The organism is Pseudomonadota bacterium (assembly GCA_039815145.1).
Classification (GTDB): Bacteria; Pseudomonadota; Gammaproteobacteria; order Steroidobacterales; family JBCBZW01; genus JBCBZW01.
The window spans coordinates 1-44,507 of sequence record JBCBZW010000035.1; the positions used below are offsets into that span (position 1 = coordinate 1).

The 44,507-nt window shown below is 65.7% G+C and carries 43 protein-coding genes and 1 riboswitch; of the genes, 10 read left to right on the forward strand and 33 right to left on the reverse strand.

Annotated features, from left to right (window positions below; translation table 11 throughout):
* Positions 1-139: 139 nt before the first annotated feature.
* The 12 genes from AAF184_11040 to flgB form a co-directional block, all read right to left on the reverse strand.
* A complete protein-coding gene (locus tag AAF184_11040) occupies positions 140-1,570 on the reverse strand; it encodes a flagellin (GenBank protein MEO0422864.1) in 1,431 nt (476 codons plus the stop codon).
* Between the two features lie 334 nt (positions 1,571-1,904).
* Positions 1,905-3,101: a flagellar hook-associated protein FlgL gene (flgL, locus tag AAF184_11045; GenBank protein ID MEO0422865.1), complete on the reverse strand. Its 1,197-nt coding sequence runs from the start codon at positions 3,099-3,101 to the stop codon at positions 1,905-1,907.
* A gap of 32 nt (positions 3,102-3,133) precedes the next feature.
* Positions 3,134-5,032 carry a flagellar hook-associated protein FlgK gene (flgK, locus tag AAF184_11050; protein MEO0422866.1) on the reverse strand — a complete coding sequence of 633 codons (1,899 nt, stop codon included), beginning with the start codon at positions 5,030-5,032 and terminating at the stop codon, positions 3,134-3,136.
* On the reverse strand, positions 5,029-6,075 hold the full coding sequence (flgJ, locus tag AAF184_11055) for a flagellar assembly peptidoglycan hydrolase FlgJ (GenBank protein MEO0422867.1): 1,047 nt from the start codon (positions 6,073-6,075) through the stop codon (positions 5,029-5,031). Before flgJ ends, flgK begins: the two co-directional genes overlap by 4 nt.
* The gene (locus AAF184_11060) at positions 6,075-7,223 is read right to left on the reverse strand and encodes a flagellar basal body P-ring protein FlgI (GenBank protein MEO0422868.1); all 1,149 of its coding nucleotides are present in this window, start codon (positions 7,221-7,223) and stop codon (positions 6,075-6,077) included. The genes flgJ and AAF184_11060 overlap by 1 nt, the downstream gene beginning before the upstream one ends.
* Before the next feature lie 23 nt (positions 7,224-7,246).
* Positions 7,247-7,951: a flagellar basal body L-ring protein FlgH gene (gene flgH, locus AAF184_11065; protein MEO0422869.1), complete on the reverse strand. Its 705-nt coding sequence runs from the start codon at positions 7,949-7,951 to the stop codon at positions 7,247-7,249.
* Between the two features lie 41 nt (positions 7,952-7,992).
* Positions 7,993-8,778, reverse strand: a complete 786-nt coding sequence (gene flgG, locus AAF184_11070) for a flagellar basal-body rod protein FlgG (protein MEO0422870.1) — start codon at positions 8,776-8,778, stop codon at positions 7,993-7,995.
* A 19-nt stretch (positions 8,779-8,797) separates the two neighbouring features.
* Positions 8,798-9,526: a flagellar basal body rod protein FlgF gene (flgF, locus tag AAF184_11075; protein ID MEO0422871.1), complete on the reverse strand. Its 729-nt coding sequence runs from the start codon at positions 9,524-9,526 to the stop codon at positions 8,798-8,800.
* Positions 9,527-9,538: 12 nt separating this feature from the next.
* Positions 9,539-10,717 carry a flagellar hook protein FlgE gene (gene flgE / locus AAF184_11080; GenBank protein MEO0422872.1) on the reverse strand — a complete coding sequence of 393 codons (1,179 nt, stop codon included), beginning with the start codon at positions 10,715-10,717 and terminating at the stop codon, positions 9,539-9,541.
* Positions 10,718-10,791: 74 nt separating this feature from the next.
* Entirely contained in the window at positions 10,792-11,454 is a 663-nt protein-coding gene (locus AAF184_11085; GenBank protein MEO0422873.1) for a flagellar hook assembly protein FlgD, read from the reverse strand.
* Positions 11,455-11,486: 32 nt separating this feature from the next.
* Complete coding sequence (gene flgC, locus AAF184_11090) at positions 11,487-11,894, reverse strand: flagellar basal body rod protein FlgC (protein ID MEO0422874.1); 408 nt, start codon at positions 11,892-11,894, stop codon at positions 11,487-11,489.
* A complete protein-coding gene (gene flgB / locus AAF184_11095; protein MEO0422875.1) occupies positions 11,894-12,301 on the reverse strand; it encodes a flagellar basal body rod protein FlgB in 408 nt (135 codons plus the stop codon). Before flgB ends, flgC begins: the two co-directional genes overlap by 1 nt.
* A gap of 389 nt (positions 12,302-12,690) precedes the next feature.
* On the opposite strand from flgB, the gene flgA reads away from it, so the two are divergent.
* The 5 genes from flgA to AAF184_11120 all read left to right on the forward strand — a co-directional run bounded on the left by flgA (position 12,691) and on the right by AAF184_11120 (position 16,414).
* A complete protein-coding gene (flgA, locus tag AAF184_11100) occupies positions 12,691-13,416 on the forward strand; it encodes a flagellar basal body P-ring formation chaperone FlgA (protein ID MEO0422876.1) in 726 nt (241 codons plus the stop codon).
* A 189-nt stretch (positions 13,417-13,605) separates the two neighbouring features.
* Entirely contained in the window at positions 13,606-13,947 is a 342-nt protein-coding gene (gene flgM / locus AAF184_11105) for a flagellar biosynthesis anti-sigma factor FlgM (GenBank protein ID MEO0422877.1), read from the forward strand.
* 14 nt (positions 13,948-13,961) lie between these two features.
* Positions 13,962-14,459: a flagellar protein FlgN gene (locus AAF184_11110; protein ID MEO0422878.1), complete on the forward strand. Its 498-nt coding sequence runs from the start codon at positions 13,962-13,964 to the stop codon at positions 14,457-14,459.
* Between the two features lie 143 nt (positions 14,460-14,602).
* The gene (pomA, locus tag AAF184_11115; protein MEO0422879.1) at positions 14,603-15,361 is read left to right on the forward strand and encodes a flagellar motor protein PomA; all 759 of its coding nucleotides are present in this window, start codon (positions 14,603-14,605) and stop codon (positions 15,359-15,361) included.
* Positions 15,362-15,376: 15 nt separating this feature from the next.
* Positions 15,377-16,414: a flagellar motor protein MotB gene (locus tag AAF184_11120; GenBank protein ID MEO0422880.1), complete on the forward strand. Its 1,038-nt coding sequence runs from the start codon at positions 15,377-15,379 to the stop codon at positions 16,412-16,414.
* Positions 16,415-16,423: 9 nt separating this feature from the next.
* Here the strand turns inward: AAF184_11120 and AAF184_11125 are convergent, their stop codons facing one another.
* From AAF184_11125 to AAF184_11160, 8 genes are read right to left on the reverse strand one after another with little or no spacing between them, the layout of a single operon-like run.
* A complete protein-coding gene (locus AAF184_11125; protein MEO0422881.1) occupies positions 16,424-16,909 on the reverse strand; it encodes a hypothetical protein in 486 nt (161 codons plus the stop codon).
* A 29-nt stretch (positions 16,910-16,938) separates the two neighbouring features.
* Positions 16,939-17,772 (reverse strand): transglycosylase SLT domain-containing protein, encoded by an 834-nt coding sequence (locus tag AAF184_11130; GenBank protein MEO0422882.1) that lies wholly within the window; start codon positions 17,770-17,772, stop codon positions 16,939-16,941.
* A complete protein-coding gene (locus AAF184_11135) occupies positions 17,769-18,536 on the reverse strand; it encodes a hypothetical protein (protein ID MEO0422883.1) in 768 nt (255 codons plus the stop codon). The genes AAF184_11130 and AAF184_11135 overlap by 4 nt, the downstream gene beginning before the upstream one ends.
* Positions 18,533-20,119, reverse strand: a complete 1,587-nt coding sequence (locus tag AAF184_11140) for a hypothetical protein (GenBank protein MEO0422884.1) — start codon at positions 20,117-20,119, stop codon at positions 18,533-18,535. The genes AAF184_11135 and AAF184_11140 overlap by 4 nt, the downstream gene beginning before the upstream one ends.
* Positions 20,119-21,147, reverse strand: a complete 1,029-nt coding sequence (locus AAF184_11145; protein MEO0422885.1) for a hypothetical protein — start codon at positions 21,145-21,147, stop codon at positions 20,119-20,121. Before AAF184_11145 ends, AAF184_11140 begins: the two co-directional genes overlap by 1 nt.
* Before the next feature lie 6 nt (positions 21,148-21,153).
* Complete coding sequence (locus AAF184_11150) at positions 21,154-21,876, reverse strand: hypothetical protein (protein MEO0422886.1); 723 nt, start codon at positions 21,874-21,876, stop codon at positions 21,154-21,156.
* The gene (locus tag AAF184_11155) at positions 21,873-22,430 is read right to left on the reverse strand and encodes a hypothetical protein (protein MEO0422887.1); all 558 of its coding nucleotides are present in this window, start codon (positions 22,428-22,430) and stop codon (positions 21,873-21,875) included. The genes AAF184_11150 and AAF184_11155 overlap by 4 nt, the downstream gene beginning before the upstream one ends.
* Before the next feature lie 17 nt (positions 22,431-22,447).
* Positions 22,448-23,317, reverse strand: coding sequence for a hypothetical protein (locus AAF184_11160; protein MEO0422888.1), 870 nt, complete (start codon positions 23,315-23,317; stop codon positions 22,448-22,450).
* A gap of 172 nt (positions 23,318-23,489) precedes the next feature.
* On the opposite strand from AAF184_11160, the gene AAF184_11165 reads away from it, so the two are divergent.
* Positions 23,490-24,038, forward strand: coding sequence for an SRPBCC family protein (locus AAF184_11165; protein ID MEO0422889.1), 549 nt, complete (start codon positions 23,490-23,492; stop codon positions 24,036-24,038).
* A gap of 33 nt (positions 24,039-24,071) precedes the next feature.
* Here the strand turns inward: AAF184_11165 and AAF184_11170 are convergent, their stop codons facing one another.
* The 4 genes from AAF184_11170 to AAF184_11185 all read right to left on the reverse strand — a co-directional run bounded on the left by AAF184_11170 (position 24,072) and on the right by AAF184_11185 (position 29,727).
* On the reverse strand, positions 24,072-26,468 hold the full coding sequence (locus AAF184_11170; GenBank protein ID MEO0422890.1) for a FimV/HubP family polar landmark protein: 2,397 nt from the start codon (positions 26,466-26,468) through the stop codon (positions 24,072-24,074).
* A gap of 280 nt (positions 26,469-26,748) precedes the next feature.
* Positions 26,749-27,405: an SDR family oxidoreductase gene (locus tag AAF184_11175; GenBank protein ID MEO0422891.1), complete on the reverse strand. Its 657-nt coding sequence runs from the start codon at positions 27,403-27,405 to the stop codon at positions 26,749-26,751.
* A 52-nt stretch (positions 27,406-27,457) separates the two neighbouring features.
* Positions 27,458-28,210, reverse strand: coding sequence for an alpha/beta hydrolase (locus AAF184_11180; protein MEO0422892.1), 753 nt, complete (start codon positions 28,208-28,210; stop codon positions 27,458-27,460).
* The gene (locus AAF184_11185) at positions 28,207-29,727 is read right to left on the reverse strand and encodes a choice-of-anchor B family protein (protein MEO0422893.1); all 1,521 of its coding nucleotides are present in this window, start codon (positions 29,725-29,727) and stop codon (positions 28,207-28,209) included. Before AAF184_11185 ends, AAF184_11180 begins: the two co-directional genes overlap by 4 nt.
* Before the next feature lie 879 nt (positions 29,728-30,606).
* Positions 30,607-30,718, forward strand: a riboswitch (SAM riboswitch).
* A gap of 366 nt (positions 30,719-31,084) precedes the next feature.
* On the opposite strand from AAF184_11185, the gene metB reads away from it, so the two are divergent.
* Complete coding sequence (gene metB / locus AAF184_11190; protein MEO0422894.1) at positions 31,085-32,314, forward strand: cystathionine gamma-synthase; 1,230 nt, start codon at positions 31,085-31,087, stop codon at positions 32,312-32,314.
* 41 nt (positions 32,315-32,355) lie between these two features.
* Positions 32,356-34,785: a zinc-dependent metalloprotease gene (locus AAF184_11195; GenBank protein ID MEO0422895.1), complete on the forward strand. Its 2,430-nt coding sequence runs from the start codon at positions 32,356-32,358 to the stop codon at positions 34,783-34,785.
* Positions 34,786-34,793: 8 nt separating this feature from the next.
* Here the strand turns inward: AAF184_11195 and AAF184_11200 are convergent, their stop codons facing one another.
* From AAF184_11200 to AAF184_11235, 8 genes are all read right to left on the reverse strand, one after another.
* Complete coding sequence (locus AAF184_11200; protein ID MEO0422896.1) at positions 34,794-35,630, reverse strand: protein-glutamate O-methyltransferase CheR; 837 nt, start codon at positions 35,628-35,630, stop codon at positions 34,794-34,796.
* A 3-nt stretch (positions 35,631-35,633) separates the two neighbouring features.
* Positions 35,634-36,719, reverse strand: coding sequence for a chemotaxis response regulator protein-glutamate methylesterase (locus tag AAF184_11205; protein ID MEO0422897.1), 1,086 nt, complete (start codon positions 36,717-36,719; stop codon positions 35,634-35,636).
* Between the two features lie 10 nt (positions 36,720-36,729).
* Positions 36,730-37,359, reverse strand: a complete 630-nt coding sequence (locus tag AAF184_11210) for a chemoreceptor glutamine deamidase CheD (GenBank protein ID MEO0422898.1) — start codon at positions 37,357-37,359, stop codon at positions 36,730-36,732.
* Positions 37,360-37,420: 61 nt separating this feature from the next.
* Positions 37,421-37,930 carry a hypothetical protein gene (locus tag AAF184_11215; GenBank protein ID MEO0422899.1) on the reverse strand — a complete coding sequence of 170 codons (510 nt, stop codon included), beginning with the start codon at positions 37,928-37,930 and terminating at the stop codon, positions 37,421-37,423.
* Positions 37,931-37,942: 12 nt separating this feature from the next.
* Positions 37,943-38,248 carry an STAS domain-containing protein gene (locus AAF184_11220; protein MEO0422900.1) on the reverse strand — a complete coding sequence of 102 codons (306 nt, stop codon included), beginning with the start codon at positions 38,246-38,248 and terminating at the stop codon, positions 37,943-37,945.
* A gap of 59 nt (positions 38,249-38,307) precedes the next feature.
* Positions 38,308-40,620 carry a chemotaxis protein CheA gene (locus AAF184_11225; protein MEO0422901.1) on the reverse strand — a complete coding sequence of 771 codons (2,313 nt, stop codon included), beginning with the start codon at positions 40,618-40,620 and terminating at the stop codon, positions 38,308-38,310.
* A gap of 19 nt (positions 40,621-40,639) precedes the next feature.
* Entirely contained in the window at positions 40,640-41,002 is a 363-nt protein-coding gene (locus AAF184_11230) for a response regulator (GenBank protein ID MEO0422902.1), read from the reverse strand.
* Positions 41,003-41,122: 120 nt separating this feature from the next.
* A complete protein-coding gene (locus AAF184_11235) occupies positions 41,123-41,635 on the reverse strand; it encodes a chemotaxis protein CheW (GenBank protein MEO0422903.1) in 513 nt (170 codons plus the stop codon).
* Positions 41,636-41,990: 355 nt separating this feature from the next.
* Between AAF184_11235 and AAF184_11240 the strand changes: the two genes are divergently transcribed.
* Together AAF184_11240 and AAF184_11245 are read left to right on the forward strand one after the other, a co-directional pair.
* Entirely contained in the window at positions 41,991-42,374 is a 384-nt protein-coding gene (locus AAF184_11240; protein ID MEO0422904.1) for a response regulator, read from the forward strand.
* Between the two features lie 20 nt (positions 42,375-42,394).
* Entirely contained in the window at positions 42,395-42,865 is a 471-nt protein-coding gene (locus AAF184_11245; GenBank protein MEO0422905.1) for a hypothetical protein, read from the forward strand.
* 173 nt (positions 42,866-43,038) lie between these two features.
* Here AAF184_11245 and AAF184_11250 read toward each other — a convergent pair whose 3' ends face one another.
* Positions 43,039-44,298, reverse strand: a complete 1,260-nt coding sequence (locus AAF184_11250; protein ID MEO0422906.1) for a methyl-accepting chemotaxis protein — start codon at positions 44,296-44,298, stop codon at positions 43,039-43,041.
* Positions 44,299-44,507 lie beyond the last annotated feature (209 nt).

The window sequence follows — 44,507 nt, forward strand, 5'->3', positions numbered from 1 at the left end:
CACGACAAGCCAGTCACAGGCAATCCAGCTGGCTGCGCAACTTTGCGGTCTTTTGTAACTTTCTCAACATAGAATAAAGCTATGGATAAAGCATCCAGCGCCCTGCCGCCGACCCGTCCTGGAGGAGCTACTTGAGCGTTTAGCCCAGCAGACCCAGGACCGACTGGGGCGCCGCGTTGGCCTGCGACGTCACCGAGATGCCGGCCTGCTGCAGGATCTGCGCGCGCGTTAGCTTGGCAGTTTCAGCAGCGAAGTCAGCGTCGGTGATTCGGCCGCGCGAAGCTTCCAGGTTCACCTGCACGTTGGACAGGTTGGCGATCGTCGACTCGAGACGGTTCTGCGTAGCACCGAGGTCCGAACGTACCGAGTTGATCTGGGCAAGGGCCGCATCAATTCGGGTGATCGTGGTCTCGGAGTTCGTCACCGTGGTCACGTCCACGGAGTTCAACGTGGTGTTATCCAGGTTGACCACCGTGTCGCCGAAGCCCGTGCGGCTGTTCGCGTCACCCACGGTGATGGCACCGGTGGGCGAGGTCAGCTGGATGCTGCCGCGAGCGACCGCCGCAGTACCGCCGTCATCGGTGAAGAACGTGGTGGAGTTGGAGTTGGCGTCGGTCACGGACGCTTCCGTCTCGATGTTACGGCCGTCTTCCGCGGTGAGACGAATCGTGCCGCCGTTGTTTTCCGCCGTCACACCGGTCTGGCTGGACACAGCGTTGATCTGCTCGACCACCTCATCTGCCGTCAGCGTGGTGTTGGTCTCGTTGAGCACGGTCACGCCGTTGATGTCGAGCTGGAAGGTGTCAGCCGCGTCCGTCAGGGTGATGCCACCGGCCACGTCACCGTCGACCACAGCAGAGACCACGGTGGCCTCGACGCCCGTGATACCGCTGTTGTTGATCGCGTCAGCCTTGGCAAAGGCGCTGTCAGAGCCCTGACCAGTCTCGGTCCCAGCGAAGCCAGCGGAAGCCGCCACCTCAACGCCATTGATGGTGACGTCGCCCGCCGCGAGCGCGTTAGCGTCGACGGCGGATGCACCGGTAGCCTGAGCGATGGTGCCCAGGGAGTTGGTACGAGCACTGGTGCTCAGATCCAAGGTGATCGTGTCGCCCACCTCGGAACCCACCTGGAAGGTGGCGGTACCGAAGGTGCCGTCGAGCACTGCCAGGCCGTTGAAGGTAGTCTGCGTGGCGATACGGTCGATCTCCGCCAGACGCTGCTGCACTTCTGCATCCAGCGCGCCGCGGTCGTCGTTCGAGTTAGTACCGTTAGCGGACTGCACGGCCAGCTCACGAATACGCTGCAAGTTGTTGACCACCTCGCCGAGGGCACCTTCCGTCGTCTGCGACAGGGAGATGCCGTCGTTGGCGTTTCGCACAGCCTGGTTGAGGCCGCGAATCTGCGTGGTCAGACGTTCTGCGATCGACAGACCAGCAGCGTCGTCTTTGGCGCTGTTGATGCGAAGGCCAGAACCGAGACGTTCCAGTGCCGAGCCCAGCAGCGACTCGGAGTTAGAGAGGTTGCGCTGGGCTGTCAGAGACAGAACGTTAGTGTTGACTGTCAAAGCCATGTTTGAACTCCTGATGCGGTTGTAACGAAGTTTCTGGCTCAAGCGACGCACCACGAGTGGGTGGGGCGCTCACAGGCCAGCCTTCGAACCCCGTATCGGGAGTGGCCGTGCAAACCTTAGGAATGCACGCTTCCCGTCGTCAGGATCGAGACGTTGCGCCGATTTCCGAGCACCGGCGCTAAAGTTCATGGCAAACCGGGCGGTTAGGGCGGCGATCTGCCCCCCTTTTGACGTAACTTCGTCACTTTCGCCGACCAGTCGTGGCGGCGCGGTGACGGGCGCATGGTCCCGCTCACTGCATCGACCATCTGTTGCATTAGCTTAAGCGCCTGCATCAGAGGAAGTTGAACAATGAGAGCCGCTGCACGGCCACGTAGGACTGTTGCGCGGCTTCGAGCGTGTTGATCTGGATTTCCAGGGAGCTGATCGTCTCGACCAGGTCCACGTCCTCCACCGCTGAGCGCGAGGCCTGCAGCAAGATCGCACTCTCATCGTTCAGTGTGCGCTGGCTCTCAACGGCGTTCAGGCGCGCGCCCGATCTCGCCCGTTGCACGGAGAAGTTCTCCTGGGCCTGGTCGAGATTGACGAGGGCGGAGTTGAGCGCGTTGTTGAGCGCGGCTCGATCGGCGGGGGTCGGTTGCGAGGTGTTCAGCACCTCCACCAACTGATCCAGGGTGGAGAAGACATCCTGATTGCGGCTCGGAGCGACTATGAAGGAATCACCCGCTAGCGGCGCGCCGCTAAGACCTACCCTCAGGCCCTCGAAGATGATGTCGCCACCGGCATCCGGGTCGTAGTCCCCGCTGGCGATGCGCGCGCCGCCCTCCCTCACCTCGTACTCCGTCGGCGAGGTGAAGTTGATGGCATAGGTGCTATCCACCTCGACACTCAGATCGATCACGCTGCCGGCATCAATCACGCCCGTGCCGGTGTTGGTCGACTGGGCACTCGTCACGAACGAACCGTTGCCATCGGCAACTCGCATGAATACAGCATCGCCATCGGCCCCGTCGCTGACGGTCCGGCCGGGTCCGATCTGCAGCTGCCGCTCCACCTGATCGCCCAGGTAGCTCACGCCGTTCGCGGAATCCGCGAAGGGCTCGATGTTCGAACGCGTGCCAGAGAATAGGTAGCGCCCCTCGCCATCGACGGCGTTCGCCAAGGCGATCACTTCCTGGCGAATCTGCTCCACTTCAGCTCCAATCGCGCGGCGATCCGCGTCGGAGAGGATGGCGTTGTTGGCCTGAATCGCCAGCTCACGCACTCGTCGGAACTGATCGCCGAGATCGCCGAGAGTCACCTCCTGCAGGATCAGGCGATCCTCCGCACGACCCGCATTGACCTCGAACTGCTCGAGTTGCTCCAGGGCCCGGGTCAGCTGCAGGCTGCGGGTGGCCCCGAAGGGATCCTCGCTCGGCGACTGAAAAGCCTTGCCCGTGGCCGACTGACTTTGCAATCGGGTTAGCTCGGCTGATGCGCGACCGATCAGGTCGATCATCAGGGTGGGATTGGAAAGCTCCGCTACTCGCATCGTCTCACTCCGTCAATCGAGGATCGCTGGCACTACTGAACGATGCCGAGCAAGGTATTGAACAACTCGTCCGCCGCACGAATTACTTCCGCAGACGCTGAGTAGGCCTGTTGGAAGCGCAGGAGATTGGTAGCTTCCTCGTCGAGGTTCACCCCGGACAGCGCCAGACGCTCCTGCTCCGCATTCACGAGCAGAGAGGCGGCGGCGTCGAAGCTCAGATTGATCGCGCGATTCTCAGCGGCAAGCCCCGTCACCAGGTTGTCGAAGCCACCCTCCGTGGTGGTGGTGCCGCCGTTGAGCGTGCGCAAACTACGAATGTCCAACATCGCCAAGCCGTTGCGGTTATCGCCTATCCCGGATGCATTCGGCTCGAAGGTAAAGACGTCACCGGCCACCAGGTCACCATTCAGGGTGAATGAGTAGCCGTTGATGGATACGGGTTGGCCCAGGTTGTAGCCACGAACCTCAACGCCGTCCACGTCGAAGGTACGGTCGTCGATGATGGTGATGGTCACCGGATTGAACAAGCCCGGAGCGTCCCGGTTGATCACGGTGAGGTCATCGATATAGCCATCGCCGATGTTATCCAGACTCGCGCTCGCGACCACGGGCGCAGCAATGGCAAGGTCCGCAGGGTCGTTGGTGAGCAATTGCAGACCGCTGATCACGTCGGTGGTCGGGCGCACGCGAATGCGATCGCCGGCGGCCGGCGTACCGGTCACCGTGATGGTCACGCCGTTCACCACCAGCGGATCTGCGGAGGCACCCGAACCCGTAAAGGGCACTTCACGCTGGGTCACGGCGTCGCGGATCACCCACGCCGAACCGTCGTAGCGCAGATCGTAGTCCTGGCCGGTGAGTGCCAGCGTGTCGGTGACCGCGGCACTGGCGCCGAGCCCGGGACTCGCATCATCGCGGATGAAGGTGGTGGCGTCGCCGAAGGCGAAGAGTTCCTCACCGAGCTGACCGTCCAAGGTCAGGCCGTTGCGGTTTACCTCGTTGAGCTGGTCGAACAGGGCGTAGGCGACGGCGCCGAGCTCGTTGCGCGAGCCCACCAGTACGTCGCGGCGATAGTCGATCAAACCGCCGAGCTCACCGCCGCGCAGACGACTGCCGATGTCGATCGTGGTGGCCCCCGGGCCGCTACCGGTCTGCAGGGTCACGGTCAGCACCTGGGGATCGGAGGGATCGATGGCCACCGCCAGCGTGTCCGCCTCCACACCGCGGATCAAGGTCAACCCCTCACCGATGACCACGGTGATCGAGCCGTCGCCATTCTCGGAGGTCTGCACGTTGGTGTAATTGCTCAGCTCCCGCAGCAACGCATCGCGCCTGTCAAGTAGATCATTAGGCCCGCGGCCGGCACTGCCACCCGCCCGAGATATCTCGTCGTTCAGATCGGCGATCGACTTGGCCAGCGAGTTGATGTCGGACACGGCGATACTGAGCCGCTGATCGATCTGCGACTCGACCTCGCGGAAGCGCGTATCCAAGGCCCGGAACTGATCGATCATGGCCGCGGCCGCGCCCAAGGTGTCCTCGCGCGAGGCCAGGGACGAGGGATCGGTGGTAAGCGAGGAGAGGGACTCGAAGAAGCCCTGGATGCCGGCGGACACGCCTGACTCGGCGTTGATCAGCACGCTATCGACGCTCGCCCCCAGCTCGCTCATCGCACTCAGGCGCGCCGCGGACTCGGTGGCGTTGAAGAGAGACCGGGTCAGGAACTGATCGAAGACTCGTCGCACCCCGGCCAACTCGACGCCAGAGCCGATTCGCACCGCACCGCCGCCCTGCCCCGGCAGCGACTCGAACTCCGACACCTGGCGGCTGTAGTTCTCGTTGCTGGCGTTGGCAATGTTGTTGCTCACGGTGGCAAGCGCTGCCTGGTAGGACAGCAAGCCCGACACGCCGGTGTTGAAGATACTGCTCATGGGGTCACTCCTAGGTCATCCAACAGCGTGGAGAGCTTGCCGTTGGCGATGGATTCGATCTTCTGTGCGTAAGCTGGATCCGTGGCGTAGCCGCCGTGCTGCAGGCCGCGCGCAAAGGCGCCGATGTCCTCGCCCGTGCCGAGCGCTTCGGCGTAGCGCGGATTGCGCTCGAGCAAGCGCACGTAATCCTCGAGGCTCTGCGCCGGCGAGTCGTACACACGGAACTGGGCGATAGTCTTGCGCAGCACCCCGTCGTCCATTTCCAGGGTCGACAAGGTGGTGCGGCCGCCGGCCCAGTCGGTGCCTGCCTTGATGCCGAACAAGTTGTTGCTGCTGCTGCCGTTCGCCGTCGGCGGCACGTGGCGACCCCAACCGGTCTCCAAGGCCATCTGCGAAAGCAGGCCGCGAGCGCTGACGCCCAAGCGTCGCGCCGCCTGGCGCGCGAGGGGCAGCAGCGAGCTGACGAATTCGCTGGCCGATTCGAAGGCCTGCCCAAGGCCCTGCGACTTCGCGGGGGCAACGGGTTCGACCTGGGACGCCTGACCTGGCGTCGTGCCGACGGGAGCGCGCAGGCCCGAGCGCGGAACCACCTGGTACTTCGCATCGGTCGGCGGCGGCATGGCCGGCTCGGCGAAGGCGCGCGGTGCCGGCAAGGGCTTGGCCGCGACAGGGTCCGCCCCTCGCGCTGGCGTCCCGAGCCCCAGTTGCTCACGCAGGAGCTCGGCGAGGCCGAGTCCTCGCCCCTGCACGAGGCGCTGAGCGATCTGCCCGTCGAACATCTCCAGGTAGCTCGAGTTCGACCCGCTGCTGCCGCCGAGGGCGCCACCGCCCCCCAAACCGCCGTCGGCGCTCAGGGTCTGGGTGGCCGAGCGCATGCTCTTGAGCATCATGCGCACGAACATCTGTTCGAACTGCTCGATCACCGCCTGGGTCTGATCGGCGTCGAGGGCCTGACCGCTGTTGGCCGCCACGCGCGCGCTCTGCGCAGCACTCGACACGCCATCGAGCACGGCGGGGGTGAGATGTTGGGCGAGGGAGTTCATCAGATCACCACCAGCTCCGCACGCAAGGCTCCGGCGTGCTTGAGGGCCTGCAGGATGGAGACGAGATCGCTGGGTCCGGCGCCTACCTGGTTGACCGCCGTGACGATGTCGCTGAGGGTGACGCCAGGCTCGAACAGGAACATCGCGTTCTCCTGCTCGGTGATCTCCACCGCGGACTGCTCGACCACCGCGGTGGCACCACCGCCGAAGGGCGATGGCTGGCTGACTCCCGGCTGCTCGCTGATCGTGACCGTGAGCGTGCCGTGGGTCACGGCGGCGGGGTACACCCGCACGTGCGAACCGATCACCACGGTCCCCGTGCGCGAGTTGACGATGACCCGCGCTGGGGCCTCGCCAGGCTCCACCTCCAGGTTCTCGAGTTCGGCGACGAAGGCGACCCGCTGGGAAGGGTCCAAGGGTGCTCGCACCGAGAGGGTGCTCTGGTCCACGGCGACGGCCATCTCCGGCCCGAAGAAGGCGTTGACGGAGTCGATGACCCGTCGAATGGTCGTAAAATCCGGCGTGTGGAGGTTCAGGCGAATGCTGTCGCCGCTAGCGAAGGCGCTAGGCACCGTGCGTTCGATGGTGGCACCGTTCGGAATCCGGGCCACGGTCTTCACGCCCACGTTCACGCTGGTCCCGGTGTTGCCGGAAGCGCCGAAGCCGCTCGCGATGAGGTTGCCCTGGGCGATCGCGTAGACACCGCCGTCGGCTCCCTTCAGGGGCGTCATGATCAGGCTACCGCCGCGCAAGCTGTCGGCGTTGCCCAAGGACGAGACGGTCACATCGATCTGCTGCCCCGGCTTGCCGAAGGGCGGCAGATCGGCGTGCACGATCACGGACGCTACGTTGGTCAGCTGCAGGTTCGTGTTCGGCGGAATGGTGATGCCGAAGCCCTGCAGCATGTTGATGATGGACTGCTGCGTGAAGCGCGCCTGCACCGTCTGATCGCCGGTGCCGTCGAGACCCACCACGAGACCGTAGCCAACGAGCTGATTGGTACGCACACCCTGAATCGAGGCGATGTCCTTGATGCGCTCTGCACGCAACTCCCCGAGGGGCGCGATCAGACACACCAGCACCACGGCCAGCAACAGCGCCAAACGGCGGCGCGCCCGGGTGATCAGCAATGACTCAGCGGTTCGCATACTTGACGCAATCCTTAGGTTATTCAAAGAGGGAAGAGCGGCGAATCGAACAGGCGCCCGAGCCAGCCCTGAGCATTGGCGCGAGCGACGGCGCCACGACCGCTGTAGGTGATCCGCGCGTTGGCCACCCGGAAGGACTCGACGGAGTTATCCGTTTGAATGTCCGCCGGCCGCACCAGACCACTGATGCGTAGCAGCTCCGAGCCCTGGTTGATCTCGATCCACTTCTCCCCGTGCACCAGCAGGTTCCCCGTCGGGGTGACGCCCACCACGGTGACGGTGATGCTGCCGTTGAGACTGTTGCTCTGGGACGAGTCACCGGAGCCCGAGAAGGCCCGCGAGGTGTCGATGTCGTTTTGCAGGAACTGAGTCCCGGTGCGGGGCACGGGTCCCCCGGCGATGGTCGGCGCGGGGATATCCAACTCGCTCTCGCGACTGGTGGCCGTGCTCGCCGACTTTCTTGCATCGGTCCGCTCGGCCAGCGTGATCGTGATCATGTCGCCGACGCGACGCGCCTTCACGTCCTCGAAGAAGCGGATGTCCTGCCCTGAGGTGTAGATGGCGCCGGACTCGGCCACCGCCGGGGCGACGATCTGCGTCGGCGGCGCCGACGGCCAGGCCGGCATATCGTCCGAGCTCGTGCTGGCGCAGCCCACCAGCCCCATCAGCGGCGCACCGAGCAGCCCTGCGCTGAGGAGCCTTGCCCCCTGTTGCCACCGATCACTCATCGTCACGCCTCGACCCATTGATTTTGCTATGCGATAGCCCATCAGAGGTTGTTGCTCAGGAACTGCAGCATCTGGTCGTTGGCGGAGATCACCCGGGAGTTGATCTCGTAGGCGCGCTGGGTCTCGATCATGCTCACCAGTTCCTCCACCACGTTCACGTTCGAACCCTCCACGGCCTGCCCTCGCAGCTGCCCGGCGCCCGCCTGCCCAGGGACGGAAGGCGTGGCGGCACCCGAGGCCGCGGACTCGACGAAGAGGTTCTCGCCCCGCGGCATCAGGCCGGACGGATTGGCGAAGGTGGTCACCTGGATGTTGCCCTGGTTGACCGCCGCCGGCTGGCCCTGCAATTGCACGGACACGGTGCCGTCGGTGCCGATGGTGATGGAGACCGCATCCTCGGGGATGTTCACCGGGGGATCGAGGAGGTAGCCGCTGGAGGTCACCATGTCGCCGTTGGCGTTGCGCTGGAAGGCGCCGTCGCGGGTGAAGGCCTGGGTGCCGTCGGGCAACTGCACGGAGAAGAAGCCCTGCCCTTCGATCGCCACATCGAGCGGGTTGCCCGTGGGCTGGATCGGCCCCTGCAGGAACATCTTCTGGGTGGCTACGACGCGCACGCCGCTGCCCAGCATCAACCCCGAGGGCAGCTCGGTCTGCTGCGAGGAAAGACCGCCCACCTGCTTGACGTTCTGGTAGAGCAGGTCCTCGAAGGCGACCCGGCCCGTCTTAAAGCCGGTGGTGGACGAGTTCGATAGGTTGTTGGCGATGTTGCTCATGCGCGTTTGCTGCGCATCGAGCCCTGTCTGCGCGGCCCATAAAGCTGGCGTCATGCTGCTCGTCTCCTAAGAATCATCGTACGAAGGTTGCGACGGAGGCCGCGGCGCGCGCGTTCTCCTCGGCAGCCGTCATGGTCTTCACGTTCATCTCCCACAGGCGCGAGAGCTCGATCATGCGCACCATCTCGTGCACGGGATTGACGTTGCTCTGCTCGAGGGCGCCGGAACGCACTCGTACCTCCGGGTCGTCCTCGAAGGGCTCGGAAGCGTTGAGCAATCCGTCCTCGCGGCGGTAGAGCGATTGAGCCGGTGGATTCACCAGCCGCAGGCGGCCGACGGCGGCACCTGCGCCCCCGTCCTGACTCACCAGCACCGAACCGTCCGGCTCGATGAAGGGCTGGCCACCGGGTGGGATGGAGATAGGTCCACCTTCGCCCAGGACGAGACCGCCGTTGCTGGTAGACAGCAGACCGCCCGGACCGATGCTGAACTCGCCATTGCGGGTGAGGCCCTCGGCCCCGCTCGGATCCTGCACCACGAAGAAGCCATCGCCACTCAGGGCCACGTCGAGGCGGCGACCGGTCTCGCGGATGGCGCCGTAGGAGAGGTCGATGCTCTGCGAGGTGGCCGAGGGGTTGATGCGGCTGTGGAACCCGACCCCCTGACCCTCCTTCGCTTCGAAGCCGTGCAGATCGGCCCGAAAGCCGGTCGTCGAGGCGTTAGCAAGATTGTTCGCATTAACCGCCTGCGCCATCATCAGCTGGCGCGCGCCGTTCATGCCTACGTAGAGAAAACGATCCATCTGTCAGGCCCCTTACAGGTTGATGATGGTCTGCTGAATCTCATCCTGGGTGGAGATCATCTGCGCGTTGGCCTGGAAGAACTGCTGGGAGATGATCATGTCCACCAGCTGGGTGGTGAGGTCGACGTTGGACTGCTCGAGGGCGCCGGACTGGACGAGCCCGAAGCGACTGCTACCGGCCACGCCCCGCACAGCCTCACCGGAGGCGGTGGTGTCGACCCAGGTGTTGTCACCGTCCACCCGCAGCCCCTGCGTATTGGTGAAGGCGCTCAGAGCGATCTGTCCCAGCGCCTGGGTGGTGCCGTTGCTGAAGCGCGCGGAGACCACGCCACTGGTATCGGTGTCGATCCCCGTCAGCAACCCCACGCCGAAGCCATCCTGGAACACCTGGGTGATGGTGAAGGCGTCACCGAACTGCGTGCTCGCGTCGAAGTCGAAGGTGAGATCGAGATCGTTCGCGCCGCCCGCAACGGCGTAGGGCGGGAAATCGAGTTCGCCGTTCGCGGGCGATGCGAGCTGTCCCTCGCTACTGAACTGCAAGGTCTGACCGGCGCCCACCGTGTCGCCGTCGATCGTGAGGTGGGTCGTCCATTGACCGTCAGCTGCCCCCTTAACGAAATAAAAGGTGGCCACGTGAGGTGCACCCAGCGAATCGAACACGGTGGTTGATGCCGAGTTGTTGAAGCTGTCGACATCGAGCGGGTCAAACACCGGGGAGACGGGTGGCTGCGCCGATGCCGGCACGTTAAGGCCGATGTCGCCGCCGGTGGTGGCCCGAGGCGGGGCTTCGCCCACGGCTAGTCGCAGGTCTACCAGGTTGCCGATGTCGAACACGCCCCGTCCCGCCTCGGGAAACACCTGCAGGCGCTGACCGAAGCTGTTCACGACGAACCCTTCGTTGTCCACCCCGAAGGCGCCGGAGCGCGAGTACACGAGCGAGCCTTCATCCTCGAGGGTGAAGAACCCCTCGCCTGAGATCGCCATGTCGAAGCTGTTGCCGGTGAACTCGATCGTGCCGGAACCGAACTGCTGGGTCTCCGCGGCCTGCTGCACACCCTTGGTGACGAGCTCGGAGAACTCCAGGCGCGACTCCTTGAATCCGAGCGTCGCGGAGTTAGCGATGTTGTTGGCAATGACGCTGAGATCGGTGGAGGCAGCGTTGATACCACTGAGAGCGATCTGAAATGACATAGTTGTTCCTCTTCGTAACTAGATGGTTCGCGGATCGGGTCGCTGCGCGAGCGCCACCGATGAGCCTGCGAACGTCAACTGATTTCCTTCACCTGGGAGACGCCAACGGTGTCGCCGTTGGCCAGGGCGAGTTCCACCTCGCCTCCCAGGCCGCTCAGCAACACGCTGTCCACCCGGGTGGCGATCTCCAGGGGAGCCGTAAAGGTCTCCTCGCCGGCGGTGCCGACGGCGTTCACGGTGTAGGTGCCTGCGGGCATTAGCGCGCCGGCATCGTCACGGCCGTCCCAAACGAAGTCCGTCACGCCATCCTGGGCACCGAGGGACAGGCGGCGAATCACGGCGCCGCCCGGGTCGGTGATCTCCACCGTCAGATCGTCCACGGAACTCTCGAGGGGGACGCGACCGGTCACCGTGCCACCGTCTTCCAGCACCGCTGCATCGGTCTGCGCGATCACATCGCGCCCCACCAGGGAGGCGCTCTGCAGGGTCTGGTTGGCAGCGAGGGCGTCGGCGAGCACAGCGAAGGAGTCCTCGAGGTCGCGGATGCCGGATGCCGTCTCGAAGGCCGCGAGCTGGCTCAGGAACTCGCCGTTGTCCATCGGTTCTGTGGGGTTCTGGTTTTGCAGCTGCGTGAGCATCAAGGTCAGAAAGCTGTCCTCCGCATCGTCGATGCCGGACGGGTTCGACGTGGACGGGGCCACATCGAAGGAGGGGGCGATGGGATCTGAGATGATCATGGTTTGGCTAAGGCTCCTTGAGGGGTCGCGACTTACTGACCGATGGTCAGCGTGCGGGACATCATCTCTTTCGAGGTGTTGAGCACCTCGATGCTGTTCTGATAGGTGCGCGAGGCGGACATCATGTTCACCATCTCCGCGATGACATCGACGTTGCTGAGGTAGACGTAGCCCTCCTCATCAGCCATCGGATTGGTCGGCTCGAAGCGCTTTGGTCCCGGCGAGAAGTCCTCCACCACGCCGCGCACCTGCACGCCGCCGCGGGCCCGCGAGTTCTGATCGAGGATGGTGGCGAACACCGGCGACCTCGCGTGGTACGTCGAGGCGGGGGAGTTGCCGGCGGATTCGGCGTTGGCGATGTTGCTCGCCGTCACGTTCATGCGCACGGACTGGGCAGCCATGGCGCTCGCGGACACATCGAAGATGTTGAACATGCTCATCAGCGGCCTCCGGTGATCGCATCACGCAGGCCGGAGATGCGCCCGCTCAAAAAACGCAGGGTGGCCTGGTAGCGCAGGGAGTTTTCAGCGAACGCAGCGATCTCGACGTCTGGCTCGACCGTGTTGCCGTCCAGGCTCGGCTGCATCGGCACCCGGTAGGACACCTCACCGCCGCTGCGCGTCACCGTCGGTTCACTGAAATGACCAGCGCGCGTACGATTGAGCGTCGGCTCCTGCGTCTTGCCGTCGACGTAGCCGCGCATCACCTCACGGAAATCCACATCCCGTGCCTGGAAGTTCGGTGTGTCCGCGTTAGCGATGTTGGCGGCTAACAGATTCGAACGGTCCGTGCGGACCTTCATCGCTTGGGCATGCAGCCCTAGGTAGTTGTCCAAGTCGAATATCACGTGTGCCTCCGAGCAAGATCTGGTTGAGCGCCTCGTGGGTTCGCTCCCGGGGGACAGGAGCAACTTGCGTGCCAGTCCTGGAAAACACCGCTCATCCGACGGCCTGTGAACCAGCGCTCACACGCCATGTGAACCAGCCCGCAGGGTGTGCCCGAAGCGGTGCTGCGCCGGCGCGGCGGGCTTGCCGTCAGGCGGCAACAGGCGGCAAGGGTTTGCCCACCGTTCGCGAGCTGTCGAGCGCTCGGCAAGGCCTCTCGAGCGCGCAGCAGGCAGAGAAATCTGATAGGCACGCGGCTTGCATCACCTTTGTAGCTCGGACGCCGACAGGCTCCGGGGTCGGTGATCATCCTGCCCTTGCACACTCAAGGGCTTACGCGCGGAGAAGCACGATGGGGAGAGCGATTCGGCCGACACTGTGGGCCGCCATCAGCGTCATGCTGTTGACACCCCACGCCGGAGCCACGACGCCCGACGTCGCCTGGCAACCGCTGGAGGCGCTGAGCCAGCTCGCGGAGCAAACGGTCCTGGCCGCCCAGCCGAGCGACGGTTACCGTCGCGTGGTCAGGGGCCATCGACTCGATCCGCGACTGAAGTTGAAGGCCTGCGCGGACACACCGTCCGCGTCGATACGCGATCCGGGCCGGCGTCCTGGCGCCTACCGCACGGTCTCCCTCCAATGCGAGGGGCCCGTGGCGTGGACCGCTTATATACGTGTGGCCCTGGAGACCTACGCGGAGGTGGTGGTCGCGCGCCGTCCGGTGGCCCGGGGCCAACACCTGAGCGGAGAGGACCTGTACCTGGAGGAGCGGCGCATCGACCAGCTCCCCTACGGCTGGTTCCATCGTCGAGAGGAGCTCGTGGGTCGCCCGGCCCTGCGCCCGGTGGCGGCAGGCGCGGTGGTGACCCCGAGCAACGTGGGACGCAGCAACGACATCCTGGCTGGCCAGGAGGTGCTACTGAAGGCGAACACCAGCGGGATCGCCGTCGGCATGCCGGGCGAGGCACTCGAAGATGGCCGACGGGGCGAACTCATCCGGGTCCGCAATTTGCGATCCCAGGTGGTGGTGGAGGGGGTGATACGCAGCGCCAAGGTGGTCGAGGTGCTACTCGAATGACAACGGCCGCCGCATCCCCTACCGTTTTTCTCGAATTTGCGACCTTTGCACGGACTCGCTTCACAGAATCCCTAAAGTCGGCCGCAGCGCTGCCGATAACCAGGTCACAGGACGCGAGCATCGTCAGCAGTTGAGACGCGCTACACGTTCGAACGACCCCCTTTCCACCCACACGCATTGGAGACTGAGGTGACGGACAAGATCACGGGCCCCAGCAGCGGCGGCGCCAGCGGCAGCTACCCGGGGATCATCGGTCCCGACCGTAGCCCCCCATCCACGAACGCGACCGCCGGTACGACCGCCACGCGCTCGACGCCAGCGAACACCGAGACCGTGTCGCTCACCGAGGACGCCGCGCTGTTGCAGGCCCTCGACGAGCAGATCGCCGCCACCCCCGCGGTCAACGCGGCACGGGTGGAGGAGGTACGCACGGCCCTGGCCAACGGGGAGTACCGCATCGATCCCGAACGAGTGGCCGAGAAGCTGCTCGCCGCCGAGGGCGGTATCGCCTCTCTCCTGTTCCGTAACTAGCCGATAGCGTGGCGATGCCCGAGACACCTGACGCCGAGAACTCACACGCCCTTGCCGAGCGCTGCCTGCGCGAGTGTGCCGCATTGACGGACGCCCTCAAGCGCACGCTGCAGGCCGAACGCCAGGCGTTGGAACAACGCGATCAGGACGGCCTGGACAATGCCCTCGAGGGCAAACGCGACTGCATCGCCCGGCTGCAGGAGGCGGATCCACGCAAGCGGCTAGCGGCCGACGCGGGCGCTCGTCATCCGTCGCCACAACGGCTGGAAGCCCACCTGCGCACACTCGACCAGGACGGCAGCCTCGCCAAGGCCTGGCAAGCCCTGCAGACCCTCACCGGGGAGTGTAAGGAGCTCAACGAGCGCAACGGGATACTGAGCACGCGCCTGCGAAATCGGGCCGAACAAACCCTCCTATTGCTCCACACCGCGGCCGGCCAGGAGACGCCTACCCCTGTCTACGGCCCCGACGGCGCCCTCTCCAGCACCATCGGACGCCTCCCCCGAAGCTGATCCCCCCGGAAGGGGAACGGGCTCGCAAAGCTACCATCACCTGACGGTGCGCCGTCTCACTTCTGCGAGCCGTCCGTCAAGTCTGTGTCCCCCCCGCCGACTAAGCTAGCAGTCGTTCTCACTGAATCTCTTGGGGGACTGGGTTGGATCTCGCCACCATAGTAGGCTTCGTCGGCGCCTTTGCCGTCATGACGCTCGCCGTCATGTTGGGCGGCTCCGCGCTCGTCTTCATTAACCCGCCTTCCATCCTCGTCGTCTTCGGCGGTACGTTGATGGTGGTGCTATCGAAGTTCACCATCGGCCAGTTCCTCGCCGCCGCCGGCGTGGCGATGAAGGCGATCATGGTGAAGGTCAGCGAGCCCCGCGCGCTCGTCGACAAGGCCGTGGAGCTAGCGCAGATGTCGCGCCAGGGCGGTCTGCTCGCCCTCGAGAGCGCCGAGATTCCCGATGATTTCATGCAAAAGGGCATCGGCTACCTGGTCGACGGCCACGATGCAGCGACGGTGAAGACGCTCCTTAACAAGGACCTCGCCCTGACCATCGATCGACACTCCCAGGGACAGGCCGTGTTCAAAGCGATCGGCGATGTCGCCCCCGCCATGGGGATGATCGGCACCCTGATCGGCCTCGTGCAGATGCTCTCGAACATGGACGATCCCAAGCAGATCGGTCCTGCCATGGCCGTCGCCCTGCTCACCACTCTCTACGGCGCCGTTCTCGCCAACGTGGTGGCCTTCCCCATCGCGGACAAGCTCCTCCTGCGCTCGAAGGAAGAGAAGCACTCGAAGTCGCTCATCATCGACGCCCTGATCGCCATCCAGGATGGCCAGAACCCGCGGGTCATCGAGGGCATGCTCGAAAACTACCTGCCGGTGAAACAACGCGGTAGTAAGGACAGCTAGTGCTGGGCAACGCGCATGGATGAGGAAGACGACCACGAGTGCGAATGCGAACCGGGTGCCCCCCTGTGGATGTCCACCTTCGCCGATCTGAGTACGCTGCTGATGAGCTTCTTCGTGCTCCTACTGGCGTTCTCGGAGATGGACATCAACAAGTTCAAGGAGCTCGCCGGCGAGATCAAGAACGCCTTCGGCGTGCAGGCCGATGTGGAGACCCGCATCATGCCGCGCGGCACCAGCATCATCGCGCGTGAGTTTCGCCCGGGAAAACCGGAGCCGACGCCGATCAAGTCAGTGCGTCAGTTCACCATCCAAACCAATAAGAACTCGCTCAAGTGGCTCGAGAAGCAGGGGGCGGACTTCGAGGACGTCGCGAAGGTGGTGGAGGCCCTTGAGGAGCAGCTGAAGGACGGCGAGCTGGAGCTGGAATGGGATCGCGACACGATCACCATCCACATTCAGGAGAAGGCCTCCTTCGACAGCGGCTCGGCAGATCTCAAGCAGGACTTCGTGCCCGTCATCCATCGCATTCGCGATCTGCTGGCAGAGTTGTCAGGTCAGATCAGCATCGAGGGGCATACGGACAACGTGCCTATCGCCACCGCGCGTTTCCGCTCCAACTGGGAGCTGTCCGCCTCGCGCGCCGTCTCCGTGACCCAGGAGATGTTGGGCAATAAGGTGCTCGAACCGGAGCGCTTCCTGGTGATCGGCCATGCGGACACGGATCCGGTCGAGAGCAACGACTCGCGCGAGGGCCGCGCGGCCAACCGACGGGTCGACGTGCTGATCGATCGCAACAAGGATGCCGAAGACGACATGTCGGAGGTGGTGGAACGCCTCGGCAGCGTGGTCGGCAAGGTCGAGGGCGGCCTGATGACCCTCACGCTACCGACGGATGAGCCGCTGCCTGAAGGTGAGGCCGCCGAGCCGATCCTGATCAACGACGTGCGCGAACTGGCACCGTTCCTCCAGCGCCGAGCGGCGCCGGATCGGGTCAACGTGCCCCAAGCGCCAGCCGGGCCGGCCCCGACGGCCGTCTACGACGAGGACATCTAGGGTCTAGGATCAGTGCGTGCGGACCTCCACCCGCACGCGCACCTCATCGCCCGGGTCGCGCGTCATGACGCGACGGTATTGCTCACCGCGATAGCGGTAGGTGACCTCGTACCCGCTGACCCTCGGCTCCATCCGCTCGCGCTCACAGGCCTCACGGCGCTCCCGTGCCTGCTCGCGAGCGTGCGCTGCGGCCTCCGCTTCCTGCACGATCGCACTCGCGATCGACGCGGCAAACTCGCGCACCACCCCGAGCTCGGGCAGGCCCTGCGGATCCGTCTGCGTCGCCGGCAGGCACGCAGCGGGGAGCGGCGCCGCCTCGCGCAGGGCACGTACGTCGACCACCGGTGCGTAGTCGTAGTAGACCCGCGAGCGTGACTCGTGGCGCTGCGCGTCGCGATACCGAGTGTCTGCCTCGGCCGGCGATGCCAGCGGCAGCGCGGCTAGCGCCATCGCGAACACCACGAAGCAGGCCAAGCGGTGACTTAAGCCGAACATGGGGTGGCTCCTTCGTTCATCGAATCTGCTCAAGGTAAGGCGAAGCCGGCACGACGCAGGGCTTCGCGACTCGCGCGAGAGTCCGCCTCGCTCTCCAGCACCACCGTAACGGCGAAGTTCCGTGCGTCGAGGCGCTGTGCGGAGAGCCTCAGCTGCGGATAGCGTCGCGACAAGGCGTGGGTCAGCGAATGCGCTCGCACCGGACTATCGAAGACGACCAGGTGATGGGTCTGCGGATAGGTTGCAGCAGGCGGTGCTGTGCTCGCCGATGCGCTCGCCGCTGGCTTGGCAGGTGGGACCGCGGGCGAAGCACCGCGATCGCCGCCCTTTGCCAGCTGTCGATAGATGTAGCGACTGTATCGCTGACCGGCGTTTGGAAGCGGCACATCGGCCTGCGTCGCCACACGGCCCGGACCCACGTTGTAGGCCGCCAGCGCGCGTTCCAGGTTTCCGTACCTACCGATCAACTCCTTCAGATAGCGGGCGCCCGCATCGACGTTCCGACAGGGGTTCAGCAGCGTGCGAAGGTTGTGAATCCCGAGGTGCTTGGCCGTGCCTGGCCACTGAATCTGCATCAGCCCGTAGGCGTTCGCATGCGATCGGGCCAAAGGATCCAAACCGCTCTCACCTCGCCCCACAGCCAGGAGCAGCGCCTCGGGCAGCTCATAGCGTCGCGCGGACTCGGCGAAGCAGTGCTGGTAGGGGTAACCGGACGCTGGCAGGTGACGGGTCTGATCGGCGAAGAACTGCTGCCACGCCTGATCCGAGGTCAGCGCCTGTGCCGACGCCATCCCAAGCATGGCGGCCGCGCAACAGGCGATCGCCAGCAGGGATCGTTTCGACGGGGCGCCTCGAGAGCTCACGGCGAGACCATCGCGAGGCCGCTACGGTCGGCGATCTGCTGCAGCATCTGCTGCGCTTCGTAGCCGGGCAGCGGCAGTACGGCCACCTGATGAAGACCATCGCCTGGCCGGCGCTCGACCCGGAAGGTAAACCCGGTCAGCAGCTCGAGGCGATCGGCGAAGCCTCGCGCGGAGACGGGGCTCGTGAAGGGCTGCCATACGTCGATCCACTGGCCAGCAGGTAAGGCGCTCTCGCCGAGGCCGTCTTCAACGCCGGGCATGGCAGCGGACGGCAGCCCATCGGCAGGCCCCTCCGCCAGCATCGCTTCGCTGAGCGAGTCGAAGCGGTCGCGCAGGCGCACGGCATCCTCTTCCTCTTCCTCTTCCAGAGGCGTCTCTTGCGCTGCGGGCAGCACGGCGCGGTCAGGCGCGTCGTTCTCGGGCATCGTCGCGGCGATGACTTCGGGCGCCGGTTCCACCTCATCGGGGGCACCCTCGCGCGCTTGGCTTGAGGTCGCTTCGCCCCCCTCGTCAGGCGCAGGAGCCACGGGCAGCACCGGATCGGCCTCAGCGGCCACCTGTTCGGGCTCTGCGGCGAACTGCGGTACCGGGTCCGGCGCGGTAGGTGAGGAAGGCTGCACCGGCGTCGCGGCCGGCGGCGGTGCCGCAGCGGGGGAAGGATCCTCGCTGAGCCACCATCCCAGGCCTAGCATTATCGCTAACCCCATGGCAGCGCCCAGCCAGGCCCCACTCCAGAAGCGTCCTGCTTGCGTAGGTCGGGTCATCGCCCACCCTCCGAACTCACCATGCGCGTGGCGCGCCGCGGGGCGCGCACGGCCTGCCAATCCGCGCCCTCACCGAGGCGCAGGAGCGTCGATTCGAGGGCCAGCGCCCAACGCCGCAGATCACGCTCCCACTGAGGGGCATCGCAGCCGCGGCCGCCGGGGTGGCGTTCGAGTACCTCTCGTACCTGCTCCGCGTCCTGGCGCTCATCCACGGCGATGACGTACACGCTGTCGTAGGCCGTATCAGCTGCCGACTGCAGGCGCGCCGTGAGGATACCGGCAGCATCCGTCCGACGGCTCACCACCCGCGACCGTTCACTCACCCGACTCGCCTGCTGCAGCTGGCAACTGGCCGGCTGCCAAAGCCAGAAGACGGTGGCGGGGCGCGTCACCGCCACCTCCACCACGGCGCACTGGTCGTCTGCGCGACCACCGACCATGCTGCCCGCCGCCTGCGCGCAGGCGCGCGCGGAGCGCTGGGTCAGCATTCGCGGGCGCGAAAGCAGGGCCGTCGCCACCGTCGGCACACTCACCACCTCAGGCGGTGCCGGCACCACCACGGGTGCCCGCGGGGGCGCGAGGGGCTCGCCTCGTCGCGCGACGCGCGACGCCCTCACCTCACCGTTCACATAGGTGCTGGCGCTTGCCAAGAGGCCATCCTGGCGCTCCGATCGCGCCGACGATGGGGCCCGATTCAAGGTCACCCAGAACACGCTGAGATCGCCATCCAGCCCCTGGGTATGCAGTTCCAGGAGCAGATCGGCCTCTTCCCGGGTGGTGACTTGATGCCAGCCGTGATTGGCGCGCAAGGCGTGCATCAACAGCAAGCCCGCCTTCTGCAGGTGGGCATCGAGTTCAGCGGCGGGCTGCAGGTAGAGCGACGCCCCACGAGGCTCGCGCTGGCGTGCACCGGCCAGAATGCAGTCGATCTGGGCGGAGAGGTCCTTGGCGACCAGATCCGCCTGCCCCACCTCAAAGGGCAACTCACGGGCACCACGCGCCGATTCGGCCACCACATCGCGATCATGTGCATCCCGCTCCCGCGCGGTGAGCGCACCGGTCCAGCTGCCGCCGAAGCCGCCCACCCAGGTGCCCTCCGCGACGTCGAAGACCCGCACGTCCACCTGGGCACCGCCGCCGCCAACGGCGCGCACGTCGACGCCGATTCGGTACTCCACCGCCGCCTGCGCCATGCAGGCCTGGGCCGACGGCGCCCCGCCCACCGGCACCACGCGCGTGCCGGCCTGGTCGGCCAGGGCCTTACCCAGGTGGCGAACGATGGACTCGGTCAGCGCGTCGCTGCGCACGCGAGCTTGCGTGCCGCGCATGGCCACCACCTGCACCGCCTGCCCGCGCAGACGCGGATGTTCGGTAAAGCGCTGGCTCAGGGTTGGCTCGAGATCCTCGGTGAGCCAGGCCATGAGCGAGGTTTGCGGCGATTGTGCGAACACCGATGACGCTGCACCGAGCACGAGTAACAGCCCAAGCGCCAACGCCACCGTCAACGGCAGTCGGTTGTCCCTGTGGGCGACCCTAACCCCAGAGCGCAAGGGGCGTCTGCGTCGAAGATTGATCCGGGCCATCAGGAAGCTCTCCTTGCCAATGGTTTCATCAGGTAAGCGGCGACGGGTTGGGCTGCGAGGGTGGGCACCAGGCGCACCTGGCCGTCGGCGGCGATCTGCAACTCCCCGCCCCGGGGATCGCGTAGCAGCTGATCGATCGAGCGCCGCGTGCTCGCCGGCAGCACCACCCCCCAGCGGCGCACGGTGCCGGCGCTTCGCCCGCGGCTTCGGGTGTAGGCAGCGCGCACTTGTGCCGGAACGCTGGCGGGATCCATGTCGTGCATCTGCGAGGGCGCGGGCGCCGTGTCGAAGGCGTAGCGCCCCGCCGCGCTGGAGAGGCGGCTCGTGCCCTGCCCATCGACCGCGAACAGGCTCACCACATCGCGCTGCACGAGGGCGAGCAAGGCCTGGGCATCGACGAAGCGCAGGGTGAACACCGGCGTACGGTCAGGCGGCGGCGAAGGTGTGACAGGCCTCGGCGGCGGCGACGCGTCCAGAGGCTTCGGCGGCGGCACCACCTCCTCGACCACGGTGGGGGTCGGAATCGGCACGGGCGCTCGCTCAGCTCGCATGGGCGGCGGCTCCTGGGGAGGCGGAGGCAGCGCTCGAACGACACGGGCCGGCAACGGCGCCACGGGCGCCTCAACCTTGCGCTCGATGCGCTCGGGTGGCGGCGCCGGTTCGACGACAGGGGCGAGCGGCGCCACCTTCGCAGGCGCCGGCGTCGGTCGCGCCACCACGGGCGGCGCAGGTGGCGTCGGCGTTGGCTCTGGTGCCTGCATTTCTTTTACGGGTGGCGCAGGCACCGATGGCTCAGGCGCGCGCGTCGGGCCTGCGACGACCGGCGCTTGCGCGACGGTGACCGGCTCCGCAGGCGCCTCGCTGGCCGTCGGCGTCGCGGGCAGCGACTGCACCAGCGCGAAGATCGCCACCAGGCACAGGCCCAGCATCGCCATGAAACGCATCACGTCCGTCTGCAGGTCTTCCGCACCACCGCCGCCTTCGGCGCCAGCGGCACCTTGGTAGGGATACGAATGCCAGGGGAGCATGGCGATCTACTCCTCTCGCATCGCCGCCAGGGCGTGGCGGGCAGGGGCGGACGCGGGTGAGGGTTCGCTAGGCGACGGCGCAGCGCGCAACTTGCGCTCGATGTTGCCGAGGGTGGTCTGCACATGCTCCGCGGAGCGGCGCGCCTGGCCGGCGTACGCTCGCTTCAGCGCGTGACCGAACAACAGGGTCTTGGCCGTGCGCAGGAGATAGCCGCCGACGCCGCCGACGATGGTGCTCGACAGGGCCAGAAGAATCCCCCCATCGACCATCCGCTGCAGCACGGCGAAGGCTCCCGCGCTGGTGATCTCGTCCGGATCACCTAGGGCGAACAATAGGGCACCACGCATGCCGATGGCGGTCCAGATCACCCCGGCGCCGAAGTAGAGGCTCGTCCACAGGTCGCTCAGGTGGTCAGCCTGAGCGATCGCATCGATATCTTGCGGTTGGGCCGCGAGCACGCGCCGAAGGCGCACGAGGGTGGCGGCGAAGAGGAGCGACAGCGCAGCGAAGACCGGCACCGAGCTGCCGAGATTACGCTCCAACCACCCCAGCACCGCCGGCGCGGGCTCGCGGGTCAGGGTCAGCCACGCGGTGTCGTGCAGCAGGTAGGCCGCCGTCACCGCGCTCACCAGCGCCACGAACACGCCGAAGAGCAGACCGTCGCGAAAAGCCGCGCCCTCCCCCATCGTCGGGTTGGCGGGCGCAGTGCTGGTGCCGACGTGGTTCACGGTGCGCCGCCCTCGCAGGCCTCACAGGTGGCTGCGATGACCAATTCCGCCTGTTGCATCAGGCGATCGGCGCGGTAGTAGGAGTCCTTGTCGGCGCTCACCTTGAGTAAGCCGCGCTCCTTGTCGGTGAGCTCGGCCTGCAAGGCGTCCATGAACACGTCCTGGCGCGGGCAGGTGTAGGCGCAGTTGTTGTAGTCACCGAGCAAGGAGACGAACTTGATGTTGAAGTAGCGGTTGTAGAGCTGCTCCGCCTGGCGTCGACTGAGCACGCCGTTGTCCGCCGACCACATGAGGAAGTTCGAGAACTGGCGCTTGTTATCGGTGCCGGGATCGCCCTCGGCAATCGCCAGCAGGTGATCCAAGTAAGCATCGAAGCTCGCCTCACAGCCAGCGTCCAGCTGATCCTTGGTGAAGGCGATCGCAGCGTCGAGATCGCGGGTTCCAGGCATGCTGCACACCTGAGGCTCCGGCGTGGTCATACAGCCGCCGAGGGCGGCCAGGGCGCCCAGCGCCGTCACGGCGCGAGCGAGGGAGAAGAAGCTAATACGGTTCATCGGTTCGATCTCCTGAGCTACATTTCCAGGGGACTGCGCCAGGGAGCGTCATCGCCGCTCGGGCGCGGCCCGGGTATCGGTTGGGCGTCCTGCTCGCCGAACAGGATGGCCTTCACGCCGCCCACCACCTGCTGCATCTCGGGGGTGATCTGGCCGAAGGACTGATTGAGTTGCTCGAGCAGGGTGGCGCGGGCGATTTCCTGGCGCGTCTGGGCGATCAGCTCGCTGGCCTCCTGCATGTCCAGGTAGATGTCCGCAGCGACCACGGCCAGAGACTCGTCCGCCCCGCCGGTGCTGGTGGCGACCAGCTGGTGGTACTGGCGGAAACGCTGGGAGAGGCGCAGGCCGGACTTACCGCGCATGGCAGGACGCTCGCGCGTGTTCGCACTACCGCTGCCGTCGCCGCCGAGGAGCGTGTCCTGCAGGGCCCAGGGCGAGAGCTTGTGCCCAAGCTCGTTGCGCAGGCGCTTCTCAAGGCCCAGGCGGGTGGCGTTCACGGCGCGCTCCATCTCCGGGAGCTGCGTCTCCATGACGTTCAGCATCTCGAGGTAGGTGGCCCCCAGGTTGCGCGCGATGCTGCTACAGCCCGGATCCCCCTCGGCGCCCTCACAGCGCGCTTCGCGGTAGAGCGACTCCTGCTCTTCGAGACGGGCGATCACCCCCTGCAAGCCAGACTCCATCTGCTCGGCGACTTGCCCGGTCAGGCGAATCTCCTCGATCACGGTGGTGGGGAACAGACGGATGGTGGGCGCGGTCCCATCGGCAGATTGGGCGACACCGCCGAGCAGGAGCAAGGCGGTGAGGGATACGGCCGCAAGGGCGGATCCCTGGCGAGATGGACGTCCCGGTGGGGCGTCCCCGGTGTGCGGTAAGGCTGGCTGAGGCATGGTCTTGGCTCCGTCGCTCGGCAGAAGATGACTGGAGAAAAGACGCTACCGCTGGCACGCTGAACGCTACCTGAACCCGTCTGAACGGGTTCTTAACGCAATCTTTAGAAGAGGGGTCGCGCGACCCACTACGTTGCGACGCCGCAAGCCTGCCGGGCGTCAGGGAGAACGCATGCTGAACTGGACCGTTCGCATCACCACCTTTGTGATGCTGCTTGCCGTGGGCATCTACGCCGTGGGGGCGCTGGTCTTACCGGATGAGAAACGGGTGAGCCGCAGTATCGATGTGGCGGCCAGCGAGGCGGCGGTCTTTAACGTGGTGAACGACATGCGCGCCTTCAATCGCTGGTCGCCCTGGGCGGAGCTCGACCCGAACACGCGCTACGAATACCAGGGCCCGCGCCAGGGCGTCGGCGCCGCGATGAGCTGGACCAGCCAAAGCCCTCAGGTAGGGTCCGGCTCCCAGCTGATCGTCGCCAGCGAGCCGAATGATCTCGTGCGTCTACGCCTGCAATTCGGTGCTGACCAAACAGCGATGGCCGAGCTGGAACTCGCCTCCAGCCCCAACGGCGGCACGCGCGTCACCTGGCACCTCGACATGGACTTCGACGGCGACATCCTGCAGCGCTACGTGGGGGCGTTCGTGCTCGAAGGGGCGATCGGCCGCGACTACGAGCGCGGCCTCACGAATCTGAAGAACTTGCTGGAACGCGGGTCCTGACCCGGCCGCCTGGGGGCTGAATCCGCCCGCCCGTTACTCGCTGGAAGCGCGCTTCGGGCGAGCGTCGTGCGCGTCGTCGTCGGAGGCGACGGAACGGTCGGACCGTGAGCTGGCATCGAAGGCCTCTTCGACGGCGCCACGACCCAGCATGTCCATGGTGATACGCAGCGTCGTCGCGTCCGTGGAGCCAGCCGCCGTCGTCGCGCGCGCCGTCTCCTTCTCTGCGGCATCCTCGAAGGCCTGACCCGCGGGCACGCCGCGCAGGGGATCATCCACGCCGTGCAGGATGTCGGTGGCAGCGATCGCCGCATCGATGCTGTCGGTGTCCTGCGCCTGCGCCATCTCGGCTGCCAGGTGCGCCGTGTCCATCGCCAGTGTGCGCGAGCGAACCGTCGGGTCGTCGATCTCCTCTTCCGGCAAGGTGTCGACGCCGTCCAGGGTGAACTCCGGCCCTTCCACGCGGGCCGTGAGTTCCTCTTCGCCCGCACCTTGGCTAGCCGCCGCAGCCTGCGCCGCCGCAGCCTCTTCGTCGCTCACGATCTTGGCGCGGACGGTGGGGAAGTCATCGGTGAACGGCAACTCGTCCGGTTCCCCCAGATCGAAGTCCACCAGGGGATCGGCAGCCTGTGCAGCGGCGGGAGCCGGTGAGCCGCCGGTGGCGCTCGCGAACAGCGCCTCGTCGGGGCACAACTGACGCCCCATCGCCAAGGCACCCCGCCAGAAGGTGGCGTGCTCGCGCAGCGACGCTTGGTAGGCCCGTGCTGCCTCAGCGAAGGCGTCGGGCTTGTTGGCAGCAAAGTACACCTCCAGCAGCTTGGCCTTGAGAGCGAGGCTGCGCGGTTCGCGCAGGAGGGCAGCTTGCACCAGTTCGCTCGCCTGCCCGTGATGGCCGTAGGCCAGCAGGATATCGGCCTCCGCGACCGCATCGACCGGCCCGTCTTCCTCGTCGCTTCGCAGTTCCGACGGAGTCGCCTGCGCGGCGTAGGGAATGTTCGTGCGAGGCGGCGGCGGGGGTAGCTCGGCGGCGAAGGGCACCGCGTCATCCGCGGTATCCGGTGCGGGCGGTATCGCCGCAGCGGGCGGCGCGGTGAGTTCCTCGTGCAACGGCCGTGGCTGGACGCGCCCCTCGCTTGCCTGCGCAGTGCCAGGCGCCGCCCGGCGACGCAGGCGCGTGAGCCCAACCGCGAGCGCTCCCAAGGTAAACCAGAGCACCGCACCGGCGATGCTGCCCACCAAACCCGAGCGTTGGGCTTGCGCGGTGTCGCCCACCGGCGCTGTCTCGGCGCTCGCCGCCTGGGCCGTGTCCACGAGCGACGGGACGCCGGCGGTCAATTGAGGCTGTGGATCTACCACCGCCCCGTCTTGCAGGTTGGACAGCTCCGCCCGCAGCCGATCGAGTTCGGCTTCGCGCGCTGCTAACAGTTGAGCGGTCGAGTCGAAGCGGGAGTTGAGCGCCTCCAGCTCTTCGTTGAGCTCCGCGTTGCTGGCCCGGGTGCTGGCGATTTGGCGCCGCACGGCCGACAGCAATTCCTGGTCGGCCGCAGCAGCAGGGGGCGGCGCGGAGGAGGCGAGCTGAGACTGGGCCGCTTCGAACAGGGCGGACTGCTCGGCAGCACTCACCGCCGGAGCGACGCTTGGCGCGGGCGCGGTGGGCGACGCCGCGAGAGCCTCCGCGTCGCCGATCGCGACGGCGGCCGGAATGCTCAAGACCGCACCTGCTTCGAGGCGATCCATGCTCCCGGCGAAGGCTTGCGGATTTGCTTGGTAGATGGCTTCCATCGTTCGTTCGAGGCTGACACCACTGTCGCGCACACGGACGGCGATCTTCCACAGCGACTCGCCACGCACGACAGGCCCGTACTCCATGCCGGGCTCGATCGGTGTACGCGGCTGGGCGGCGGCCACGGGTTCGCGTGAGGTGCGTGCGACCGGTGCCGGGCTCGACACTAATTGCGGGTCCCGCTGGGGGGCAGCGACCACGGCGCTGGGGGTGACGGCAGCGGTGAGGGGCGGCGCCGGCGCGCGCTCGCCACCCAAGCCGGGCGGGTCGAGCAGGATAGTGTAGGCGCGCTGCATGCGCCCTCGGCTCCAGTCCGCCTGCACGACGAGCGTAGCGATAGGCTCGACGATGCTCTGGCGAGAGGTGAGGTGGAGCACGGCTCGGCCGCTGGCGTCACGGCGAGCACTGATATCGATGGTGGCGAAGGCGGACGGGTAGTCGACGCCCTGGGAGGCGAACACCTCGCGTGATGCGAGGGTGGCGGTTAGCTGCTCGAGATCAGCAGCGGTGGCCCCGACCAGCTCGATCTGCGCGTCTAGGCGCTGATTGAGTCGCGAGTTGACCTCGATGTTGCCCAAGCCCAGTGCCCACGAGGCGCTCGGCAGGCAGGTTGCTGCGGCGACCAGCGCCCTGATGCCTACCCGGTCCATGATCGCTTCCTGCGTTTCCTTTTCCCTAGGATCCTAAGGGGACCGGTGCGCCGTCAACCTCGACTTTCTTATGTGCACCCCGGGATTTCCGCGCACGCCGGCCAATGGTTCACGGGTGATCGGCGTGAATCGCGTGAAAAACGCTACTTTATTAGCCTGAACAGAGGCTTAGAGCAGCTGACGCAGGACCGCTCGTGTGACAAATTTCCACGCGAGGCAACACGGACGCGAACCTGCGTGGTCGGCCCCAAGGCCCCTACCCCGCCGAGCGAGGGGTGCCCTACCAGTCCAGTTCCTCGCCGTTGGCGTGCCAGAACTCCCCGCTGGCGTCCAGGCTCAGGACGTCGATGCGCTCGAGCAGGCCGCCCGCCGCCTCCTCGGGCGAGATGCCCTGGTAGCCCGTCATCTCCGTGGCCACCATGCCGGGATGCAGCAACGCCACGGCGATGCCCCGCGAGCGCAGGTCGGCGGCGAGACTCGCCCCCGCCATGTTCACGGCGGCCTTGGACATGCGGTACCCGTAGTAGCTGCCGGAGCTCTCGCTGATCGAGCCCATGCGGCTGGTCACGATCGCCACCTTCGCGCCGTGCTGCAGCTGTTCCAGCAGGGCGTGGGTCACGCGCAGGGGGCCGAGCGAGTTGACCTCGAACTGCTGGCGCATGCGATCCCAATCGAGATCGTCCAGGGACTCCCGCGAGAGCACGCCTGCGTTGTTGATCAGCACATCGATCTGCACATCGGCAAGGGCCTTGCGCAAGGCCGACATCGATGCATCCTCGGTGACGTCGATCGACTCGACCACTTCCACGCCCAGGTCCACCAGTGCGCTCGATGCATGGCGACACAAGCCGATGACCCGTTGGTCACGCGCTCGGAGCTGACGACACAGCTCCAAGCCGATACCGCGATTGCACCCGCTCACCACGTAAGTTGCCATCGTGATCTACTCGCTCCTGTGGAGAAGTGCGCCCACCTGGGCGCGGGGAGGTTCAGTCGGTAGCAGAGGATTGCGCCGATCGACGATCGGTCGCAGCGGTGGTGACGAATTCGTCATCCAGATCGGCAGCGAGCCGATCGGCGATTACCTCGAGCACAGCCGGCGCGTAGCACAGGCCGAGGTGCGTGGCCTTGACCGCAACGTGCTCGGTCACGGACTCCACCTCATCGATGCAGGCGCGCCAGGCGACGATACCGTCACGCTTGGAGTAGACCGCCGTGACGGGCACCTGCAGAGGCCGTTCCTGTTGACGCGCCTGAATCTGCGCATCCAGGTGATCGAGATCGTAGCCGAGACTCTCATAGACGCTACGTACCACCGTGTATCTGGGCCCACCACGCAGGGGACTGCCGAGGGTGATCACCCGGCTGACCAGGGCTGGCTGATCGCGCGCCACCTCACGCGCGAGATAGCCACCGAGGCTCCATCCGATCAGGGCGACGGGGCCACCGGCCGCCCCTGCAGCCTCGCGCACGCGGGCACTCACCCGCGGCAGTAGCTTCCCCACCTGGCCGAAGTTGATGCCGAGGCCCCACCCAGTGGCCTCAGCGCCCAGGGCGCGAAGCTGCACCCGCAGGGCGAGCAAAGAGACGTCGTCGAAACCGTAGCCAGGGAGGGTAAGCACCCGCTGGCCATCGCAGCGGGGTAAGCGCTGCAGCCTCAGAGCCGAGGCTGCAGCGCCAGCCACGTCCAGGACGGTGAAGACCTCCTTGAGGGTCGACGACGGTCCTGGGGCGTGGATCAATTGCCGCTGGTCACCGGCGAGCCACCGATAGCGCCACCGCCACCGTCCGCCTCGTTGAGGATCACCAGACCGCGTTCGATGTCGCTGACGATCAAACGACCACTCGGCAGGTAGGGGAACACACCCCAGGCGCCGTTGAAGGACGAGCTGTTGCTGTCCGGGTAGGTGTCGAAGAACCCGATCTCAGTCGGCTCAGCAGGGTTGCTGATGTCGAGAATGGTCAAGCCACGACGGTAGTTGGACATGTAGTAGCGATCGCCCTTGACGAACCCGTTGTGATCGATGGCGCGGGTGGGACCCACCCACTCACCGGCCAGCGTCGGGTTGCTGAGGTCGCGAATGTCGAGCACCCGCAGGGTGGTGTTGAGACCGAAGAAGCTCTCGTCGAGCTCGTCCTGAATCAGCACGAAGTCTGCGTTCTTCGACCACCAACCGGAGTGCGTGTAGCCCACCTGCGGATAGGAGGTCGAGCTCAGCAGCACGGGGTTGGCCTTGTCGGTGGTGTCCCACAGGTCCACGGTGCTCTCGTTGTAGTCGATGTACACCTCGCACAGGGTGCGACCGGCGCCGCAACGCTGGGCGTCTTCACCCTGCAGGGTCACGCTCGAGGCATCGTGCACGTAGCGCGAACCTGCCGGCGGCGCCGTGACTTCCACGGGGTTCACGGGATCGCTCAGATCCAGCGTGCGGAAGGCACCGCCGTTGCGGTTGGAGCCGAGGATGTAGGCGTAGGGCGTCTGGCCCTCGAAGACCTCACCCGTGCTGTAGTCCACGTTGCTGATGTAGATGTTGTGGGCGCTGTTGAAGTCACGGTAGGTGTTCGCCAGCGAGATGCTGAAGGGCAGACCGGACAGATCGATGATCTGCAGGCCATCGCTGGTCGCGTCGGACACGACGTAGGCGTAGCCCTTCCAACGGCCTTCGTTCTCATCGAAGGTCTGCACCACCTTGATGTCGCGCCAGGTCGTGCTGGCACCGGAGATGCTACCCACCTCACGCGGACGGCGCGGTCGGGTGATGTCCACCACGGCCGTCGCGTTGCGCAGGCCGATCAGGGCGTACTCACGACCGTTGTTTAGATCAACGAAACCCCAGATGTCGTTGGCCGCGCTCGGGTTGGTGCTGAAGGTGCTGAGCTGCTTCAGGCCGAGCAGGTTGATGTTGCTGCACTCGAAGGGGCCGACCTGGCCACCGACGCAGTCCACGCGCGCAGGCGCGTTGGCCACGGCGTTGATCTGCGCCTCGAACTTCGAGAACTTCGGCGACAGGCCCTTGCGGTCAGCGATCAACGTGATGCCGCGCTCGGCGAGGCGCTCACGCATACGCGGCGGTGCGCCGATCACGTAGGTGTCCGGGCTTGCCACGTCGCGGTTGAGGAAGCCGTCGGCCTGGCGGTAACCACCGACCACGGGCACCACATCGCTGACCAGAAGGATCGCTTCCTTCGGGTCGAACTCGTAGGTGCCTTTGGCGAGCGCGACGAAGTCGCCCTTACCAGCGTTTTGGATGGCGTACATGATGGAGCCACAAGGAGCGTTTGCATCCGTGCAATCGCCACTGTCGGCACCACCGACCGCGACGAAGCGCGGCTTCACTTCACCGTGCGCGAACGCGGTCGATGCCGACAGCGTCAACGCAAGGGCGGCACACAGGCCGGCTGCGAGAGAGTTGGAACGAGTCATTATTTCGGCTACCCCGATATAGTTGTATGTCTCTGGCATTGGATGAGCGAGGAGCAGTCCTCGCTCACCCCGCCACGGTCATTCTCCGACCCGCGACGGACACACCAGGCCGCCGATAGTAACTCAGCCGTTTGCCCACTGCCGCGGGTGAACGGCGTCGCCGCGACACCACATAACGATCGCCGCCCGATCCCCGCCGCCGCGGCCCTCGCCCGACCGTCGAACGTTGTGGTGCGACTAGGCGCGAGCGTGCCGCACGGTATTGGCTGACAGCCCTCGGAGCCCCTGCGACGACTCACCTGTCTCGGTGACCGTTCGGGATGCGCAGTGTGCGGCGCTGATCGTTGCCGACGACGATTCTCCTGTAACGGGGGCCGTACTGGCGGGCATCGTCGCCGAAAGTGCGGCCCCGAAAGACACACGCCGTCCTCGTCAGGCGCCGCAGATCTTCGCCCCCGCGGCCGCGGCAAGGGTCTGCGTCGCGCGCGCCACGCTCGCGACCCGCAGACCGCCGACGCCCGGCACGCATCGAACCTCATCGAATTGGTGATCATCTCGTGGATCTCGGTTTTTTTCCGCGCCATCGCGGCGACCGCTGTTGCTCGAGTGGGTTGCGACCCGCCCGAGCCGAGATCCGCGCGGGATGCTGCGCGGTGTGACCCGGGTCCCGCGCATGGGATTGACGCGCGGCACAAGCTGCGCTTACTCTGAGATCACTCATCGAGACCGGCTGAGGGATAGGCCCGAAGACGCCGGGGCAACCATCGGATGCAAATCCGACACGGTGCCAAATCCTACGGGGGTTCGTCCCACCGAGAGATGAGGGAAGTCCTGCACCGGCGTCCGCCCCGCAGGCACGCTCCCAACCTCTCAGTGTCCTCACGAATCCGCAGCGGATCTCGTGCAGGTTTGACTGTAAGGAGCGGTGCGTGAGCCATCCTGACGATCCTTCTAGCAGCCGCGAGGCGCGCCCCGTCGGTCGCACGTCCTGGCGTCGGTTCCTATGGCGTGTCGCGCAGACTTCGCGCCACGCCGGGCAAGAACCCGAAGCCCTCAAGGACTCCCTGGCTGCACCGCGCCTCGCCCTGTGGCAACGCCGCCAGCGCGAACGCCCCCTTACCCCCCTGGTTTCCGACCCCTCGACCGAGGCGCGCGGCCTGCGCGCCCAAGGCCCTGTTTCGAAGGAGCGATCATGAACGCTAGGCCCAGCACCGCCGCCGTCCGCACAGGCATTTGCGAAGACACTGCCCACGGCGCGGTGATTCCCCCGCTATACCTGTCCTCGAACTACACCTTCGAGGGCTACGATCGTAAGCGCGAGTACGACTACACCCGTTCCGGCAACCCCACGCGGGATCAGCTAGCGACCGCGCTCGCTCGCCTGGAGCACGGGGCGGGCGCCACGATCACCAGCTCGGGCATGGCCGCCATCCACCTGGTGTGCAGCTTGCTGGAACCCGGTGATCTGCTGCTCGCTCCCGTCGACTGTTACGGGGGTACCTATCGCCTCCTCGACACACTCAGCCGCAAGGGGCACTTCGAAGTCGCCTTCATCGATCAGGGCAATCCGGACGCCCTCGGGAGCGCCCTCGCCCGCAAGCCGCGCATGGTCATGGTCGAGACGCCGAGCAACCCGCTGCTGCGCATCGTCGATATCGAGCGCATCTGCCAGCAGGCCCACGCCGCCTGCGATGCACTGGTGGTGGCGGACAACACATTCCTCTCACCCGCGCTGCAGAACCCGATCCTGCTCGGCGCCGACATCGTCGTGCACTCCACGACGAAGTACATCAACGGCCACAGCGATGTGGTGGGCGGCGCCGCGATCGCTGCCAACGACGAACTCCACCAGCAATTGAACTGGTGGGCCAACTGCCTGGGGCTGACCGGCTCTCCCTTCGACGGCTACCTGACCTTGCGCGGCCTGCGCACCCTCAACGCGCGTATGCGCTTGCACGTGGAGAACGCCACGGCGATCGCCGAGCACCTGGTCGGCCACCGCGCCGTGCAGGCGGTGTACTACCCCGGCCTCGGCACCCATCCGGGCCACGATATCGCGGCGCGCCAACAGCGCGCGGGCGGCGGCATGCTGAGCGTGGAACTCGTGGGCGGCACCGAGGAGGTGCGCGCCTTCCTGGACGACCTGGAGTACTTCTCCCTCGCCGAGTCCCTCGGCGGCGTGGAGAGTCTGGTGGCGCATCCGGCCACCATGACTCACGCGGCAATGGCGCCGCAGGCACGCCGGGCCGCCGGTATCGGTGACTCCCTGCTGCGCCTCTCGGCGGGCATCGAAGACGCCCAGGATCTCCTGCGCGACATCGATGCCGCCCTGGAGCGTGTGCTCGCCGTACATGAGCCGCAAGCCCGCCAACACACTCCGGAGAACGCCTTCCCCGCCGCGTCCGCCATCGCTATCTGCTAGGGTCGAGGTCGCCATGACCACCTAGTGTCCTAAGGAAAGTGATGCTGTACCCGTCGTTCCTCGCCCCGCAGCAGCAGCTGCTGCGGTGGCGCCCCCTGCTTGCCGCCGCACTCACCCTGTCACTGATGTCCGCCGTGCCGGCGCGTGCGGACGATCCGCCGACGATCGCCGAGCTCACGGCGGACTTCGCCCATCACCCGGGCTTTCTCGATCTCTACTTCTCCGCCCAGGAGCACAGCTTGTACGTCGCCGTGCCGGCTGAGGGCACCGATGCGCTGTACGTGAACTACCTGGCGGCGGGGGTCGGCTCTAACGACATCGGGCTCGATCGCGGTCAGATCGGCAATACGCGCTACGTGCAACTCCAGGTGCACGGGGATCGGGTGCTGGTGGTGCAGCCTAACCTCGCCTATCGCGCTCGCTCCGAGAACGCCGACGAGCGCCGTGCGGTGACCGAAGCCTTCGCCAGTTCCGTGCTCGCATCCCTGCCCATCAAGGCGCGCGACGACCAGCACGTACTGGCGGATCTCACCGCGTTTGCCACCACCGACGTGCACGGCATCGTCGGCCGCCTGCGCGGCACCAAGCAGGGCAACTACAAGCTCGACGGCGCCCGCAGCCTGGTGCTCGGCGATGCGCTGGAGTCCTTCCCCAAGAACACGGTGGTGGAGGCCCTGCTCACGTTCTCCGGCAGCGATCCAGGGAACTACCTGAGCGATGTCACGCCGACGCCCCAGGCCCTGAGCGTCCGCATCCGCCACGACTTCATCGCTGCCCCCGACGCAGGCTATCGCCCGCGCACCTATCATCCACGTTCGGGAGGTTACTCGCGGGAGTTCTACGACTTCGCGGCGCCCTTGGACAGCCCCCTGCGCAAGCAGATCGTCGCCCGCCATCGCCTGCAACGGGACGCCGAGAGCGGTCAGACCCTCGACCCCATCGTCTACTACGTTGATCGCGGCGCCCCAGAGCCCATCCGCTCCGCCCTGATGGAAGGGGCGAGCTGGTGGGCGCAAGCCTTCGCCCACGCCGGCTACCCGGACGGCTTTCGCGTCGAGCTGCTGCCCGAGGGCGCCAGCCCCCTGGATATTCGCTACAACGTGATCCAATGGGTGCACCGCGCGACCCGCGGCTGGTCCTACGGCTGGGGCGTCATCGACCCGCGCACGGGAGAGATTCTGAAGGGCCACGTCACCCTGGGCTCCCAGCGCGTACGCCAGGACCAACTGATCGCCGAGGCCCTAACAGGCCCCTTCGGTGAAGGGGGTGACGGCGGCGCCGCAGCGCGTGAGATGGCCTTGGCACGCCTACGCCAGCTTGCCGCCCACGAGGTGGGCCATACGCTCGGCCTCGCCCACAACTTCGCGGCCAGCGGCCAGGGTGATGCGTCGGTGATGGACTACCCGCATCCCTACATCCGCCTCGATGGACGCGGCAAGATCGATATCACCAAGGCCTACTCGGTCGGCGCCGGTCGCTGGGATCTGCACGCCATCGATTATCTCTACCGCGGGTTCGCGCAGGCTGAAGAAGCGCCCGGCCTGCGTCAGATCATCGCGGCCGGCGCCGACCTCGCGTACCTGTCGGACGCCGACGCCCGAAGCCCCTCGACCGCTGCCCCTGGCGCCCACCTCTGGGACAATGGGGCAGACCCGCTGGCGCGGCTCGAGGAGCTGATGCGTATCCGTGCTCTGGCCCTGAAGAAGTTCTCGGCGGCAGTGCTGCGCCCGGGCCGGCCCCTCTACGAAGCCGAAGCGCGCCTGGTGCCCGTCTACCTGGTGCATCGCTATCAGCTGGAAGCGGCCGCCAAGCTCATCGGCGGCACCCATTACCGCTACGGCCTGCGCCGCGAAGCGGTGCCTGACCCTGCGCCGGTGAGTGCGAAGCGACAGCTACGGGCGATCGATGCCGTGCTCGGGGCCAGTGCAGTCGACACGCTCCTGGTTCGCCCCCACATACGTGCCCTGATGCATCCGCCGGAGAGCGAGTCGGCACGCACGCGCGAATACTTCACCCACCGGACGGGGCGGGTCTTCGACCCCAACGCCCCGGTGCGCGCCGGCGCCCAACTCACCGCGAGCCTGCTGCTGGATTCCCAACGCGCAGAACGCCTGCTGGCGCAGCAGGCACAGGACCCCGCACTACCGAGCCTCGATGTGCTGCTCGAGCGCATCGCGACCGATCGCATCCAGCTGAGCGAAGGGGGAACGTCGGCCAAGGCCGTGGCCGCGCGGGAGATCGCCTGGACCTTCCTACGGGAGCTGCAGCGCCTGAGCATCGACGCCAACGCGTCTCAAGGCGTGCGCACCACCGTGATGGGCACGCTGCGTGACATCCAAGGGTGGGCATCGGAGCAGGCGGCATCGTCTTACCACCAGGAACTCGCGGCCGAACTCACTCGCTTCCTCGAGCGGCCATCGGAAGCGTCGCTGGGGCCCCGGCATCCGATCCCGCCGGGCTCACCGATCTGACCGGACCGTCAGAGGCGCTTGTAGATGGTGTGCCCCAGGCGTTCGTAGCGATCGGCGGGGCCCGTCAGCTGCTCGGAATGGCCGATCATCAGCGTGTCGCCGGGTCGCTGGAGATCCGACTGACGCTGGAAGATCCGCGACTTCGTCTCGAGGTCGAAGTAGATGACGACGTTGCGATTGAAGATTACGTCGAAGGGGCCCTTCATCGGCCAATCGCCGAGCAGGTTCAGGCGCTTGAAGGTGAGCAGCTGACGCAATTCCGGCACGATCTCGTAGCTGCCGTCGGGGCGCTTCTGCGTCCAGCGGCTGCGGAAGTCTGCGGGCACCTTGGCTTCCTGGTAGATGCCCGCCTTGGCGTGGTCCAGCACCTGCGTGTCGATGTCGGTGGCGAGGATCTTGACGTCGTTGCGAATCGTGCGCGACGGGCCACCGAGCACGTCCATCACCACACTCGCGATCGAGTAGGGCTCCTCTCCGGTGGAGGATGCACAACACCAGATGCGAATGCGCTTCTGGTCGCGCAACGCCGGCAGCACGGTCTGCGCGAGGTAATCGAAGTGATGCCGCTCGCGAAAGAACGAGGTCATGTTGGTGGTGATGATGCTCGGTAGCGCATCCATCTCACCGCTGGTGGGGTCCTTCAGCAGCGCGATGTACTGATCGAAGTTACTGACCCCGATCTTGCGCATACGCTTGGCGAAGCGCGAGTACGCCAGCTGCCGCTTGATGTCCGGCAGCTGCACGCCGATCGTCGACGTGACCACCTCGCGGATGGTCTCGAAGTGTTGATCGGTGAACTCGAAGTTCTCGTCTTGGCCTTCGGCCGAGGGGGAGGAAGCAACCATTCTCTACGCTCCGTTAGCGGCCAACTTGGCCTCTTGGGCCTTGCCCAAGGGTCGATCACACCAGGAGACGACGGCGGCTGCGATCTCAGACAGCGGCAGCGTCTCGCAAGCGCCGCCGAGCTTGTGTGCCTCGCCCGGCATGCCCCACACCACGCTACTCGCCTCGTCCTGCGCAACCGTGAAAGCGCCGGCCTCGCGTTGGCGCACCATCGCGTGTGCGCCGTCGTTACCCATACCGGTCAAGATAACGCCTAGCTGGCGGCGCCCCATGAGTTCGGTGACAGAGTCGAACATCACCTCTACCGAGGGCCGGTGACCGTTGACACGATCTCCGGAGACCACCCGGCAAACGTAGCCTGTCCCCTCGCGAGCGAGGGTCAGGTGAAAGCCGCCCGGGGCCACGTACACATGGCCACGCTTGACCGTGTCGCCATCCTGCGCTTCTACCACCGTGAGCGCCGTCAGGCGATCGGCACTGTCCGCGAAGGCTTTGGAGAATTTTTCGGGAATGTGTTGGGAGATCATGATCGGCGGCAGATCCCCGGGCAGCTCACGCAGGATCTCCTTCACCGCCGAGGTGCCGCCGGTCGAGGAGCCGATCGCGATCACCCGATCCACCACCCCACTGGCCGCTTCACTCGACTTGGCAGATCTCAGCGGCGCCGCCTTCGGCGACGCCACCGCACCGCACTTGAGCTGATCCACCGTGCGGCTGCCGGCGATACGTAGCTTCTCACGGAGCTGCTCACCGAACTGAGGCATCGTGTCGGCGGTCGGCTTGGTCAAGACGTCTACGGCCCCGATCTCAAGCGCCTCCACGGCAACCTGAATGTTGCGCCCGACCAGGGAGCTCACCAGCACCACCGGCATCGGCCTCAGCCGCATGATGTTGCGCAGGAAACTGAGCCCGTCCATCTTCGGCATTTCCACATCCAGCGTAATCACGTCGGGATTGGTGGCCTTGATGAGATCACGAGCTTCGTAGGGATCCTCGGCCATGCCGACCACTTCCAGGTCGCTGTCCTGGGAGATCAACTGGTTGAGCAGCTGACGCATGCTCTGGCTGTCATCGACGATTACGACGCGCATCGGGTTCTCCCTAGAACAATTCAATGTCGGGTGCGCTCTCTTGCTTCGGAGGACTTGCGATCGCCCGCATGTGCTCCTGCTCGCGAGAGGCGATCTCGGTGGTGGAGACCTCCTGGAGCCGCTTGACCATCGCCTTGCCGGTGGCCGGGAAATACATCACTCGACGCGGATTAACGTCGCCCAGATCCTCCGAACTGATCTTGAAGCCCTCGGTCTTCAGGAACTCGCGAACGAATGCGATGTTGCGCTCGCCGACATCCGACAGAGACGCCATCACACTGGCACCGCCGAACAACTTCACCTCGAGGCCAGCCCGATCTCCCCCTCGACGAATGATTTCATTGATTAGATACTCCATCGCGTAGGCACCATAGCGCATGGCGAAGCCCGGATCCTGCGCCTGGCCACCGCTGTTGGATGCGGGCAGCATAAAGTGATTCATCCCCCCGACTCCGAGGCTCGGCGAACGCACGCAGGCGGCGATGCAGGAACCCAAGACCGTGGTGATGCCCTCGTCGTGATCGGTCACGTAGCAGTCACCGGCCTGGATGTTGACCACCTCGCGATCGTGCTTCGGCGAATAGTGGCGGCGGACGGACGAACGATCCTCCGCAAGGTTTCCCATTGATTTCGCGCTCAAGCCTCTCCCCTCTCACCCTGACCAGGGCGACCGCGCCCAGCGGGCGCAGCGCGCTCCTGCGCTAAAACAATTCGATGCTGGACTCGCCAGATGACGACGGCGGCGGTGCGGCGAGTGCGTCCGGTGGCGAACCGAACAAACTGTCGAACACCTCGCACTCGCGCACCATCGTGTAGTCCGACCGCATGCCCGATCGCAGAGCAGCCCACGCGTCAGTGGACTCGGCGCTCGGCGAGGCGACTAGCGAACCCATCTGATCCATGGCGCGAATCAGGTGTTCGAGGCGCTGGGCCTGGTTGTCAGCGAACTGCAGCGTCTGCACGATGACATCGGAGCTGAGCTTGACCTCGCCCTCGGCGCCACCGCTGGCCTTCAGAGCGGCACCCATCACCTTGAAGGCGTCGGCCAGCTCATCCAACCGTTCCTGGGCATCCGAGCGCAGCGCTTCGAGCTGCGCACGCTGCAGATCCAGGAGCGCTTGAAGCGCCCGTTGATGGCCCCCGTCATGATCGTCAGCATCCTCGCAAACGCTGACCCCATTCGGATCGCCCGTGTTGGTCGTCTGAGTCACACAGCCGCCCGCTTAGGAAAAGACGGTCGTGAGCCCTAGCATCGCTAGCGCTTCCGTCAATCGATCGGAACGGTGACGTAGTTCGGTGATCAACGATTGATCGCCCCTCTCATGGGCGAAGGCGGCGATCAGCTGCAGGCCCGCCGTGTCGACCTTCTCCACCTGACTCGCGTTGAGGGTGACCACATCCGTGCTCTCGACGATGCGCGCGAGCTCTTCATGTAGGGCCGAGCTACCGGCGATCGTCAGCTGCCCAGGGAGATTCACCTGGATCGCATCACCTTCCAATTTCTCGACCACCGCTGCTTGTTCTGCCATTGCTCTAACTCCTTCTCCCCGCCAACGTGTTTCGGCCCACCGCGCTGCGCACTACGCCCTTAGGCTGCTGCCCGCCCGCCGCGAGCCTCGCCGCGGTTGTAGAACCGGTGCACGAAGCCTGGCACGTCGAGAATCAGGGCGACGGTGCCGTCGCCGAGAATCGTTGCCCCGGAGAGGCCTTCAACCTGGCGGTAGTTTTCCTCGAGGCTCTTGATCACGACCTGCTGCTGCTCCAGCAGCTCGTCCACGAATAGCCCGACCCGCTGGCCGTCCGCCTCGACGATGACCAGCAGGCCCTGATCGGGCACGTCGGAGCGCGTGCGGTAGAAGGCATCGTAAAAGCTGGTAACGGGTATGAACTCACCCCGCGTCTGGTACACGCGCCGCTTACCCGCGAACTCGTTGATCTCGTTGGAGCGAACCTGGACGGTCTCGACGATGGAGAGCAGCGACAGCACGAAGGTCTCCTCGCCGATACGCACCAGCTGACCGTCGAGGATGGCGAGCGTGAGCGGCAGGCGGATAGTGAAGACCGTGCCGACACCAACCTCCGAGGTCACCTCTACGCGGCCACCGAGGTCCTTGATGTTCCGGCGCACCACGTCCATACCCACGCCACGGCCGGAGACGTCGCTGACCGTTTCGGCGGTCGAGAACCCGGGCTGGAAGATCATCTGGATCGCACGCTCGTCGGAGACCTGCTCGTCCGGTCCCACCAGGCCACGCGAGCGCGCCTTGTCGAGGATCTTCTCAGGGTTGAGGCCCTGGCCGTCGTCGGAGATGCGGATAACGATGTTCCCGCCCTCGTGGAAAGCGCTGAGTTCGATCGTGCCCGTCTCGGACTTGCCGGCCTCCCTACGCTTCTCCACAGGCTCGATGCCATGGTCGAGGGAATTGCGCACCAGGTGCACGAGGGGGTCACCGATCTTCTCGAGTACGGTCTTGTCGAGCTCCGTCTGCTGCCCGGTGAGCTTGAGATCGATCTTCTTGCCGAGCTGAGCGCTCAGGTCGCGTACCAGACGCGGGAAGCGGCTGAAGCAGAAGCGGATCGGCAGCATGCGGATCTGCATGACGCTCTCCTGGAGCTCGCGCGTATGCCGCTCGAGCTGAGCGAGACTGTCCTTCAGACCGCCGAGCGAGTCATCAGCGTCCGCGCCGTAGCGCCTCAGCATCGACTGGGTGATGACGAGCTCACCTACCAGGTTGAGCAGGTTGTCGATCTTGTCGATGCTGACGCGGATCGACGTGGACTCACTGCCACCGCCACCGCCACCGCCAGACTTCTTCGGCGGATCAGCAGGGGGCTTAGCACCGCCCGCGGATGCCGGCGCACTCGCGGGCGGCGGAGCGGCCTTAGCGGGCGCGGCCTCGGCCTTACCAGGCGCACTCGGCGCGGCTGCTGGCGCAGGCGCGGCTGCAGGCGACGCGGCAGGGGATGCTTGCGCAGCGCTGGCGGCGGCCTGTGGTGCTGCCGCCTGCGCCTGGCCCGGGGTGGCGCCTGATTCGTCGCCTGTCTCACCCGCCACTGCTGCAGCAGCTTCGCTGATGGCGATATCGGCGCTGAGCTCCACCCAGTCGAATACGTCGCGCACACTCTGAAGGCTCTCAGCCGTGCGCACCACGAAGGTCCAGTCCAGGTAGCAAGCTTCGGGATTGAGTTCACCGAAGGCCGGCAACTTGTCGAGGGCGACGCTGGGGGTGACCGCCCCGAGGGCAGCGAGATCGCGCGTGAGGCTGAGGACGCAGTTCCCCGTCGCCATCATGTTCGGATGAGGAGCGAACTTGACGGTCACGTCGCGCTGCCCATCGTCCGCTGCCTCCCCGGCAGCCTGCGTCGCGCCGGCAGCCGGTTGTTCGGCTGCGCCCGCGTCTCCCGGTGCGCCCTGCGCAGCTTCGGCGGAGGCCTTCCCAGTGGCGGTGGCTGCATCGCCGGCGGCACTCTGCCCGCCCGCGGCGGCATCCGCCGGACCGCCCTGCCCCAGGGCAGCCACTTCGGTCTCGAGCTTCTGCTGCAAATCGGCAACTCGGGCCGTATCGTGGGCAGAGCCCTCTTTGGCCGCTCCTAGCATATCTCGTAGGCAATCGACGGACTTCAACAGAAGCGCGACGACCGGCTCGGTCACGTTGCGCTCACCCGAACGCATCTGATCGAGCAGCGTCTCCATATGATGGGTGAACTCAGCGATCGCCTCGAAGCCGAAGGTACCGGAGCCACCCTTGATGGAGTGCGCAGCGCGGAACACCTCGTTGACCGTATCGGCGTCGGGCTCACCTGGTTCTAGGCGTAGGAGTCCGGCTTCGAGTACCTCGAGCCCTTCCACACTTTCTTCGAAGAAAATGTCCGTGATTTCGGACATGTCGAAGTCGGACATGCGACGTATCTCCTCGGGGTCAGGACAGCACTTTGTCGACCGTTGCGAGCAACGAGTCGGGACTGAAGGGCTTTACGATCCAACCGGTGGCACCGGCGGACTTCCCCTTGGCTTTCATCTCAGCGCTCGACTCGGTGGTCAGCACCAGGATGGGAGTGAATCGGTAACCACCGAGTTCTCGCAGGCGCGAGATCAACGTGATCCCATTCATTTCCGGCATGTGGACGTCGGTCACGACGAGGTTCACATCCTCGTCCTGGGCGAACTCGAGCGCCTCGACGCCGTTTTCGGCGGTCACGACATCGTGTCCGCCAGACTTCAACACCAACGTCACCATCTGCCGAATCGAGGGCGAGTCGTCAACCGCAAGAATCTTAGCCACGTCGTCTAGTTCCTGTGCCTGCGTATGTCGTGTAAGAGGACTGGGAAGGAGGCGCTCTCGGGCGCTCTTATGACCAATCCTCTACCTAACTAGCGTAGTGTTCTTAATCGGAGCGCAGTCCTAGTGGACTGCCTCTTCTTCATCCATCTGCATGTGCGAATCGACCAGGTTGTCGATGTCCAGCAGGATCAACATCTTCTCGTCAACGGTCACCAGGCCCTTCACGAAGTCGATGTTCACGGACGTGCCGACTTCGGGCGGTGGCTTGATGTTCTCGTGAGGCACCGAGTACACCTCGGACACGGCGTCCACGACGAACCCGAAGGTGTGCTCGCGCTTAGCATCCGACTGCACCTTCACGATCACCACCACCGTCGTGTTGCTGTACTCGAGGGGGTCGAGCTCAAAGCGGCGGCGTAGATCGATGACCGGCACCACGGTGCCGCGGAGGTTGATGACCCCCATGACGAACTCGGGCGTGTTGGGAATGCGGGTTGCCGTGTCCCACCCCTTAATCTCCTGCACACGCAATATGTCGACCCCGTATTCGGCGCCGTCGAGCATGAAGGTGAGATACTGGTTGGTGGTCGACTCGGTGGCAGACTCCGTCGCTGTTTCGTTGGTGATGGCCATCGGTCCTCGTTTCCTGGGTAGCTGTCGGGGGCACCTGCTGCTCGCTCTCTCATCGAGCAGCCGCGCGTTCTCGGATCGCTGAGACTGCTATCGACCCGTTTGCGCGTAATTGGAGGCACGACCGTATGGAATCCTCTGGCGCGTAAGGAATCTGTGCGCCATTCGGCATTCCCGATGCCACCGCTGCAGGGCCCCCTCAGTTCCTCGACCCGATCGACTGTCTGCTCTCAAGTTACTGCGCACGCAGCCGACACCCTTCGAGATGGTGATGCGCTAGCAAGGCTCGCTAGGCGTCCGAACGCTTTGCTCGTGCGGCGAAGGCCAAACGATATCTACCCCGATAGGAGACTTAACAATGAAGATCCTGGTTGTGGACGACAGCATCGCGATGCGACTGATGGTCGTTCGATGCCTGCGCCAGGCCGGCTTTGGCGGTCACGACATCGTGCAGGCCGAAGACGGCGCCAAGGGCTACGACGCGATCGGCGAAGAGAGGCCCGACGTGGTGCTCTCGGACTGGAACATGCCCAACATGACTGGAATCGAACTACTGGAGAAGCTCAAGGAAGAGAGCGAAGAGCATGGCGACAAGGGCCTGGGTCTGACCTTCGGGTTCGTCACTACAGAGGCGAGTGCAGAGATGCGCGCCCGTGCCAGCGAGGCTGGCGCCAAGTTCCTGATCGCCAAGCCGTTCACTCCGGATAGCTTCAAAGATGCCCTAACGGACATCATCGCCTGACGTCAACGAGGATAAGTAACGTGCCAAACTTCCTAGTTCCTACTCATGAGTCCACCACCGAGATGCTCGGCATGGTGTTCGGCGAGGACACGGAGATCTTCGAGGGATCGCCCGTGGACCCCAACGCCGGCTACCTGGCCACCTTCGTCGACGACGAGGGCAAGCTGGTGGCCGTCAGCGCCTGCGACACCAAGTTCGGCGCCTTCGCGGGCTCGGCCCTGTCGTTGATCCCCAAGGCTGGCGCCGAGGATGCGATCGCCGACGGCAGCCTGAGCAAGCCCATGGTGGACAACCTGTACGAGGTGATGAACCTCTGCACGCGTCTGCTGATGGATGAGAAGACGCCCCACCTGAAGCTCGGCGGCATCCACGCACCCGGCGAGGCGCTCGACGATGCGGCCAACGAGATCGTGAGTGCTGGCAACGCCGCCCACCTCAAGGTGGACGTGCCCCGCTACGGCATGGGTAACGTGTCCTTCTTTGTGAGCTGACACCCCCACGCTAACGCTGGCAAACGCCGAGGGCCGTCGGGGACCTCGGCGTTTTGCTTTTGCGCGTCTCGCTCGACGGACACGTACCATCGACGGACACAAAAAACCCCCTGCGGCGAATAGCCGCAGGGGGTTTTCTTCAGTCTCGAAACAGGCGTGCGGCGCGCGGGCCCCTAGGCGCCACCGCCACGAATCGCGGCCAGGAAGTTCTCCACCTGCGAGCGCAGGCGCTCCGACACCTCCCGTAGATCGCCCACATCCACATGCAAGCTCTCGGACGCCTGGCCAGCGCTCGAGATGCGCTGCGTGGCGCCCTGCGTATGGCGGGCCACATCCTGCATCAAACGCCGAATCTCGCTGATCAGAGACTGGATCTGATCCGTCGCGTGACTCTGCTCGTCCACTGCCGAGCCGATCTGCTCACCGGTGTCGGTGACCGAGCCGATGGACTCGCGGATCTCCGCCAGGGCCGCCACGGCACCCGAGGTGGCCGTCTCGATCGCGCGGATCTGATGCTCGATGTTCGAGATCGCCTCGGAGGTCTTGTTCGAGAGTGACTTCACTTCCTTCGCCACCACGGCAAACCCCCGACCGGCCTCACCGGCCCGCGCCGCCTCGATCGTGGCGTTCAGGGCGAGCAGGTTGGTCTGGTTAGCTATCTCCGTAATCAGCCGCAGCACTTCGCCGATCTGCGAGGTGCCCTCCGCGAGCACTTTGACCTTCTCGTCCGCGTTGCCCGCCTGCTGGGCGATGAGCTGGGAGGCATCGCTCGACTCCTTGCCACGCTTACCGATCTCAGCCACGGCGGTGACCAGCGTTTCGCCGGCGGACGCCAGGTCATTGAGGTTGGCGCTTACGGAGTTGATACCACCCGACACCTGCTCTGCGCCTTGCGCCGACTCGCGCGAGCCGCTGCGAACGATTTCTGCACTCGACATGAGCTGGTCGGCCGAGCGGCCGATCTCGTTGGCGACGCCGTAGACGTCATCCTCGAAGCTCTGGATGAGATTCACCCGATCGGTGACATCGGACCACGTGATCATGGCGCCGCAATACTGTTCCTTGCGGTCGAGGATCGCGCGAATCTGAAAATCCAGGGTTTGGGTGCCAAACACCACCCGCGATTGCCACGGCAACTGACTCGAGTCACTCAGGTTCGGCAGGGTGGAGGCCTGAGCGCCGAACAGACGTCCGAGCGGTGCGCCATCCATGTCCTTCGGCGACACGCCCGTGTGGTCGCTCAGGGCCTTCAGGCTCTTGCGACCCGCCGTGTTCATATAGGAAATGCAGAAGTCTTGCTCCGCGTTAGCCCACATGAGGGGGGCTGGCGTGTTATCCACCATCATCATGGCGGACTCGAACCAAACTCGAAACCGCTTCTTCTCCTCTTGTGCCTTGGCCAATTCGGCTACGTGGTCAACTGCGGTGCTCATAGGCTCTCTCTGTTGTTCGAGAACGAATAGGGGTTCGGCGAACTCTACCAACAGCTACGACCGCCGAGCGGCGACCCGGTACCGGATATGTATATATGCGGGGCGAAAGTGTGAACCAGTAGCCGTTGGGGGGGCGGGGGGGGTTGGACCCCGCCCCCACCGAGGGGCCAAACGCCCCCCCCCCCCGCCCCAAAAAAAGAAAAAACACC

Excerpts from the sequence above, each read along its gene's own strand:
- AAF184_11165 (MEO0422889.1), top strand. The coding sequence starts at position 23,490 with ATGCTGAACTGGACCGTTCGCATCACCACCTTTGTGATGCTGCTTGCC.
- AAF184_11145 (MEO0422885.1), bottom strand. The coding sequence starts at position 21,147 with ATGCTCCCCTGGCATTCGTATCCCTACCAAGGTGCCGCTGGCGCCGAA.
- AAF184_11205 (MEO0422897.1), bottom strand. The coding sequence starts at position 36,719 with ATGCGCGTCGTAATCGTCGATGACAGCCAGAGCATGCGTCAGCTGCTC.
- flgJ (MEO0422867.1), bottom strand. The coding sequence starts at position 6,075 with ATGAACTCCCTCGCCCAACATCTCACCCCCGCCGTGCTCGATGGCGTG.
- flgF (MEO0422871.1), bottom strand. The coding sequence starts at position 9,526 with ATGGATCGTTTTCTCTACGTAGGCATGAACGGCGCGCGCCAGCTGATG.
- flgE (MEO0422872.1), bottom strand. The coding sequence starts at position 10,717 with ATGTCATTTCAGATCGCTCTCAGTGGTATCAACGCTGCCTCCACCGAT.
- AAF184_11220 (MEO0422900.1), bottom strand. The coding sequence starts at position 38,248 with ATGGCAGAACAAGCAGCGGTGGTCGAGAAATTGGAAGGTGATGCGATC.
- flgK (MEO0422866.1), bottom strand. The coding sequence starts at position 5,032 with ATGAGCAGTATCTTCAACACCGGCGTGTCGGGCTTGCTGTCCTACCAG.
- flgG (MEO0422870.1), bottom strand. The coding sequence starts at position 8,778 with ATGACGCCAGCTTTATGGGCCGCGCAGACAGGGCTCGATGCGCAGCAA.
- flgL (MEO0422865.1), bottom strand. The coding sequence starts at position 3,101 with ATGCGAGTAGCGGAGCTTTCCAATCCCACCCTGATGATCGACCTGATC.
- AAF184_11225 (MEO0422901.1), bottom strand. The coding sequence starts at position 40,620 with ATGTCCGACTTCGACATGTCCGAAATCACGGACATTTTCTTCGAAGAA.
- AAF184_11060 (MEO0422868.1), bottom strand. The coding sequence starts at position 7,223 with ATGCGAACCGCTGAGTCATTGCTGATCACCCGGGCGCGCCGCCGTTTG.
- AAF184_11125 (MEO0422881.1), bottom strand. The coding sequence starts at position 16,909 with ATGTTCGGCTTAAGTCACCGCTTGGCCTGCTTCGTGGTGTTCGCGATG.
- AAF184_11235 (MEO0422903.1), bottom strand. The coding sequence starts at position 41,635 with ATGGCCATCACCAACGAAACAGCGACGGAGTCTGCCACCGAGTCGACC.
- AAF184_11110 (MEO0422878.1), top strand. The coding sequence starts at position 13,962 with ATGCCCGAGACACCTGACGCCGAGAACTCACACGCCCTTGCCGAGCGC.
- AAF184_11240 (MEO0422904.1), top strand. The coding sequence starts at position 41,991 with ATGAAGATCCTGGTTGTGGACGACAGCATCGCGATGCGACTGATGGTC.
- AAF184_11120 (MEO0422880.1), top strand. The coding sequence starts at position 15,377 with ATGGATGAGGAAGACGACCACGAGTGCGAATGCGAACCGGGTGCCCCC.
- flgC (MEO0422874.1), bottom strand. The coding sequence starts at position 11,894 with ATGAGCATGTTCAACATCTTCGATGTGTCCGCGAGCGCCATGGCTGCC.
- AAF184_11170 (MEO0422890.1), bottom strand. The coding sequence starts at position 26,468 with ATGGACCGGGTAGGCATCAGGGCGCTGGTCGCCGCAGCAACCTGCCTG.
- AAF184_11175 (MEO0422891.1), bottom strand. The coding sequence starts at position 27,405 with ATGGCAACTTACGTGGTGAGCGGGTGCAATCGCGGTATCGGCTTGGAG.
- AAF184_11140 (MEO0422884.1), bottom strand. The coding sequence starts at position 20,119 with ATGGCCCGGATCAATCTTCGACGCAGACGCCCCTTGCGCTCTGGGGTT.
- flgA (MEO0422876.1), top strand. The coding sequence starts at position 12,691 with ATGGGGAGAGCGATTCGGCCGACACTGTGGGCCGCCATCAGCGTCATG.
- AAF184_11195 (MEO0422895.1), top strand. The coding sequence starts at position 32,356 with ATGCTGTACCCGTCGTTCCTCGCCCCGCAGCAGCAGCTGCTGCGGTGG.
- metB (MEO0422894.1), top strand. The coding sequence starts at position 31,085 with ATGAACGCTAGGCCCAGCACCGCCGCCGTCCGCACAGGCATTTGCGAA.
- AAF184_11250 (MEO0422906.1), bottom strand. The coding sequence starts at position 44,298 with ATGAGCACCGCAGTTGACCACGTAGCCGAATTGGCCAAGGCACAAGAG.
- AAF184_11200 (MEO0422896.1), bottom strand. The coding sequence starts at position 35,630 with ATGGTTGCTTCCTCCCCCTCGGCCGAAGGCCAAGACGAGAACTTCGAG.
- flgH (MEO0422869.1), bottom strand. The coding sequence starts at position 7,951 with ATGAGTGATCGGTGGCAACAGGGGGCAAGGCTCCTCAGCGCAGGGCTG.
- AAF184_11185 (MEO0422893.1), bottom strand. The coding sequence starts at position 29,727 with ATGTACGCCATCCAAAACGCTGGTAAGGGCGACTTCGTCGCGCTCGCC.
- AAF184_11155 (MEO0422887.1), bottom strand. The coding sequence starts at position 22,430 with ATGAACCGTATTAGCTTCTTCTCCCTCGCTCGCGCCGTGACGGCGCTG.
- AAF184_11160 (MEO0422888.1), bottom strand. The coding sequence starts at position 23,317 with ATGCCTCAGCCAGCCTTACCGCACACCGGGGACGCCCCACCGGGACGT.
- AAF184_11135 (MEO0422883.1), bottom strand. The coding sequence starts at position 18,536 with ATGACCCGACCTACGCAAGCAGGACGCTTCTGGAGTGGGGCCTGGCTG.
- AAF184_11040 (MEO0422864.1), bottom strand. The coding sequence starts at position 1,570 with ATGGCTTTGACAGTCAACACTAACGTTCTGTCTCTGACAGCCCAGCGC.
- AAF184_11085 (MEO0422873.1), bottom strand. The coding sequence starts at position 11,454 with ATGATCATCTCAGATCCCATCGCCCCCTCCTTCGATGTGGCCCCGTCC.